The following is a 54,597-nucleotide window of genomic DNA, read 5'->3' as shown; positions in this document are numbered from 1 at the left end:
GCAAGCCCACGGCGGCCTTCGCCATCGTGCTGTCGCCCGACGCCAATGCACTGGCCACGGCCCAGGGCGTGCGCCAGCAGATGGAAGAGCTGTCCAAGTACTTTCCCGGCAACATCACGTATTCGATTCCCTACGACACCGCTCCCTACGTGAAGGTGTCCATCGAGCAGGTGGTGCACACGCTGGTCGAGGCCATGGTGCTGGTGTTCCTGGTCATGTACCTGTTCCTGCAGAACGTGCGCTACACGCTGATCCCGGCCCTGGTGGTGCCGGTGGCCATGATGGGCGCGTTCGCGGTGATGCTGGCGCTGGGCTTTTCCATCAACGTGCTCACCATGTTCGCCATGGTGCTGGCCATCGGCATCCTGGTGGACGACGCCATCGTGGTGGTGGAGAACGTCGAGCGCATCATGGCCACCGAGGGCCTGCCGCCCAAGGAGGCCACCAAGAAGGCCATGCCGCAGATCAGCGGCGCCATCGTGGGCATCACGCTGGTGCTGGTCACGGTGTTTCTGCCGCTGGCGTTCATGAGCGGCTCGGTGGGGGTGATCTACCGGCAGTTCTCCGTGGCCATGGCCGTGTCCATTTTCTTCTCGGCGCTGCTGGCCCTCACTTTCACGCCGGCGCTGTGCGCCACCATTCTCAAGCCGGTGCCCAAGGGGCACCACGACGAGAAGAAAGGCTTCTTCGGCTGGTTCAACCGCAAGTTCGAGGCCACCACGCACGGCTACCAGAACTGGGTGGCGCGCATCCTGCACAAGGGCGGCCGCATGATGCTGGCCTTCCTGCTGCTGGTCGTGCTGCTGGGCTGGCTGTATCTGCGCCTGCCCTCGTCCTTCCTGCCCGAGGAAGACCAGGGCTACGTGGTGAGCAATATCGAGCTGCCCACGGGCGCCACCGCCAACCGGACGGTGGACGTCATCGAGCAGGTCGAACAGTACTTCATGGGCCTGCCCGCCGTGGAGAACGTGATCGCGGTGCAGGGCTTCAGCTTCAACGGCAACGGCCTGAACGCCGCCATCGCGTTCACCACGCTCAAGGATTTCAGCGAACGCAAGTCGCGCGAGGACTCCGCCGGCTCCATCGCCTTCAATGCTTTCCAGAAGCAGCTCATGGGCATCCATGACGCCCAGGTGTTCACCCTGGTGCCGCCGGCCATCTCCTCGCTGGGCAACGCCACGGGCTTCGACTTCCGCCTGCAGGACCGCAGCGCGGCGGGCTCCGAGGCGCTGGCGGCGGCCACCGCCCAGCTCATGGGCGCGGCCATGAAGAGCCCCGTGCTCTCGCAGGTGCGCATCACCGGCCTGAGCCCGGGCGCGCAGCTCAGCCTGGAGATCGACCGCGAGAAAGCCGCCGCGCTGGGCGTGGACTTCAACGAAGCCGCTTCGCTCATCTCGACGGCGGTGGGCTCGGCCTACCTGAGCAAGTTCCCCAACATGGGCCGCATGCAGAACATCTGGGTGCAGGCCGACGCGCCGTACCGCATGCAGCTCTCCGACGTGCTCAAGCTCAATGCGCGCAACGCGCAGGGCGGCATGGTGCCGCTGTCTACCTTCGTGAAGGCGGAGTGGAAGCAGGGGCCGGTGCAGGTGGTGCGCTACAACAGCTACGAGTCCATGCGCATCGGGGGCGACGCGGCGCCGGGCTACACCACGGGCGAGGCCATGCTCGAGATGGAGCGCCTGATGACGCAGCTGCCGCAGGGCTTCGGCTACGAATGGACCGGCCTGTCGTACCAGGAGCGCCAAGCGGGCAACCAGGCGCCCATCCTGATGGGCCTGTCGCTGCTGGTGGTGTTCCTGGTGCTGGCGGCGCTGTACGAGAGCTGGGCCATCCCCATCTCGGTGATGCTGGTGGTGCCGCTGGGCATGCTGGGCGCGGTGGCGCTGATCAGCGCGCTGGGCATGTCCAACGACGTGTACTTCCAGGTGGGCATGGTGACCGTGATCGGCCTGGCGGCCAAGAACGCCATCCTGATCGTGGAATTCGCCAAAGACCAGTACGCGCGCGGCATGGGCCTGTACGAATCCGCGGTGGAAGCCGCGCGCCTGCGCTTCCGGCCCATTCTCATGACGTCGCTCGCCTTCATTCTGGGCGTGGTGCCGCTGGCCCTGGCCACCGGCGCCGGCGCCGCCAGCCAGCGCGCGGTGGGCCTGGGCGTGATGGGCGGCATGCTGGCCGCCACCCCGTTCGCCGTGATTTTCGTGCCGACCTTCTTCGTGGTGGTGCTGGGCCTGTTCAAGACCCGGCCCCGCCTGCTGGGCGCCGAGTTGCGCGCCTTCGAGGCGGAGCAGGCCGAGAAGGCCGCGCGCGCCGGCCAGGAAGGCAAGCCGGCGTCCGATCAAACCCAAGGTGGCCAGGAGGGCAAGGAATGAGCGCCCCGAAGTTGAAACAGACCGCGGTGCACGTGCTGCTGGCCTCGGCGCTTGCCGGGTGCTCGCTGGTGCCGCACTACGAGCGGCCCGAGGCGCCCGTGAGCGGCAGCTACCCCGACCAGCCCAAGGTGCGCTATGGCGGCTACGACCACTCCACCACGCTGGACACGCAGCCGGCCGCGGCGGTGACGCCGCTGGGCGGCGTGCCCGCGGCCGACATCGGCTGGCGCGAGTTCTTCCGCGATCCGCGCCTGCAGCGCCTGATCGAACTGGCGCTGGTCAACAACCGCGACCTGCGCGTGGCCGTGCAGCGCGTGGAAGAGGCGCGCGCCCAGTACGGCATCCAGCGCGGCGAGCAATGGCCCAGCATCGGCGCCGGCATCCAGGGCCAGCGCCAGCATCTGCCGCCCGACATGCGCGTGGGCGGGCCCGACTCCAGCTCCATCAGCAGCTCGTACCAGGCGGGCATCGGGCTGACCACCTTCGAGATCGACCTGTTCGGACGCCTGCGCAGCCTCTCCGAGGCGGCCTATCAGCAATACCTGTCCACCGAGCAGGCGCAGAAGAGCGCCCACATCGCGCTGGTGGGCGCGGTGGCGCAGTCGTACTTCAACCTGCGTGCGGCCGACGTGCAGCTCGAGCTGACGCGCCGCACGCTGGCCTCGCGCGAGGAATCGTACAAGCTGGTGCAGCGCCGCTTCGAGGGCGGCGTGGCGTCCGAGCTGGACCTGAACCAGGCCAAGTCGCTGCTGGACACGGCCTCGTCCAACCTGGCGCAGCTCGCCCGCGCCCGCACCCAGGCCCTCAATGCGCTGGTGCTGCTGGTGGGCACTCCGCTGCCCGACGACCTGCCGCAGGCCGCGCCGTTCGGGCGCGACCAGCTGCTGGCCGCGGTGCCGGCCGGCCTGCCTTCGGCCCTGCTGGAGCGGCGCCCCGACATCCTGGCGGCCGAGAACCAGCTGCGCGCCGCCAAGGCCAATATCGGCGCGGCGCGCGCGGCGTTCTTCCCCACGATTTCGCTGACCGGCCTGCTGGGCGTGGCCAGCCCATCGCTGGGACAGCTCTTCAGCGGCGGACAGGGCTACTGGAGCTTCTCGCCTTCCATCACCACCCCCATCTTCGCCGGGGGCAGCATCCGCGAAGGCCTGAACCTGGCCAAGGCGCGCGACAATATCGCCGTGGCGCAGTATGAGCAGACCATCCAGCAGGCGTTCAAGGAAGTGTCGGACGCGCTGGCGGGCGAGGCCACATACGGGGCGCAGCTCGACGCGCAGCGCGCGCTGCAGAATTCGGCCGCGCGCACGCTGGAACTGTCGAATCTGCGCTATACCAACGGTATCGACAGCTATCTGCAGGTGCAGACCGCGCAGGTGGACTTTTACAATGCCCAGCTTTCGCTGGTGCAGACCGGGCTGGCGGCCCTGATCAACCGCGTCGAGCTCTACAAGGCGCTGGGCGGCGGCTGGGAAGAAAATACGAAAGTGCAATGATAGAACTTGGTGTCAATATCGATCACGTGGCGACGCTGCGCCAGCAGCGCCATACCGACTATCCCGATCCGGTGCTGGCCGCGCTGCGCGCCGAAGAGGCGGGGGCCGACCTGATCACCCTGCATCTGCGCGAAGACCGCCGCCACATCCAGGACAAGGATGTCTACGCCATCCGTCCGCGGCTGCGCACGCGCATGAATCTCGAGTGCGCCGTCACGCCGGAAATGCTCGAGATCGCCTGCGCGGTCAAGCCCGACGACGTCTGTCTGGTGCCCGAGAAACGCACCGAGCTCACCACCGAGGGCGGGCTGGAAGTGGCGGGCGCGCTGGAAGCGGTGAGCGACGCCGTGGGCCTGCTGGCCGAGGCCGGCATCCGCGTCTCGCTCTTCATCGACCCCGACCCCGCGCAGATCGCGGCCGCGGCCAGGGCCGGCGCGCCGGTCATCGAACTGCACACCGGCGCCTATGCCGAAGCCGAGGGCGATGCCGCCCGCGCCGAGCTGGCGCGCATCCGCGAGGCCGTGGCCGAGGGGCTGCGCCACGGTCTGCGCGTCAACGCCGGCCACGGCCTGCACTACGGCAACGTGCAGCCGGTGGCCGCGCTGGAAGGCATTTCCGAACTCAACATCGGCCACGCCATCGTGGCGCGCGCCGTGTTCGACGGCTGGGACAAGGCGGTGCGCGACATGAAGGCGCTCATGGTGCAGGCGCGCCTGGCCGCCGTGCGCGGCCGCTGAACGTCCGGCCGCGCCGCAATCCCGAGGTTTCTCCATGTCAGACGCGTCGTCCGGCGGCCCGGCCGCTTCCGCCATCGCCGGCATCGGCATGGACCTGTTGCGCATCGAGCGGGTGGAGCGCGCGCTCGCGCGGCACGGCGAGCGCTTCGCCGAGAAGATCCTCGGCCCGGAAGAACTGCAGAAATTCCATGCCCGCCGGGCACGCGACCCCGCGCGCGGGCTGCGCTTCCTGGCCACCCGTTTCGCGGCCAAGGAAGCCTTCTCCAAGGCCATCGGCCTGGGCATGCGCATGCCCATGAGCTGGCGCCGCGTGCAGACGCTGAACGCGCCGGGCGGGCGGCCCGTGCTGGTGATCGGCGCCGAGCTGCGCGACTGGTACGATGCCCGTTACGGCGCCTGCCACGTCTCCATTACCGATGAATCCGACATGGCCGCCGCGTATGTGGTGGTCGAGCGCAAGCGCTGAGGCGCGCCGCGCCGCCTGCGCATCAGTATCCACAATAGGAAACCCTTGCATGGCCAAGAAAAAATCCAGGGCGGTATTGCCTCCGGGACCGGTCATGGTCGACGTGGCCGGCCTGACCCTCACCAGGGAAGAGAAAGAACGCCTGCGCCATCCGCTGGTCGGCGGCGTGATCCTCTTTGCCCGCAATTTCAGCGACCGCCGGCAGCTGGCCGAGCTCACGCGCCAGATCCACAAGGCGCGCAAGGAAAGGCTGCTGATCGCCGTCGATCACGAGGGCGGCCGCGTGCAGCGATTCCGCGAAGACGGCTTCACGCCGCTGCCGCCCATGCGGGCGCTGGGCGAGGCCTGGGACCGCGATCCGCTGGCCGCCATGCGCCAGGCCACGGAGGCGGGCTACGTGCTGGCCGCCGAGCTGCGCGCCTGCGGCGTGGACCTGAGTTTCACGCCCGTGCTCGACCTGGACTACGGCGTGAGCAAGGTGATCGGCAACCGCGCCTTCCACCGCGACCCGCGCGTGGTGGCCATGCTGTCGCGCGCCCTGATCCAGGGCCTGGCCCTGGCCGGCATGGCCGCCTGCGGCAAGCATTTTCCGGGGCACGGATTCGTGCAGGCCGATTCGCACCACGAGATCCCGGTGGACCCGCGCCCGCTTGCGCGCATCCTCGAAGAAGACGCCGCGCCGTATGCCTGGCTGGGCGACGCGGTGCTGCCTTCGGTCATGCCCGCCCACGTCATCTATCCCAAGGTGGACAAGCATCCCGCCGGGTTCTCGCGGCGCTGGGTGCAGGACATCCTGCGCAAGCGGCTGGGCTACGACGGCGTGGTGTTTTCCGACGACCTCACCATGGAAGGCGCTTCGGTGGCCGGGGACATCCTGGCGCGGGCCCGGGCCGCGCTGGGCGCGGGTTGCGATATGGTACTGGTATGCAACCGCCCCGACCTGGCCGACGAGCTGCTGGCCCGGCTGGACACGGAGCACCCGGCCGCCTCGGTCGAGCGCATCCGCCGCCTGATGCCGCGCTTCGAGGCGCCCGACTGGGACACCCTGCAGTCCGAAAGCCGTTACCAGCATGCCCGACGACTTCAATCTCAAATCGTTTCTGGCTGACCTGCCGCATTTGCCGGGCGTGTACCGGCACCTGGACGCGGCAGGCGAGGTCATGTACGTCGGCAAGGCGCGCGACCTGAAAAAGCGCGTCTCGTCGTACTTTCAGAAAAACCTCGCCAGCCCGCGCATCGCCCAGATGGTGGCGAAGGTGGCGCGGCTGGAGGTCACCGTCACGCGCTCCGAGGCCGAGGCCCTGATCCTCGAGAACAACCTCATCAAGAGCCTCAAGCCGCGCTACAACATCCTGTTCCGCGACGACAAGTCGTACCCGTACCTGCACATCACCGGCCACGCCTGGCCGCGCATCGCCTATTACCGCGGCGCCACCAGCAAGCGCGGGCAGTTCTTCGGGCCGTTTCCCAATGCCTGGGCGGTGCGCGAAACCATACAGATCCTGCAGAAGGTCTTCCGTCTGCGCACCTGCGAGGACACGGTTTTCGCCAACCGCTCGCGTCCCTGCCTGCTGCACCAGATCGGCCGCTGCTCCGCGCCCTGCGTGGGCGCGATCGCCGGGGAAGACTACGCGCGCGACGTGCAGCGCGCGGTGCGTTTCCTGAACGGCGAGGCCAAGGAGGTCATGGGCGAGATCGAGGCCCGCATGCTCCAGGCGTCCAGCGAGCTGCGTTTCGAGGAAGCGGCCGCGCTGCGCGACCAGATGGGGTCGCTGGCGCGGGTGCTGCACCAGCAGACCATGGAAAGCGCCAGCGGCGAAGACACGGACATCGTCGCCGTGGCCGCCGCCGGCGGCAGGGTCTGCGTGAACCTGGCCATGGTGCGCGGGGGCAGGCACCTGGGCGACAAGCCGTTCTTTCCGTCGCACGCCGAAGGCGAGGCGGCCCCGCAGGTGCTGGAAGCCTTCGTGGCGCAGCATTACGCGGACAACGCCATGCCGCCGGTGCTGGTGTGCAGCCACGCCTTGCCCGACCCCACCCTGGTCGAGCTGCTGGCCGAACAGGCGGGCGGCCGTTCCGCGCGGGTGCTGACCCGGCCCCAGGGCGCGCGCCGCGCATGGCTGGAGCAGGCGCAGAAGAACGCGGAGCTGGCCCTGGCGCGCGTGCTCACCGAATCCGGGGCGCGCGCCGCGCGCACCCTGGCGCTGGCCGAGACGCTGGACCTCGACACCGACGAATCCGCGCTGGACGCGCTGCGCATCGAATGTTTCGACATCAGCCACACGGCCGGCGAGGCGACCCAGGCGTCCTGTGTAGTGTACGAGCACCACGACATGCAGCCTTCGCTGTATCGCCGCTACAACATCGCGGGCATCACGCCCGGCGACGACTACGCCGCCATGCGCCAGGTGCTGACGCGCCGTTTCGCCAAGGTGGCCGACGGCGACGCGCCCATGCCGGGCCTGGTGCTGATCGACGGCGGCAAGGGTCAGGTGGAAGTGGCGCGCCAGGTGTTCGCCGAGCTGGGCCTGGACATCCAGACCCTGGTGGGCGTGGCCAAGGGGGAAGGGCGCAAGGTGGGCCTGGAAACCCTGGTGTTCGCCGACGGCCGCCCGCCCGTGGCGCTGGGCAAGGAATCGGCCGCGCTGATGCTCATTGCCCAGGTGCGCGACGAAGCCCACCGTTTCGCCATCACCGGCATGCGGGCGCGGCGCGCCAAGGCGCGCAACGTGTCGCGGCTGGAAGAGATCGAAGGCGTGGGCGCGCGGCGCCGCCAGCGTCTGCTGGCGCGGTTCGGCGGGTTTTCGGGCGTGGCCTCCGCCAGCATCGAGGACCTGGCTTCGGTGGACGGCATCTCCCAGGAGCTCGCCATCCGCATCTATGAAGCCTTGCGTTGATCCGGCCGTGCGGCAAAGCCCGCGCAAGCCCGCCATTTCCCAGCCTGGGGGCACCCCCCGCGCGCAAGCCGATGTCCTTTTCCCGGGCCAGTCCTCGCGGATCCGGCTCCGCCGAGGCGTCCCCTCGGCGGTCCCCCCTCGCGGAGCAGCGCCGCAGGCGCTCCGGGGGTGGCTCCATGATGTAGCATACGGTCACTATGCCTTTAAACGTACCCATAATCCTGACATGGCTGCGTATCGCCATGATCCCGCTGGTGGTCGGCCTCTTCTACCTGCCCGAGAGCTGGATGAGCGTGCCCATGCGCGATACGCTGGCCGCGTGGGCCTTCATCGTCGCCGCGCTCACCGACTGGTTCGATGGCTGGCTGGCCCGGCGCTGGAACCAGACCTCGGCCTTCGGCGCCTTTCTCGACCCCGTGGCCGACAAGCTCATGGTCTGCGCCGCCCTCATCGTGCTGCTCGACCTGAGCCGGGTGGATGCGTTCATCTCGCTCATCATCATCGGCCGCGAGATCACGATTTCGGCGCTGCGCGAATGGATGGCCAAGATCGGCGCCAGCGCCAGCGTGGCGGTGCACCGGCTGGGCAAGTTCAAGACCGCCGCGCAGATGGTCGCCATTCCATGCCTGCTGTACGACCAACCCCTGCTGGGCATCAGCAGCCGGCTGCTGGGCGACGTGCTGATCGTGGTGGCCGCCGTGCTGACGGTCTGGTCCATGCTGTATTACCTGCAGCGCGCCTGGCCCGCCATCCGCGAGAAATCGCAGTAAACCGCCGCGGGCCGGCTTCGCGGCGGCCCAGGGCGCAATCAGAGCGGGGCGCGCGCACCCGGCGCGCGCAACCCGCCCAGGAACCGGCGCCCCGCCGCGGGGCGCCGCCGGAGACAACCCGCGCGCCGTCCCCAGGACGGCCGTCCGACGCCGCCCGTGGCGGCCCCATGCCATGACGACCGCAGCAACGCCTTCCATTCCAGACCCCGCCATGCTCCGCCGCCGCGATTGGCAGATCATCCTGCTGATCGGCGTGGCGCACGCCAGTTCCCACTTCTTCCAGCTCGTGCTGCCGTCGCTGTACGTGTCGCTGGGCCGCGAGTTCAGCCTCGACTTCGCCCGGCTCGGCCTGTTGGTGTCCGCGTTCTACGTGGTTTCCGGAATCGGCCAGGCGTCCTCGGGTTTCGTGGTCGACCGCGTCGGCGCGCGTCCGGTGCTGTGGTTCGGGCTGGGCTGCTTCGTGGCCTCGGGCGTGCTGATCGGGGCAGCCACCGGCTACCCCATGCTGATGACAGCGGCCGTGGTGGGCGGCATCGGCAACGCCATCTTCCATCCGGCCGACTATTCCATCCTCAACCACCGCGTCAGCCCGCAGCGCCTGGGGCACGCGTTCTCCGCGCACGGGCTTACGGGCAACCTGGGCTGGGCCCTGACGCCGGTGTTCATGACCACCATCACGCTGCTGGCCGACTGGCGCACGGCCGCCTTCAGCGCCGCCGCGCTGGTGGCCGTGGTGTTGCTGCTCACGGTGCTGGGGCGCGACCTGATCGGCGGCGCGCAACCGGAGCACGGCGGCGAGGCGCGCCCCGCCGCCGCGCAGGCCGCCGCGCCGCAACAGGGCGTGCTGGGCACGCTGGGCGCGTTGCTGGCGCGGCCGGCGCTCTGGGGAACGTTCCTGTTCTTCGCCTGCACGTCGATCGCGCTGTCGTCGGTCCAGAACTACACCATTCCCCTGCTCGGCGAGCTCTACGCGCTGTCCAAGGTGGCCGCCAGCTCGGCGCTTTCCGGCTACATGGTGGCATCGGCGCTGGGCATGGCCGCCGGCGGTTTCCTGGTGTCGGCCCATCCGCGCACCGAGCTCACCGTGACCGTGGCGCTCGTGCTGGCCGGCCTGACCCTGGTGGTGCTGGCGCTGGGCCTGGTGCCGCCGGCGCTGGCCGCGCCCGTGGTGGGGCTGGCGGGGTTCTGCTCCGGCGTGGCCGCGCCCTCGCGCGACATGCTGATCCGCCGCGTCACGCCCAAGGGCGCCACAGGCTCGGTGTACGGGCTGGTGTATTCCGGCATGGACGTGGGCTCGGCCCTGGGGCCGCTGGCCTTCGGCCTGCTGCTCGACGCCGGCCTGCGCCAGGGGCCGTGGGTGGGCGCGGGCGTGGCCTTCGCGGCCGCGGCGCTGCTGGCCCAGTGGATCGCCGTGCAGGCGCGCCGCGGCGACGCCGTGGGCGGCCGGGCGCCGGCCCGGTCCTGAGGCTTCCGGCGGCGCGGCGCTTGCGCCGGAGCGGCGGCGCAAGCGCCCGGTTCCGGACTTGACCCGCCGCAAAGCGCCGCTTGCCGCCGCCCGTTGCAATAGCCCTGGCCCTGGCCGCCTTCGAGGAAACGCTGGTACGCCCAATTCGCGCTTCGACAAGTGGCTGCGCGGCGACAAGAAGGCCCTCACGGTGCGCGAGCTGGCGGGCTGCGAGCTCTTCAAGAGCAGCGGCTGCATCGCCTGCCACAACGGCCCGGGCGTGGGCGGCAATTCGTTCCAGAAGACGGACCCGGTCATGCCCTGCCAGACCGACAACAAGGCCGAGGGCCGCGCGGCGGTGACCGGCAAGGATGCCGGCAGGTTCAACTTCAAGGTGCCCACGCTGCGCAACGTGGCGCTGACCTATCCCTACTTCCACGACGGCGCGGCGGCCACGCTGGCGCAGGCGGTGGACGTGATGGGCCGGCCGCAGCTCGGCCGGCGAGGCGCGGCCCGCTATTGCCGGACGGTGCGCACCTCCGGCGGCGGCGCCGCTTCGAAGTTGCTGCGCCAGGGGTTGATGTCCAGGCCGCCGCGGCGCGTGTAGCGCGCGTACACGGTGAGTTTCTCGGGCCGGCAGGTCTGCATGACGTCGGTGTAGATGCGCTCCACGCAATGCTCGTGGAATTCCGCGTGCTGGCGGAACGACACCACATAGCGCAGCAGCGATTCGCGGTCGATGGGCGCGCCGCGGTAGCGGATCTGCAGCGTGGCCCAGTCGGGCTGGCCGGTCACCGGGCAATTCGATTTCAGCAGTCGCGAAGCCAAGGTCTCCTCGACGGGGTCGCCGGGCCGCGTGCGCAGCAGGCCGGCATCGGGCTCGTAGGTGTCGATCTCCACGTCCAGCTTGTCTATATAGATGCCTTCGGGCTCGGCCATGCGCAGCTCGCCGAAGCGCTGCGGCAGGATGAAATCCAGCCCCACCGGCGCGCCCGCCGCCGCGCTCAGGTCGCGCTCGAGCCGGCCGCGCAGCGCGGCCGAATTCACCAGCCGCGTCTGGTTGTAGGAGTTCAGGTACAGCTTGAACGACTTGGACTCGATGATGTTGGGGCTGTCGGCCGGCACGCTGAAGGTGGCCATGGCCACGCGCGGCTTGCCCTTGGCGTCCAGCCACGACAGCTCATAGGCATTCCAGATATCCACGCCATGAAAGGGCAGCGGCCCGCGGTCCAGCGCCAGCGCCGCGCGGTTGTGCGCGCGCGCGATGGGAAAGAGCAGCGAAGGATCGTATTGCGAGGCATAGCTCACGGGTTGGCCCAGCGGGCCGTGCGACAGCGTCATGGCGATTCGGTCATTGCGGGAAATACCGGCATTTTAGGCGCTTGCGGGCTGGCTATTTTCCGGATCGTGAAATGCCGTCTTCAAGATGTGAAAGCGGGTGCTGCGCAGCAGCGCAAACCCATTTCATCCTTGACAACATGCTTTCGTAATGCGAAACGATGTTTGTAATTGATTGATTTTAAAGAAAAATAATTTTTGTCTTATATAAGATATCAGGCCGCTTTGCCCTGCAGCACAGGCTTAGACTTTCTCCAACGATTCAAGCATTGCAGCACCCCGATCCAAGCAAGTCTTCCCATTACCGACAGGAGCATCGCCATGAGCAACCGCGAAACCGAAATCCGCAATCTGCAGAAGGACTGGGCCGAGAACGCCCGCTGGCAAGGCATCAAGCGCGACTATTCCGCCGAGGACGTGATCCGCCTGCGCGGCTCGCTCGCCGTGGAGCACACGCTGGCCCGCCGCGGCGCCACGCGGCTCTGGGAACTGCTGCACAGCGAGCCCTTCGTCAATTCGCTGGGCGCCCTGACCGGCAACCAGGCCATGCAGCAGGTCAAGGCCGGCCTGAAGGCGATCTACCTCTCGGGCTGGCAGGTGGCGGGCGACGCCAACCTGGCCGGCGAGATGTACCCCGACCAGTCGCTGTACCCCGCCAACTCGGTGCCGCAGGTCGTGCGCCGCATCAACAACACGCTGACCCGCTGCGACCAGATCCAGTGGATGGAAGGCAAGAACCCGGGCGACGAGGGCTACATCGACTTCTTCGCGCCCATCGTGGCCGATGCCGAGGCGGGTTTCGGCGGCGTGCTCAACGCCTTCGAACTCATGAAGGGCATGATCGAGGCCGGCGCGGCCGGCGTGCACTTCGAAGATCAGCTCGCTTCCGTGAAGAAGTGCGGGCACATGGGCGGCAAGGTGCTGGTGCCCACCCGCGAAGCCGTGTCCAAGCTGGTGTCGGCGCGCCTGGCCGCCGACGTGATGGGCACGCCCACCGTGCTGCTGGCTCGCACCGACGCCGACGCGGCCGACCTAGTCACCAGCGACGTGGACGAGAACGACCGCCCCTACATCACGGGTGAGCGCACCGTCGAAGGCTTCTTCCGCACCCGCGCGGGCATCGAGCAGGCCATCTCGCGCGGCCTGGCCTATGCGCCGTACGCCGACCTGATCTGGTGCGAAACCTCCACGCCCAACCTGGAATACGCGCGCAAGTTCGCCGAGGCCATCCACCGCCAGTTCCCGGGCAAGCTGCTGGCCTACAACTGCTCGCCTTCGTTCAACTGGAAGAAAAACCTGGACGACGGCACCATCGCCAAGTTCCAGCGCGAGCTGGGCGCCATGGGCTACAAGTTCCAGTTCATCACGCTGGCCGGCTTCCACGCGCTGAACTACGGCATGTTCGAGCTGGCCCACGGCTATGCCCGCCGCCAGATGAGCGCGTTCGTGGAACTGCAGCAGAAAGAATTCGCCGCCGCCGAACTGGGCTTCACCGCCGTGAAGCACCAGCGCGAAGTGGGCACGGGCTACTTCGACGCCGTGACCCAGACCATCGAAGGCGGCAAGTCGTCGACGACCGCGCTCACCGGCTCCACGGAAGAAGCGCAGTTCGAACACGGCAAGGAGCAGAAGGCGGCCTGACGGGGCCACCGCCGGGCCCCTGGCCGGGCCCGGATCGCTGTGCTGTTGTGCTGTAGTTGTTGTAGGGTGGATTCAGGGTGCCTGCGGGCACCCGCTTTTTTTGCGGGCGGTCCGTGCCCGTCAGCGGGCGCGGCGTGGCTTACGGGTTCGCCGCCGCGGCCTGGCCGCCGGCCCTGTCGGCAGCGGTCTCCCCGGCCGCCGATTGCGCGCCATCCAGCAGCGCCTGGACCAGCCGGTTCTCCTGGTCGGCCAGCCGGCTCACGAACGAGATCTGCCGGCAGGGCCCGTTCTTGCCCAGCGGCAGCACGCGCACCGGATGCACGTCCAGCAGGTTGCGGCCGGGCTCGGGCAGAATGCACACGCCCAGCCCCTCGGACACCAGCGCCGTCAGCGCCGCCAGCGACTGCATCTCCAGGCGGCAGCGGGCGTGGGGCGCATGCTGCGCCACATAGCGGGCCGCGATGCGGCCGCCCACCGTGCTCTTGTCGAAGCGTATCCATTCGTGGCGGCGGAACAGCTCGGCCACGGTCTTTTCGCGCGAGCCGGGCGGCGCGATCAGCACGAGGCGCTCGCGAAACAGCGGCGTCCACGCAAGCCGGCTGGACCCGCCCGTTTCGGGCTGCACGATGATGGCCGCGTCGATCTCGCCGCGCTTGAGCTTTTCGACCAGGTCGGCCACGCGGCCGCGCACGGGCCGCACGTCCAGCTTCGGGTAGCGCTCGCGCACGGTGCGCAGCAGCGGCGGCAGCAGCGTGACCTGCAGGGGTTCGATGATGCCCATCCGCACCTTGCCTTCCACGGCCGGGGTGCTGCGCCGGCGCAGTTCGTCCAGGCGCGCCAGCGCCTCCTGCAGCACGGCGTCCACTTCGGCGGCGAAGGCGTTGGGACGCACCTGCAGCGCCGAGCGGTCGAACAGCGGCTGCCCGAAGTACTCCTCCATCTGCTTCATCTGCAGGCTGACCGCGCTGGGAGACAGGTTCATGTCGGCCGCGCCGGCCGCGAAACTGCCGCCGCGCAGCACCGCGTTCAGGGTACGGAAAGACTCGATCTTCATCAGAAATCCTCACGTAGCGTTTTAAGAATCCTCGCTTTATATCACCAGGGGCGGGGCCTAGTATTCGCAACGGACAACAACCGGATCCGCGCCGCGCAGCGGCGGGCCATCGAGGAGTGGAGACTGAAGATGAAAAAGACCCTGGCCGGCCTTGCGGCCGCATTGAGCCTCGGACTGTGCGCGGGCGCGCCCGCGTCGGCGGCCGCCCCGGCGGGTGCGCCCGCGCTGCCGCAGAACATCACCATGGTGGTGCCCTTTCCGCCCGGCGGCAGCAATGACGTGTTCGCGCGCGTACTGGCCGAAAAACTGTCGGACCGCCTGTCGGTGCCGGTCATCGTCGAGAACCGGCCCGGCGCGGGCGGAGCCATCGGCGCGGAATACGTTTCGCGCGCGGCCAGGGACGGTTCGGTGCTGATGCTCTCGTCGTCCACGCTGACGACCAATGCCGCCGTGCAAACCAACCTCAAGTACGACGTGGTCCGCAGCTTCGCGCCGGTGGCCATGCTGGCGCGCAGCCCCATGGCGCTGGTGGTGGGCAAGGATTCGCCGTACCGCTCCGTGGCCGACCTGCTGGCGGCGGGCCGCAAGGATCCGGGCAAGCTGACCTACGGCAGCGCCGGGGTGGGCTCGGTCAACCAGATGGCGAGCGAAATCCTGGCGGGGGGCGCACAGACCTCTTTCACGCACGTGCCCTACAAGGGCATGTCGCCGGCGTTGAACGACCTCGCGGGCGGCCGCGTGGATTTCGTGATCGGCAGCTTCGCCTCCGTGGCGTCCCTGCTCAAGGGCGGCAGGCTGCGCGTGCTGGCGGTGACTTCGCCCGGCCGCTCGCAGTTCTATCCGGACCTGCCCGCCATCGGCGAGAGCGTGCCCGGCTATTCGGTGGAGCTGTGGTGGGGCGTCCTGGCGCCGCAGGGCGCGCCCGCGCCCCTGGTCGAGCGCCTGAACCAGGAAATACGCGCCATTGTCACCGACGACAAGATGCGCGCCATGTTTGCCGAGGAAAGCGCCGTGCCGGCCACGCTGACCGTGCCGCAGTTCGCGGACCTGGTCCGCGCGGATGCCGGCAAATGGAAGCAGGTGGCCGAGGAACGCCACATCTCCGCCCAGTAACGTGCGGCGCGCGGCCGCCGAGATGCGAGTGCAAGCAATGAGAAGCAAACTGTTCGTTCCCGGATCCCGCCCGGAACTTTTCGCCAAGGCGCTGGCCGGCCCCGCCGACGCGCTGTCGTTCGACCTGGAAGACGCGGTGGCCGCGGGCCGCAAGGCCGAGGCGCGCGCCAACGTCGCCGGGCTGCTGGCCGACCCCGCCGCGCGCGCCAGCGGCAAGACGCTCATCGTCCGCGTCAACGCGCTGGATTCGAGCGAGTTCCACGCGGACCTGGCCGCCGTGGTCCGGCCCGGGCTGCACATGGTCAACCTGCCCAAGGCGCAGCGGGTGGAAGACGTGGCCGCCGCCGCGGCGGCGATCGCGCAGGCGGCCTACGCCAACGGCGTGCGCGAGCCCGTCGGCCTGCTGCTCAACATCGAGGCGCCGGCCGCGCTGCGGCGCGCCGCCAGCCTGGCGGCCGCGCATCCCAGCGTGGCGGGGCTGCAGCTCGGGCTTGGCGATCTCTTCGAGCCCGCCGGCATCGCGCGGCGCGAGCCCGCCGCCGTGCAGCAGGTCATGTTCAGCCTGGCGCTGGCCGCGGCCGAGGCCGGCGTTTTCGCCTACGACTCTGCCTTTGCCGACATCGCCGACGCCGCCGGATTCCAGGCCGAGGCCGAGCTCGCCCGGCGGCTCGGGTTTTTGGGCAAGAGCTGCATCCACCCGAGCCAGGTTCCGCTGGCCAACGGAGCGTTCCGCCCCAGCGAGGCGGAAGTCGCGCATGCCGCCCGCGTCGTGGAAGCCGCGCGGGACGCCGACGCGCGCGGCGTGGCCGCCTTCGTGGTGGACGGACGCATGATAGACGGACCGTTCCTGCGGCGCGCCGAGGCCGTGCTGCGCGCGGCCGGCGGGGGGCCGCGATGAGCGCGCCCCACGCTTCGCCGGGCGGGCCGCTCTCCGGCGTGCGGGTGCTGGACCTGAGCGCCTACATTGCCGGCCCCTACGGCTGCGCGCTGCTGGCCGACCAGGGCGCCGACGTGGTGAAGATCGAGCCGCCGGCCGGCGACAACCTGCGCAAATACCCGTCCACGCTGGCCTCCGAAAGCCGCGCCTTCCTGGGCGTGAACCGCGGCAAGCGCGGGGTGGCGCTGGACCTCAAGCGCCAGGAGGGCCTGGAGGTCCTGCTGGCGCTGGCGCGCACCGCCGACGTACTGGTGCACAACTTCCGCCCCAGCGTTCCGGCGCGCCTGGGCATCGACTACGAGCGCCTCTCGGCCCTCAACCCCCGCCTCGTCTATTGCGCGGTGAGCGGCTATGGCGAAACCGGCCCGCTGAAGGACAAGGCGGGCTACGACCAGGTGCTGCAGACGATGACGGGCATGTGCGCGCTGCAAGGCAAGGCGGACGGGCCGCCGGAGATCGTGTACGGCTCGGTCGTGGACTACTACGCTTCGGCCATGGTGGCCGCGGGCGTGGCATCCGCCCTCTACGAGCGCGAGCGCAGCGGGCGAGGCCAGTTCGTGGGGGTGTCGCTGCTGCGCAGCGCGCTGGCCCTGCAGTCGGCCCGCCTGGTGTGGGCGGAAGGCGAGCCGCGCGACATCGGCCGCGACATGCGCTCGGGCGGCATCACCGGCCTGCATCCCACGGGCGACGGCTACCTGTACCTGTCGGCCAATACGCCGCATTTCTGGCAGGCGCTGTGCGCCAGGACCGGCCTGGACGACCTGGCCCGCGACGAGCGCTACGACACCGTGCGCAAGCGCGCCCAGCGCCGCGACGAAATCGTGCCCCGCCTGCGCCAGGCGCTGCGCCGCCGCGGCGCGCTCGAATGGGAAGCCGTGTTCGGCGACGAAGTGCCTTGCGCCGCCGTGCGCGGAGTGGAAGACATGTTCGACTTTCCGCAGGTCGAGGCCGAGGGCATGATGGCGACCTATGCGCATCCGGTGGTGGGCAGCTACCGGGGATTCGCCCAGGCGATCAAGCACGAGCGGGGCCGCGCCGGCGCGCCGCGCGCCGCGCCGGCCTTCGGCGAGCACAGCGACGAGGTGCTTGCCGAAGCCGGCCTTTCGCCGCGGCGCGTGGCCGAGCTGCGCGCGCTCGGCGTGCTGGGCGAGAGCTGAAAACGGGGGCAGCCGGCCCGGGTTTTCAGCGCCGCGCGTCTGCTTCCAGCGCCGCCAGGCAAGCCTGCAGGGGCGGCACGGTTTCGGCCAGCCGGGCCACGGCCCGCGCGTCGACGGCGGCCAGGGGCGGAATCTCGGCCAGCACCCGCACGTTGCCGAAGCGTTCGATGGCATGGCGGTTGCCCGGCGACAGCGGTCCGCTCATGACCACGCCCAGCACCGGTATCGCGCGCCGGCGCAGCGCCTCCAGGCTCAGCAGCGTGTGGTTGATGGTGCCCAGGCCGCTGCGGGCGGCCAGCACCACGGGCAGCCCCAGCCGGTCGATCAGGTCGATCATCATGTGCCGCTCGTCGATCGGCACGTACAGCCCGCCCGCGCCTTCGACCACCAGCGGCGCGCGGGTCGCGGGCGGCGCGATCGAGGCCGCGTCCACCGCGGCGTTCTCCAGCGACGCCGCCGCCCACGGCGACAGCGGCGCCTGCAGCTCGTAGGCCGGCAGGTGCACCCGCTCCGGCGGCAGTTCGGCCAGCGCGGCCACCGTCTCGGTGTCGCCGGTTTCTTCCGCCAGGCCCGTCTGCACGGGCTTCCAGTAGTCGGCGCCCCAGGCGCGGGCCAGGATGGCCGACACCAGCGTCTTGCCGATGCCGGTGTCGGTGCCGGTCACGAATACGCCTGCGGGGCGCTTGTCTTGTCTATTCCACATGCCGTAGGCCAGGTGATAGGTCGCCCTGGCTCCCTGTTCGTCGAATTTCGCCAGCACCCTGCGCAGCGCGGCCGCGTCGAGCGCGGGCCGGCCGGGCGCGGGCAGCGTGGCCCCTATGCCCTTCAGGGACCGCAGGAACCGCAGCCCGTCCGGATAGTCTTGTATCAGGCGTTCTTCGCGCACGCCACCGGCCATATTGCGCATGGCCGGACGGATGGCCGCGGCGGGCGGATAGCGCGGCGTCGCCGCCCGCAGGCCCAGGGCGCGGTGCGCCGCGCGCCACTGCTCGAAAGTGTCGGCGGCCAGCGTGGCCACGGCCAGGTAGCCGCCCGGGGCCAGCAGCCCGGCAAGCCGGCCGAGCCCGGCGTTCAGGTCGCCGAACCACTGCACGGCCAGGCTGGAGCAGACCAGGTGGTAGCCGCCTTCGAGGCCCGCGGGATGCTCGCCGTCCAGCACCAGGCAGCGCGCCCCGGCGGGCAGCGCGCCGGCGCGCCGGGCGGCCTCCAGCATGCCGGGAGAGATGTCGGTGACGGTCCAGTCCGCCGGCCCCAGCCGCCGAGCCAGGGCGCGCGTGAGCAGGCCGGTGCCGCAGCCGATTTCCAGGATGCGCGGGCGCGGCGGCAGCGGCAGGCGGGCGATGTCGCGGGCCAGCCGCTCGGCGGCCGTGCGCTGCACGGACGCGTGCGCTTCATAGCCGCTGGCCGCCGCGCCGAAACGCCGCGCCACCGCTTCTTTGCGCGAGGCGGGGTTCATGGCCGCGCCAGGCGCGCCAGGAAAGCGCGGATGTGCTGCGCGCACCAGGGCGCGTGCGTCGCCGGCAGCAGATGGCCGCCCTCGGGCAGCCATTGCAGTTCGGCGGCCGGGCGCGCGGCGAAGGCGGCCTGCGTGAGGGCGGGGGGCGCGATGGGATCGGCGCCGCCCGCCAGCGCCAGCAGCGGCACGGGCAGGGCGTCCAGGGCATGGCGCAGGTCCAGATCGCGCAGCGCCTGCAGGCCGCCGGCCAGCGCCTCGGCGCGCGGCGCGCCGCCGGGGCCGTCCGCGCCGCAACGCTGCCGGAACTCCCGCACCGCGGCTTCGGGCTCGGCGGCCAGGCGCGCCAGCATGCGGTCCAGCAGGCGGCGCGGTACGCCTTGCGGAAACCCGGGCCCCCCGCCGAAGCGGGCGAAGCCGTTGATCGACACCAGGCCGGCACAGCGCGGCGGCAGGGTTTCCAGCAGCCGCAGCACGCCCAGCGAGTGGCCGATGGCCACCACGGGACCGTCCGGCCGGGGATGGACAGGGGCGCCGTAATAGCCGGCGTCGGCCACCGCATGGGGCCAGTCGCCGAGCCGCAGGCGCAGGCCGTCCCAGAAGCGGGCGTCGAAAGCCCAGCCGTGCACGAAGAGCAGGGTGGGGCGAGCCGGGGAAATCATCGGATCCGCCATGTCCGCTCAGGCCAGCTCGGCGGCGAAGGCGTCGATCAGGCGCGATACGTCGTCGTCGCCGTGGGCCGCGCTCAACGCGATGCGCAGGCGGCTGGTGCCGGCCGGCACGGTGGGCGGGCGGATCGCCACGGTGAGCAGGCCGCGCCGCTGCAGGCCGGCGGCCAGCGCCAGGGCGCGGTCTTCCGCGCCGACGATGGCCGGCACGATCTGCGTCGAGGACGAACCCGTGTCCACGCCCATGCCGCGCAGTGCGGCGCGCAGCCGGTCGCCCGAGGCGGCGAGGCGGGCGCGTTCGGCGTCCAGCGAGGGCAGCAGCTCCAGCGCGGCGTCCATCGCGCCCAGCACCGCCGGCGGCAGGGCGGTGGTGTAGATGAAGCCGGAGCAGGCATTCACCAGGTACTCGCAAAGCGTGCGCGAGCCGGCCACGTAGGCGCCGAAGCCGCCCAGGGCCTTGCTGAAAGTGCCCATGGCCAGGTCGATCCGCCCGGGCGCCAGCCCGGCCAGGCCCGCGCCGCCGGGGCCCAGCACGCCCGTGGCGTGCGCTTCGTCCAGGTAGACGAAGGCATCGTAGCGTTCGGCCAGCCCGGCCAGGCGCGCCACGTCGCTGCGGTCGCCGTCCATGCTGAACACGCTTTCGGTGACGATGAAGCGCCGCGCCGGCCTGTCGCCGCCCTGCGCCGCGCGCGACGCCAGCAGGCTTTCGAGATGGTCCAGATCATTGTGGCGGTAGCGGATCTGCCGCACGCCCGCCGCCTGGCATCCATGGTGCAGGCTGGCGTGGTTGAGCCGGTCGGCATAGACCTGCACGTCGCCGTGCGCGGCCGCGGCGCGCAGCAGGGCGGGCAGTACGGCCGCATTGGCCTGCCAGCCCGAGGCCAGCAGCAGCGCGGCCTCGGCGCCCTTGATCCGCGCCAGCCGCGCTTCGACCTGCTCGTGCAGGTCCAGGTTGCCGCAGACCAGGCGCGAAGCGCGCGCGCCCGCGCCGTGGCGGGCGGCCCATTCCCGGGCCCGCTCGACCAGCAGCGGGTGGCGGGCCAGCCCCAGGTAATCGTTGCTGGAGAAGTCCAGCAGCTCGGTGCCGCCTTCCATGCGCAGGCGTCCCGCGCGGGACGCCGAGGCGGTGCGCAGGCGGCGGCGCACGCGGCGCGTTTCGGCGCGTTCCAGTTCGGAAGAAAGAATCGAATCCAGCTTGGACATCGGGATACCTTGCGGCGGCCTGGGGCGGACCGGGCCGCCGCAGGCCGTAGAATGCGGGCCATTGTAGTAGAGGCGCGGCCCGGCGCCGGTTTGAAAGAGGTGAAACATGCACATGCCCGCCTGGATGGAGAGCGGCCTGCAGCACGTGTGGCTGCCCTACGCGCAGATGAAGACGGCGGCGCCGCCCCTGCCCGTGGTGCGCACCCATGGCTGCCGCCTGGAACTGGCCGACGGCCGCGTCCTGATCGACGGCGTGGCGTCCTGGTGGACGGCCTGCCACGGCTACAACCATCCGCACATCGCGCAGGCGGTCCGGGCCCAGCTCGACGCCATGCCGCACGTCATGTTCGGCGGGCTGGCGCACGAGCCGGCGCTGGCGCTGGCGCGCCGCCTGGCCGCGCTGCTGGGGCCGGGGCTGGACCGCGTCTTCTATACCGATTCCGGCTCGGTGGCGGTCGAAGTGGCCATGAAGATGGCCTTGCAGTACTGGCTCAACCAGGGCGAGCGCGGCCGCAGCCGCTTCCTGGCGTTCCGCGGGGGCTATCACGGCGACACCTTCGGCACGATGGCGGTGTGCGACCCGGAAGAGGGCATGCACAGCCTGTTCCGGGGCATGCTGGCCGGGCACGACATCGTGGACCTGCCGCGCGACGACGCCGGCGAGCAGGCCCTGGACGCCCTGCTGGCGGAGCGCGCGTCCCGGCTGGCGGGCATTCTGGTGGAGCCGCTGGTGCAGGGCGCGGGCGGCATGCTGGTGCACGAGCCCCAGGTGCTGCGCCGCTTGCGGCGCCTGGCCGACCGCCACGGCCTGCTGCTCATCTTCGACGAGATCTTCACCGGCTTCGGCCGCACGGGCACGATGTTCGCCTTCGAGCAGGCGGGCGTGCGGCCCGACATCGTCACGCTGTCCAAGGCCCTCACCGGCGGCACGCTGCCGCTGGCCGCCACCGTGGCCAGCAGCCGGGTGTTCGAGGCGTTCTGGTCCGACGACCCCGCCCACGCGCTGATGCACGGCCCCACGTTCATGGGCAATGCGCTGGCCTGCGCCGCGGCCCACGCCTCGCTGGACCTGTTCGAGGCCGAGCCGCGGCTGGAGCAGGCGCGGGCGGTTTCGGCCGCGCTGGCTGAAGGACTGGAGCCTTGCCGCGAGCTGGAATGGGTGCGCGACGTTCGCGTGCTGGGCGCCATCGGGGTGGTGGAGCTGAACGGCATCGCCGACCGCGACGGCCTGCGGCGGCGCCTGGTCGAGGCAGGCGTCTGGGTGCGTCCGTTCGGCAACGTGGTCTACCTGACCCCGGCGCTGAACATCGCGCCGGAAGACCTGGCGACGCTCACGCGCGCCGTCGCGCGGGTGCTGCGCGGCGGGAGGCCCTAGCCGGGCTCCTGCCCAAGGGACGCCCCCGGGGGCATGCGCTTGATCCAGATCAAGCGGGGGCGCCGGGCCGCCGGGTAGCATCGGCCCATGCGAGCAAGATCGATTTTCGCCGTTCCGGCGGGCCTTTCCGGCGCCGACCGCCAGCAGCGGCGGCACGCGCTGGTGCGCCTGTCGCTGGCGTGGCTCGCCATGATGCAGGTGATGATGTTCGCCTGGCCGGGCTATGTGCGGCACGAGGGCATTCCGGCCGACGCGCTCGCGACGCTGGACTGGGCCATCGTGCTGATGAACTGGGCGAGCCTGGCGCTGACCGTGCCGGTGGTGCTGTATTCGGCCTGGCCGATCTGGCGGCACGCGGGCGCCAGCCTGCGCCGGGGCCGCGCCGGCATGGACGTGCCGGTGGCGCTGGGCATCGTGGCGGCGTTCGTTCCCAGCGCACACGCCACCGTGGCGCGGCACGGCGAAGTGTATTTCGACTCGGTGACGATGTTCGTGGCCTTCCTGCTCACGGCGCGCTATCTGGAACTGTGCGCCCGCCAGTCGCTCGGCGGCGCGTCCGGCGCCGGTCGGCACGCGCGCATCGAGGCCCAGCGCCATGCGCTGGGCGCGCGCGCCGACCGCGTGGCCGCGCGCTTCGTCATGGCCCAGGTGGCGCTGGCGCTCGCGGGCGCCGCGGTCTGGGCCTGGCTGGATCCGGCCCGCAGCGTCGCGGTCATGGTGGCCCTGCTCGTCATGAGCTGTCCGTGCGCCATGTCGATGGCCGTGCCTGCCGCCATGGCCGCCGCGCATTCGGCGCTGGCGGCGCGGCCCGGCATGTCCGACGCGGCGCTGGACGCGCTGCTGGCGGCCTCGGCGCGCCGCGCCAACCAGAATCTGTACGGCTCGCTCGCCTGGCATCTGCTCATGACGCCGCTCGCGCTGGCGGGCTGGGTCGCGCCCTGGCTGGCGGCCATTACCATGCTGGTGTCTTCGCTGGGCGTGGCCTGGCACTCCTGGCGCCTGTGCCGCCTCGACTGGACCGGGGCGGGGCCCGATGCGCCGGCCGGTGCGCTGGAAGCGGCTCCATGACCATTCTCTACCTGCTGCTGCCGCTTTCGCTGCTCTTCGTGCTGGCGATCGGGGTGGCGCTCTGGTGGGCGGTGTTCAACGGCCAGTACGACGACACCGATGCGGCGGGTTCGGCCATCCTGCGCGACGACGACAGCGGAGCCGCCGGCCGCCGCTGAGCGCGGCGCGCGTGTGGCGTTGCGCGCGCACCGCGTTCCCCGATGCGCGTCCGCGCCCTTGATCCATATCAACGCGGCCGCCTGGGCAAACCCTCATCATCCGAACCTGGAGCTATCTGTTTCTTTAGGGGAAGGGTGATGAACGATTGCGCCGCAATCGCAAGCAAGGCCGACACCTTCAACTACAAGGTCGTGAGGCAATTCGCGCTCATGACGGTGGTGTGGGGCATTGTCGGCATGGCCGTGGGCGTGCTGCTTGCCGCTCAGCTCATCTGGCCGCAGTTGAACTTCGATACCGCGTGGCTGAGCTACGGACGCCTGCGCCCGCTGCACACCAACGCGGTGATCTTCGCCTTCGGCGGCAGCGCGCTGTTCGCCACCTCGTACTACGTGGTGCAGCGCACCTGTCAGGCCCGTCTTTTCTGTGACCGGCTGGCCGCCTTCACCTTCTGGGGCTGGCAGGCGGTGATCGTGGCCGCCGCCATCACGCTGCCGCTGGGCATCACCAGCAGCAAGGAGTACGCCGAACTCGAATGGCCCATCGACATCCTGATCACGCTGGTCTGGGTGGCCTACGCCATCGTGTTCTTCGGCACCATCGTCAAGCGCCGCAGCAAGCACATCTACGTGGCCAACTGGTTCTTCGGCTCGTACATCCTCACCATCGCCATTCTCCACATCTTCAACAACATCGAGATGCCGGTGACGCTGTGGAAGTCGTACTCCGCCTATGCGGGCGTGCAGGACGCCATGGTGCAATGGTGGTACGGCCACAACGCGGTGGGCTTCTTCCTGACCACCAGCTTCCTGGGCATGATGTACTACTTCGTGCCTAAGCAGGCCGGCCGCCCCATCTATTCGTACCGGCTGTCCATCGTCCACTTCTGGGCGCTGGCTTTCACCTACATGTGGGCCGGCCCGCACCACTTGCTCTACACCTCGCTGCCCGACTGGACGCAGTCGCTGGGCATGACGTTCTCGCTGATCCTGCTGGCGCCCTCGTGGGGCGGCATGATCAACGGCATCATGACGCTGCAGGGCGCCTGGCACAAGCTGCGCACCGACCCCATCCTGAAGTTCATGGTGACGGCGCTGTCGTTCTACGGCATGTCCACGTTCGAGGGCTCCATGATGTCCATCCGCACCGTGAACGCGCTGTCGCACTACACGGACTGGACCATCGGCCACGTGCATTCGGGCGCGCTGGGCTGGGTGGCCATGATTTCCTTCGGCTCGCTCTACTACCTCATTCCGCGCCTGTACGGCCGCGAGAAAATGTACAGCGTCAAGGCCGTGGAACTGCATTTCTGGATCGCCACCATCGGCGTGGTGCTCTACATCGCCTCCATGTGGATCGCCGGCGTGCAGCAGGGGCTGATGTGGCGCGACACGGCCGCCGATGGCACCCTGGTCTACAGCTTCGTCGAAGAGCTGAAGACGCGCGTGCCTTTCTACCTGATACGGCTGCTGGGCGGCACGCTCTTCCTGTCCGGCGTGTTCGTCATGGCCTGGAATGTGCTCAAGACCGTGGGAGGCGCCAAGGGCGTGGACCCGGCCATTCCGCAGGACGACCCGCAGGCCGGGCGCCGGCCGGCCCCGGCCGCCGCCGCGCCCGCCATCGAGCCCGCCACCGTTTGACGAGGACACCATGGCCAACAAGCAACACGGCTTCTTTTCCCACCAGACGCTCGAAAAGAACATCGGCTGGATGATCATCGCCAGCATTCTGGTGGTGTCTTTCGCGGGGCTGGTGCAGATCGTTCCGCTGTTCTTCCAGCACAGCACCACCCAGGCCATCGCGGGCGTGGAGCCCTACAGCCCGCTGCGGCTGATGGGCCGCGACATCTACATCCGCGAAGGCTGCGTGGGCTGTCATTCGCAGCAGGTCCGCATGCTGGCGGCCGAAGTGCACCGCTACGGACCGTACTCGGTGGCGGCGGAATCGGTATTCGACCATCCCTTCCTGTGGGGCTCCAAGCGCACCGGCCCCGATCTGGCGCGCCTGGGCGAGCGCTATTCCGACGAATGGCACCGCCTGCACCTGCGCGATCCGCGCATGGTGGTGCCCGAATCGAACATGCCGGCCTACCCGTGGCTGCAGAAGACGACGCTCACCGGCCAGAACGTCCAGGAGCGCATGCGCGCTCTGCGCAGGCTGGGCGTGCCGTACACCGATGAGGAAATCGCGGCCGCTCCCCGGGCCATCGAAGGCAAGACCGAAGAGGACGCCCTGGTGGCCTATCTGCAGGGGCTGGGCGTGGGCGTGCGCAAGGCGCGCCAGGCGGCGGCCGCGGACAAGGCCGCCCAGCCGGCCACGGCCGCGCAACCGGCGGCGGGAGGCTGACATGGCCTACCTGAGCGCGATCGTCACCGTCATTTCCATGGCGACTTTCTTCGGCATTGTCTGGTGGGCCTGCTCGCGCGGCCGCCAGGGCGCGAACCGCGAATCGGCGATGCTGCCCTTCGCCTTGCCCGACGAATTCGGGCCCGCACAACAACAGGATGGAGCGAATCGGTCATGAACGATTTCGTCAACGGCTTCTGGGGATATTTCATCGCCATCATCGCGGTGGGCGGCATCCTCTGGTGCCTCTGGCTGCTGTACACGCAGCGCCGCTGGCTGGGCACCCAGACCGTGTCCAGCGAAGTCGGCGACACCGGCCACGTCTGGGACGGCGACCTGACGGAGCTGAACCACCCCGTGCCGCGCTGGTGGACCTGGATGTACCTGCTGCTCTGTGTGTTCGCTCTGGGCTACCTGGCGCTCATGCCCGGCCTGGGCAGCTTCGGCGGCATGCTGGGCTTCACCACGGCGCGCGAGGTCGCCGGCAACCAGGCCCGGCTGGCCGAAGAGATCAAGCCCATTTACGCGCGCTATGCCGCCATGCCCATGCCCGAGGTCGCCGCCGACCCCGGCGCGCGCGAGATCGGCCAGCGCCTGTTCCTGAACAACTGTGCGCAGTGCCACGGCTCCGACGCGCAGGGTGGGCCGGGCTTTCCCAACCTGGCCGACAAGGACTGGCTGGGCGCCGGCACGCCCGAGTACATCCAGGCCACGATCACCCAGGGCCGCACCGGCATCATGCCGCCCTGGAAGGGCGCCATCGATCCGAAGGCGGCCGGCGACATCGCGCAGTACGTGCGCTCGCTGTCCGGGCTGGCGGCGGACCCGGTGCGCGTGTTCCGCGGCAAGCGCGACTTCGACACGTACTGCGTGGCCTGCCACGGCGTGGACGGCAAGGGCAACCGCGACCTGGGCGCGCCCAACCTGACCGACGCCACCTGGCTCTACGGCAGCTCGGAAGCCGCCATCGTGCGCACCATTCTGGAGGGCCGCGCCAACACCATGCCCGCGCATGAAACCATTCTGACCCCCGAGCAGATCCGCCTGCTGGCGGCCTGGGTCTGGGGTCTGTCCAACGCGGCGGGCGGTCAGGCGGGCGCGCAGGGGCAGCCGTAGCGGCGCACTACGCGGAAGGCCGATCGCCTTCCGCATTCATCGGGACAAAGCTCGGAGCAACACAATGAAAGACGGCGCAAGCGCGCAGATGGGCGGCCAGGAAGGGAGCGGTTCTCCTTCCTGGCGGCCGCACGTCCGCGCCGCGCGGCCCGGCGGCCAGAGCGTGGAAGAAGCGCTGGTCGACGTGCGCCGCAAGATCTACCCGCGGTCCGTCAGCGGCGTCTTCGCCCGCTGGCGCATCGCGTTCGTGTTCCTCACGCAGGTCATTTTCTACGGGCTGCCCTGGCTGCAATGGAACGGCCGCCAGGCCGTGCTGTTCGACCTGGGCGCGCGCAAGTTCTATCTGTTCGGGCTGGTGCTCTGGCCGCAGGACGTGGTCTACCTTGCGGTGCTGCTCGTGATATCGGCGCTGGCGCTCTTCCTGTTCACCGCGGTGGCGGGGCGGCTGTTCTGCGGCTATGCCTGTCCGCAGACCGTCTATACCGAAATCTTCATGTGGATCGAGCGCAAGGTCGAGGGTGACCGCGTGGCGCGCATCCGCCTGGACGAATCGCCCTGGACCTGGCGCAAGGCCCGGCTGAAGATCACCAAGCACGCGCTCTGGATTGCCGTGGCCTGGTGGACGGGCTCGACCTTCATCGGCTATTTCGCGCCCATCCGTGAGCTGGGCCACCAGCTTTTCACGCTGCAGCTCGGTCCCTGGCAGTGGTTCTGGATGCTGTTCTACGGCTTCGCCACCTGGGGCAACGCGGGCTTCATGCGCGAGTCGGTCTGCAAGTACATGTGCCCCTATGCGCGCTTCCAGAGCGTCATGGTGGACCCCGACACCTTCGTGGTCACCTACGACAAGCGGCGCGGCGAGCCGCGCGGAGGCCGTTCGCGCAAAGTGGATCACAAGTCGGCCGGCATGGGCGACTGCGTGGACTGCAGCCTCTGCGTGCAGGTCTGCCCGACCGGCATCGATATCCGCGACGGCCTGCAATACATGTGCATCGGCTGCGGCGCGTGCATCGACGCCTGTGCGCAGGTCATGGACAAGATGCACTATGAACCCGGCCTGATCCGCTACACCTCCGAGCGCGCGGTCGAAGAGGGGCTGTCGGCGCGCGGCGCGCGCGCGCGGCTGCTGCGCCCGCGCGTGCTGGTCTACGGCGCGCTGATCCTGGCGCTGGCCGCGGCCTTCGTGGCCTCGCTGGCCCTGCGCAATCCGTTGCGCGTGGACATCATCCGCGACCGCGGCGTGCTGGGCCGCGAAGTGCCCGGCGGCCTCATCGAGAATGTGTATCGCCTGCAGATCATCAATACGTCCGACCAGCCGCTGCGTCTGCGCCTGACGGCCGAGGGCCTGCCCGGCCTGTCGGTGCACGCCGGACGCGAAGGGACGGACGAAGTGCAGGCCGAGGCATCGGCCAACAAGCTCGTGCCCATGGTGATCCGGGCGCCCGCGGGCGCCGCGCCCGGCGCGCACCCCATCACCCTGCGCGCGGCGGCGGCCGACGCCGGCGACGGCCGCGGCATCGAAACCCGCGAATCGGCGAGCTTCTATGTGCCGCAATAGACGCAGCCACGGAAACCGCCCCGGTACGGACCGCCCGGCATGGGCCGCCCCGGCATGGGCCGCCCCGGCATGGGCCGCCCCGCCATCTCATCGAGGACAGATCATGAACCCGACTTCCCAACCTCCCGCCCAGCCCTGGTATCGCGAGCCCTGGCCCTGGCTGCTGATGGCCGGGCCGTTCATCGTGCTGATCGGCTGCTTCATCACCATCTACCTGGCGTTCACGCGCTTCGCGCACGAACCCATCCAGGATCCGTCGGCGGTGCGGCGCGGCCTGCTCATCGAGCAGGTGCAGGCGGAACCCGCCGGCCGGCCGGCCGACGGCCGCGCCAGCGGCGGCCGGCGTCCCTGACACGGGAGGTGGCGGCATGGGCGCGCGTTCCTTGATGTGGATACTCTGGCCGTCGTTCCTGGCGGCCGCGGCGGGCAGCGCGCTGATCTTCGCGCTGATCGATCCGCTGGACGTCACGGTCTTCGGTCATCAGCCCGCCGGACGCATGGGCTTTTACACGGTGTCGTTCTTCGTGCTGTGGGTGATGGCGGGCCTGTCCAGCGCGCTGACGGCATACCTGATGCCGCGTCCGCAACCGGACGACGATATCTAGGGCGTGTCAACGCTGCGCGGTCCCGCCACGGCTGGGCTCCGCACCTTGATGGACACGCATTCGGGCGCTCGTGCGAGGCCCTGGTCAACGCCGGCGCGTCCTGGCCTGCGGCCGCGCCGGCAGCCCCTTCGCGCCCGGGGCCGGCTCGCGCGGGGCCGGGCTCGCGCTGTCGTGCAACAACTCCACGAAATGCCGGGCCGGCGCGCTTAGCGGCCGGTCGCGCGGCACGATGCTGCCGAACGCCGTGAGCGAACTGCCGATGTCGTAGGGCAGGATGGCCAGCAGCCCATGCCGGGCGTAGCGGCTCGCCACCGATTCCGGAATCACGCCCAGCATGTCCGACTTCATGGCGAGGTTGGTCGTGGTCAGAATGGAAGCCGATTCGATCAGGCCGCGCGGCGTTTCGCAGTTGTGGGCGCGGAATTCCTGCTCGATCACGTCGCGCATCGGGCTGCCGTGGGGCTGCAGCACCCAGGGGTAGGCCTGCATTGCCTCGAAGCTGACCCGCTTGCGGCGGGCGAGCGGATGGCCCACCGCGGCAATGACGGACAGGGCTTCTTCGCCGATGGGGCGGAACACATAATCCCGGGCCGACAGCGTGACCATGCGGCCGATCACCACGTCCAGCCGGCCTTCGTTCAGCCTTTCGATGAGCAGATCGCTGGTGCCGGTGGAAATCTCCACCGCCAGCAGCGGATAGGTTCGCTTCAGCCGCAGCAGGGCATCGGTAAGGGGGCCGGGCGAGGCCGCCATGATGCTGCCGATGAAAAGCTTGCCCGCGCTGCCCAGCCGCAGTTCTTCCAGTTCGCGCGCCAGCGAGGACACCGTGCCCCGCATGCCGCGGAAATACTCCATTACGCATTCGCCCGCGGCCGTCAGCGACAGGCCGCGCCCCACGCGCTCGAAGAGCGGCTGGCCGATGGCGGCCTCCAGTTCGTGCAGCATCTTGCTGGCCGCCGACTGCGTCATGTTGAGCTGCGACGCCGCGGCGCGCAGCGTTCCCCGCTCTTCGATGGCCAGCAGCAGCACGATCTGCCGCATGCGCAGCCGGGCGAGCAGGGAAGGCGCCTGGGTGGATGGCGGGCGTGCAGCGGAACCTTCGGGCGTGGGGGACATGCTGCCTCCGTGAATTGATCGCCTGGGGTGAACGATTGGTTAAAAAGTTTCATTTTACGGAAACAGCGGCTCTTTCTAAGATGCGCCTACAACAAACGAATGCGCTTGCGCCCCGGCCGACGGCATCGGGCTCCGCGGCGCCCAACGGACAAACCAGGAGACAGACCATGAAAAACCGGCTCTGGGCCGCGCTTGCGGCAGGAACCCTTTGCATCGCCGCCCAGGGGGCGGCATGGGCGCAACAGGCCGCCTGGCCGACCAAGCCGCTGCGCCTGCTGGTGGGATCGGCGCCCGGCGGCGGCACCGACGCCATGGCGCGCGCCGTGGCCGACAAGCTGGGGCCCCTGCTGGGCCAGACCGTGGTGGTCGAGAACAAGCCCGGCGCGTCCAACACGCTGGCCGCCGACCTGGCGGCCAAGTCCTCGGACGGGCACACCATGGTCATGGGCGTGTCCACGGCCCACGCCATCGCGCCGCACCTGCTCAAGCTTGGCTACGACAACGACCGCGACCTGGCGCCCGTGGCGTTCGTGGGCGCCGTGCCGAACATCCTGGTGGTGAATAACGACCTGCCGGTGAAAACCGTGCAGGACCTCATCGCCCTGCTCAAGCGCAAGCCCGGCGAGCTCAATTTCGCCAGCAGCGGGGCGGGCAGCACCCAGCACATTGCCGCGGAACTCTTCAAGGATGCCGCTGGCGTAAGCATGGCCCACGTTCCGTATCGCGGCAGCGGCCCGGCCATGGTGGACCTGATGGGCGGCCAGGTTCAGATCGCGTTCGAGACGGCCTCCTCGGTCATCCCGCACGTCAAGAGCGGCAAGCTGCGCGCGCTGGCGGTGCTGAGCGCGCGGCGCAATCCGCAGTTGCCCGACGTGCCGACCATGGCGGAGGCGGGCGTGCCGGGCATCGAGATGAGCGCCTGGTACGGCGTCTACATGCCCGCGGCCACGCCGCCGGCCGTGCAGCAGCGCCTGCACGATAGCGTGAACCAGGTGCTGGCCATGCCCGAGACGCGCAAGCGCCTGGAGGCGATCGGCGCCGAGGTCACGCCGATGAGCCAGGCGCAGTTCGCGCAGTTCCACCAGGCCGAGAACGCGCGCTACGCCGCCATCATCAAGAAAAACCATATCTCCGTGGAATGAACATGAACGCATCGCAGAAACCCGTCGTTGCCGTGACCCTGGGCGATCCCGCCGGCATCGGCCCCGAACTCGTGGCGCGGCTGCTCGCGCGCCCGCAGGTCTGCGCGCAGGCCAATATCGTGCTGGCGGGCGACGCATGGCTGTGGGAGGCGGGGCAGCGGGTGGCGGGCCTGCGGGTTCCCACCCGGGCCGTGGGCAGCTTCGCCGAGGCGCGCGCCCGGCAGGACACCGGCGTGCCGGCCTGGCTGGAGATGCAGACCGTGCGCGCCGAAGACGTGACGGTCGGCCAGGCCGGGGCCGCGGGCGGGCGCTCGGTGCTGCGCGTGCTCGACGCCTGCATGGACGCCGCGCTGGCCGGCGAGGTGGACGCCATCTGCTTCGCGCCGCTCAACAAGCACGCCATGAAGCTGGGCGGCATGCGCCACGGCGATGAGCTGCACCATTTCGCGCAATACCTGGGCGTGACCGGCTACTTCTGCGAATTCAACACGCTGGGCGAGCTGTGGACCTCGCGCGTGTCGTCTCACATTCCGCTCAAGGACGCGGCCGCCGCCCTCAGCGTCGAAGGCATCAAGGAGGCGGCGCGGCTGATCTTCCGCTCGCTGCAGGCCAACGGCGTGGCGCAGCCGCGCGTGGCCGTGGCCGCCTTCAACCCGCACGGCGGCGACGGCGGCACCTGCGGGCGCGAGGAGGTGGACATCATCGAGCCCGCCGTGCGCGCGCTCAACGCCGAGGGCCTGCCCGTGCAGGGGCCTTATCCGGCGGACACCATTTTCCTGAAGGCGCAGGCCGGCGAGTTCCAGGCCATCGTGACCATGTACCACGACCAGGGCCAGATCGCGCTCAAGCTGCTGGGCTTTTCGCGCGGCGTCACCGTGCAGGGCGGCCTGCCCATCCCCATCACCACGCCCGCGCACGGCACCGCCTACGACATCGCGGGCCGGGGCCGGGCCAACGCCGACGCCATGGCCCAGGCCCTGGGCATCGCCTGCCGCATGGGCCTGTCGCACCGCGCGGCCCGGGCCGCCGCCTGAGGCCGTCGCGCCGGTTTCGATTCCTCTTTCACCGCTACGCAGGAAACCTCTCCATGAAGATCAAGTCCGTCCGCGCCCGTGTCTACGAATGGACCGGCAAGACCGTGCCGCCGCAAGGCAATTTCTGCTCCAACGCCATGGACCTGCTGTATTCGCCGCAGGAAACCATGAGCACCTTCCGTTTCCACGGCTGGACGGTGGTGGAAATGGAAACCGACGACGGCATCGTGGGCCTGGGCAACGTCGCCCTGGCGCCGCGCGTGGCCAAGGCCGTCATCGACCAGTACCTGGCGCCCCTGGTCATCGGCCACGATCCCTGGGACTACGAGTACCTCTGGCAGCGCATGTACCGCGCCACGCACGCCTGGGGCCGCAAGGGCGTGACCATGGCCGCCATCTCGGCGGTGGACCTCGCCATCTGGGACATCCTGGGCAAGTCCGTGGGCAAGCCGGTGTTCAAGCTGCTGGGCGGGCGCACCAAGGAGAAGATTCCCTGCTATTACTCCAAGCTCTACCGCACCGACCTGAAAGCCATGCAGCAAGAGGCGCAGACCTATCTGGACCAGGGGTTCACCGCCTTCAAGATGCGCTTCGGCTACGGGCCCGCGCACCTGCAGAGGGGCGTTGTGGAAAACCTGAAATCGGTGGAGGCGGTGCGCGAGGTCATCGGCTACGACACCGACCTCATGCTGGAGTGCTACATGGGCTGGAACGTGGACTATGCCCGGCGCATGCTGCCCAAGCTGGAGAAGTTCGAGCCGCGCTGGCTGGAAGAGCCGGTGATCGCCGACGACATCGACGGCTATGCCGAACTCAACCGGCTGGGGTCGATTCCGATCTCGGGCGGCGAGCACGAGTTCTCGCTGCTGGGCTTCAAGCAGTTGCTCGACCGCAAGGCGGTGTCGGTGGTGCAGTACGACACCAACCGCGTGGGCGGCATCACCGCGGCGCACAAGATCAATGCGCTGTGCGAGGCCCACAGCGTGCCGGTGGTGCCGCACGCGGGCCAGATGCACAACTACCACCTCACCATGAGCACGCTGGCCTCGCCCATGAGCGAGTACTTCCCCATGTTCGACGTGGAAGTGGGCAACGAGCTGTTCTACTACATTTTCGACGGCGAGCCCGTGGCCCGCGAAGGCTTCATCGACCTGGAAGACGACAGGCCGGGCCTGGGTCTGACCCTCAAGACCGAATACCTCGACCAATTCAACATCATCGAGTAGCGCCATGAACCTCACGCAAGCGCCGCGGTACCGCGGCATTTTCCCGGTGGTTCCCACGCCCTTCACCGAGTCCGGCGAGCTGGACCTGGCGAGCCAGAAGCGTGCGGTGGACTTCATGATCGACTGCGGGGTGGACGGGCTGTGCATCCTGGCCAATTTTTCCGAGCAGTTCGTGCTGGCCGACGACGAGCGCGAGACGCTCACGCGGCTGATCCTGGAGCACGTGGCGGGGCGGGTTCCCGTCATCGTCACCACCACGCACTTCAGCACGCGCGTCTGCGCCGCGCGCAGCCGCCGCGCGCAGGACATGGGCGCGGCAATGGTGATGATCATGCCGCCGTATCATGGCGCCACCCTGCGCGTGCCGGAGCCGCAGATCGTGGAATTCTTCCAGCGCGTGTCCGACGCGCTGGATATTCCCATCATGATCCAGGACGCGCCCGTCAGCGGCACGCCACTGCCGGCGGCCCTGCTGGCGCGCATGGCGCGCGAGATTGCCCAGGTGTCGTACTTCAAGATCGAAACGGCGGGCGCGGCGTCCAAGCTGCGCGACCTGATCGCGCTGGGCGGCGGCGCGGTCGAGGGTCCGTGGGACGGAGAAGAAGGCATCACGCTGCTGCCCGACCTGGACGCGGGCGCCACCGGCTCCATGACCGGCGGCGGCTTCGCCGACGGCATACGCCCCATTATCGAGGCCCACCGGGCGGGCGAGCGCGACGAGGCCTGCCGCCGCTACGAGCGCTGGCTGCCGCTCATCAACTACGAAAACCGGCAGGGCGGCATCCTGACGGCCAAGGCGCTCATGAAAGCCGGCGGCGTCATCGCCTGCGAGGCCGGCCGCCATCCGTTTCCGCCCATGCGCCCCGAGGTGCGGGACGGGCTGCTCGACGCCGCGCGCCGGCTGGATCCGCTGGTGCTGCGCTGGGGACGCTGAAACGGCCCGCCGCCGGCCATTGGGCCGGCAGGCCGAACACGCTGTTCCTCCTGTACGGATAAACAGCGGCGCATGGCCGGTAAAATGACCCGCTCTCCATTTTCGCGGGGGCTTCAGTGCAGCCGGTTATATCAGTGCAGGGGCTGTCCAAGCGCTACGCGTCGGGATTCCAGGCCCTCAGGAACGTAAACCTGGAGATCCGGCGCGGCGAGATTTTCGCGCTGCTAGGACCCAACGGGGCGGGCAAGACCACGCTCATCAGCATCATCTGCGGCATCGTCAACCCCACCGAGGGCAGGGTATGGGCCGACGGCCACGACATCGTCGCGGATTACCGCGCGGCGCGCTCGGCCATCGGGCTGGTGCCGCAGGAAATCTCCACCGACGCCTTCGAAAGCGTCTGGAGCACGGTGAACTTCAGCCGCGGCCTCTTCGGCAAGCCGACCGACCATGCCTACGTGGAGAAGGTGCTGCGCGAGCTGTCGCTCTGGGACAAGAAAGACAGCCGCATCATGGCCCTGTCGGGCGGCATGAAGCGCCGCGTCATGATCGCCAAGGCGCTGTCGCACGAGCCCAAGATCCTGTTCCTGGACGAACCCACCGCGGGGGTCGACGTGGAGCTCAGGCGCGGCATGTGGGACATGGTGCGCCGGCTGCGCGAAAGCGGGGTCACCATCATCCTCACCACGCACTACATCGAGGAAGCGCAGGAGATGGCCGACCGCATCGGCGTGATCCGCAAGGGCGAGATCATCCTGGTCGAGGAAAAGCACGCCCTCATGAAGAAGCTGGGCAAGCGCCAGCTCGCGCTAACGCTCAAGTCGGCGCTGCCCGCCGTGCCCGAGGCGCTGGCCGCCTACGCGCTGGAGCTGGGCGAGGAGGGCCGCAAGCTGGTCTACACCTACGACGAGCAGGGCGGGGCGGCCATCTCCCGGCTGCTGCGCCAGCTCAACGAGCTGGGCATCGAATTCACCGACCTCCACACCTCCGAAAGCTCGCTGGAGGAGATTTTCGTCAGCCTGGTGCACCAGTCATCATGAACTTCTACGCTATCCGCGCCATCTACCGCTTCGAGATGGCCCGCGCCTGGCGCACGCTGATGCAGAGCGTGGCCTCGCCCGTCATTTCCACCTCGCTGTATTTCGTGGTGTTCGGCTCGGCCATCGGCTCGCACATGGTGCAGATCGACGGCGTGAGCTACGGCGCTTTCATCGTGCCCGGCATGATCATGCTGTCGCTGCTCACGCAGAGCGTGGCCAACGCCTCGTTCGGCATCTACATGCCGCGCTTCCAGGGCACCATCTACGAAATCCATTCCGCGCCCATCTCATATCTGGAGATCGTGATGGGCTACGTGGGAGCGGCAGCCAGCAAGTCCATCATCCTGGGGCTCATCATGCTGGCGACGGCGCGCCTGTTCGTGCCGTTCGGCATCGCGCATCCGCTGGCGATGATCGGCTTCCTGGTGCTGACCTCGATCACATTCAGCCTGTTCGGATTCATCATCGGGATCTGGGCCGACGGCTTCGAGAAGCTGCAGATCATCCCGCTCATGATCATCACCCCGCTTACCTTCCTGGGCGGCACCTTCTATTCCATCAAGATGCTGCCGCCCTTCTGGCAGACCGCCACGCTGTTCAATCCGGTGGTCTACCTGGTGAGCGGGTTCCGCTGGTCCTTCTATGGCGTGGCCGACGTCAGCCTGGGCGTGAGCGTGGGCATGACGCTGGCCTTCCTGGCGCTGTGCATGTTCGTGGTGCGCTGGATCTTCAAGACCGGCTACCGCCTCAAGACCTGATCATGGGCGCACGGCGCGCCAGGCCGTCGAAGGCGTCCAGCAGGCGCTCGCGCCATGCGTACACCGCGTCGCCTTCGTCGAGCAGGGCGTGCGCGCTGGTGCAGCGCGCCCACATGAACATGCCGAAGACGGCATAGTCCGCGTAGGCGGGCTGGTCGCCGGCCAGGTAGGGCTGGCGCTCCAGCGTCTGGCGCAGCGGCTGCAGGGCCTGGCGGAACAGCCCGATCTGCGCCTCGTAGCCGGGCGGCAGCTCTTCCAGCGGGCCGAAGCGCTTTTCGCGCGTGGCGCGGAAATAGTCCTTGTCTTTTTCGTGGATCAGCGCGTGGATGGAGGGCAGCAGCAGGCGCGCCAGGATGGGCACCAGCGTGGCGTCGGCCCAGCCGTTCGCGAAACGCGACACGCCGCGGCCGATGGCGCCGCCGAAGAGAGAGGGGCGGTCGGGGTAGCGGTCTTCGAGATGGCAGGCGATGCGCCAGGAATCGCTCACCGTGGTGTCGCCGTCCACCAGCACCGGCACCAGCTTCTGCTCCGAGAAGGCAATGGCTTCCTTCTCGGTGAAGCGCCAGGGCACGGTGCGCACGGCCAGGCCCTTGTGGGCCAGCGCCATGCGCGTTTTCCAGCAATGCGGGCTGAAGCGCAGCGATTCGTCGGCGCCGGCAAGGTCGTAAAGAATGCGTTCCGCGGTCACGATACAGGGACTCCCGTGATGGATTGAGGGGCTGATGCGCCGCAACAGCATAACGCCGCGACCCTGTATGCGCGACGGCGCCGGGGGAGCCTGGCCCGGCTCGCGCCGGTGCGCGCCGGCCCCTAGCGCGGTGCGGCGCCGCGCCTGCTCAGGTCGATGACGCGCTGCTTGAGCTGCGGATTCTGTTCCACCGCCCGGCTGATGCCGTTGAACTCCTCCACCGACAGGCCGTCGGCCCGCACCAGCTTCACCATCTTGGCGTCGGCCTCCTGCACGATCTTCTGCTTGGCGTCGTCGGTCTTGGCGGCTTCGACCTTGGGCCGGTATTCGTCCACCACGCCGGCCACCTTCTGCGAAGCCGAGGCGAAGCGCTGCAGTTGCTGGTCGGTGGGATTGGGCACCGCCTGCATGGGCAGCGGCGCCTGCGAGGCCGGCGCGTTTTGCGCCGGCGCGTCTTGCGCCGGCGTGTTCTGCGCCAGGGTCGGCGCGGGCGCGGCGCTCAGGGCGGCGGCAAGCGCGGCGGCGAAGGCGGCGGACGTGAGCCCGGTCTTGAGGGAACGCTGCATGAGATCTCCTTGTTGCATGGCAATACCGTGCATCCATGATGGCAAGCAATTGCGCGCCGCTGCAAGTTTCCCGATGTGTTTTCCTGTGTCGGCGGGCCACCACGGCCGCGGCCGCGCCCCCGGGGGCGCCCCGGGAGGCCGCCCGGTAATGTTCTGCGCGATTTCGTAGCCCGCGCTGGCGGGCATGTTTCCGGAATTGTCGATAATGCGGCGCAGCCCGGGGGAGGTTCAGGAGACGGCCCCAGCCGCGAGGCGGTTTACGGGCCGAAATACAGGCGCGCGGGATTTTCCACCAGCAGTCGGCGCAGCGTCTCCGCATCGCCGTAGGACGGCAGGATGTCGATCAGGTCGCCGTCGTCGGGAACTTCGCGCACATTGGGATGTGGCCAGTCCAGTCCCCATACGGCGCGGTCGCCCGCCACGTCGAGGATGCGGCGCGCAATGGGAACAACGTCGGCATAGGGCGGCGTGCTTCGGGACAGGGCGGCCGACAGCCTTTCCGGACCGCTGAGTTTGATCCAGGCGCGCGGATGTTCCAGCACGCGCAACAAGCTGGCCAGCGCAGGTTGACCCAGGCCGCGCTCCGCCATGACGCGGCCCATGTGGTCGATGACGAATGGCACGGGCAGCGCATGCAGAAAGTCTTGCATGGATGCCAGGTCTTCCGCATGGGCATGCAGTTGCACATGCCAGCCCAGACCGGCGATGCGATGCGCCATGCGCATCACCGCATCCAGGTCCGCAGAAGGGCCCAGGTGGGGCATGAAGTTGTAGCGCAGGCCTCGAACTCCCCCCGCATGCAGCGCTTCGAGTTCCTTGCTGTCCGCGTCATCGGCGGCCAGGGCCACGCCGCGGTAGCGCGAGGGATCGCGGCTGATGGCATCGAGCATGGCGCGGTTGTCGGTGCCATGGACGGTAGCCTGCACCAGCACTGCCCGGTCCACGCCCAGATGACGGTGCAGTCGCTGCAATGTTTCGATGGGCGCATCTGGCGGGTCATAGCGCCGTTCGGGGGCATAGGGAAAGCGCGCCGCGGGTCCGTAGACGTGGACGTGGGCATCGCAACTGCCCGGCGGCAGGGCGAAGGCGGGCGCATGCGGCGCGGGATGGGGTGGCGGAACGCGCTTCATGAAAGATCTCCTCTCGGGGGACGTGCGTCGAGTATGCCGGCGCCGCGGCAGGACGGGGTTGCGTTTGAGGAGCCGGGGCGATCGAATCCGTTTATGCGGGGACGGCCAGCAGGGCCTGAGCCCGCACTTCCTGGAGCAGGGCGTGGGCGCCTGGCGACAGCCGAGCGCCCGCACGCACCGTGACGCCAATCTCGCGCTGCATGCCGTCCAGAGGGAAATCGAGCGCCTGCAGGCCCCCGCTGGCGACTTCATAGTGCATCTGATGGCGCGACAGAGCCGTCAACATATTGGAGTGCAGCAACAGTCCGCGCAGCGTGGCCAGGTCGGCCGTTTCGACCGATGGCTCGAGCAGGGGCTGGCCGTAGGCGCGGAAGAAATCGTTCAATTGATAGCGCAGCGGCGAGGAGGCGCGCGACAGAACCCAGGGATAGGCGCGCAGGTCGTCAAAGCCGATATCGCGCCGTGCGGCGAGGGGATGGCCGGTGCGGGCCAGCAGGACGATGTCTTCATGCAGCAGGACTTCGGTGCTGAGCGACTTGTCATGCAGCGGACGAAGCGCGCCGAGAATGAAATCCACCTCCGCGCTCAATAGCCCCGCGCAAAGATCCCCATACGGACTCTCCAGCGTCCGTATGCGCAGGCGAGGATGGCGGGCCAGCACCTCGGCGATCGCGCGCGGCAGCACCAGCGTGCGTATCAGGGGCAGGGCGCCGACGGTCACCACGCCCTCGATGGCGCCATTCAGGGCGGCGACATCGGCCTCGATATTGCGCAGTTCGGCCAGGACGCGCTTGAAGCGCATTACCCAGCGTTCGCCGGCCGGCGTGGGGATCATGCCGCGCGGCGTGCGCTGGAAAATCGGCTGCGCCAGGCATTGCTCCAGCCGCGAAATCGCCGCACTGACGGCGGGTTGGGTCAAGCCCTGCTGGTGGGCGACCGTGGACATGTGATGCACGTCGGCCAGCAGAGCGGCATTGGTCAGCCGTCCCGTGTGATACAGAACGCCCGGATTGCCTGTCCGGCCGCCGCGTTGCCGCGCTTCGTCAAGTACGGCCGCGAGCTCCGTCTGGATGCGTTCGGTGCGCACGCGCACCGTTTCGCCGGCGGCCGTCAGGAGCATGCCAGTGCCCTTGCGCTCGAACAGGGCGACGCCCAAGGCCGCCTCCAGCCGGTTGATGGCGCGGGTGACGGCGGAAGAGGCGCGATACAGCGCCTCGGCTCCGCGTCGCACGCCGCCGGCGGCGGCCACGACATTGAAGACATGGAGGTGGCGCAGGCTCAGGGGCGGGCGATCGCGAGGTTCCATATCGACGGAGAATCAGGGCTCATAAAAATATTAGAACGGTCATTCAGGCACAAGGCAACCCGGCCAATTGCCGGAAAGCCCATACTTTCGCAAAAAACATACTGCTGGATGGCTGGGAATGGAGACATCTGAAACAAACCAAATGCAGCACGCGGTGCCCTGCCTGTTCATGCGGGGCGGGACGTCCCGCGGGCCCTTCTTCAGGGCCCAGGACCTGCCCGCTGACCGTGCCAGCCGGGACGCCCTGTTACTGGCGGTCATGGGGTCGCCGGATGCGCGCCAGATCGACGGGCTGGGCGGAGCCCATCCCTTGACGAGCAAGGCCGGCATCGTGGGGCCGGGCCGCGAGCCGGGCGTGGACCTGGAGTTCCTGTTCGCCCAGGTGGCGGTCGATGAGGCAAAGGTCGATACCACGCCCAACTGCGGCAATATGCTGGCCGCCGTCGTGCCTTTCGCTCTGGAGACGGGCATGGTGGCGCCGCGAGGCCAGGTGAGCAGCTATCGCGTGCTGACCCTCAATACCGGCATGCTGTGCGACATCGAGGTGCAGACGCCGGGAGGCCGCCTGTGCTATCACGGCTCGGCGCGCATCGACGGCGTGCCGGGAACGGCGGCGCCCATTGCCATCAGTTTTCTGGACGCGGCGGGTTCGGTATGCAGGAGCCTGCTGCCCACCGGCAATGTCCTGGACCGCCTGCATCCAGCCGGGATGCCCGATATCGACGTCACCTGCATAGACAATGGCATGCCCATGGTTCTGATGCGCGCTGCCGATCTCGGGCGCCGCGGCGACGAAAGCGTGGCGCAACTCAACGCCGACGAGGAACTCAAGACGCGCCTGGAAGCTTTGCGCCTGCATGCCGGCGAGTTGATGGGCCTGGGCGACGTGCGCCGCAAGCCCTATCCCAAGATGTGCCTGCTTTCGCCGCCGGTTCGTGGCGGCAGCGTATCCACGCGATGCTTCATTCCTCATGTCTGCCACGACGCCATAGGGGTCTTGGCGGCGGTGACCGTGGCCACGGCCTGCGTGTTGCCGGGCTCCGTGGTCCAGGGCCTGGCGTGCCCGCCCGGCGGCACGAGGCAGCGCATATCGGTGGAACACCCTTCGGGGGAGTTCAGCGTCGAGCTCGACCTGGACGCATCGGGCAAGGTGGTTCGCGCCGCGCTGCTTCGCACGGCGCGCCTGTTGATGCGCGGCGTGGCCTACGCGCCGCGCGCCGTTTCTGGAGAATCAATTTGATCATCGATTGCCATGGCCACTACACCACGGCCCCCCAGGCGCTCGAGAACTGGAGAAAACGCCAGATCGCCGGCTTGAAGGACCCGTCGGCAGCGCCTCGCGTCAGCGATCTGCGCATCCGCGATGACGAGATTCGCGCATCCATAGAGATGAATCAATTGCGCCTGATGCGCGAGCGAGGGTGCGACCTCACCATTTTCTCTCCCCGCGCCAGTTTCATGGCGCATCACATCGGCAGTTTGGCTACCAGCCAGACCTGGGCGGCTATCTGCAATGAGCTGTGCTACCGCGTGGCCGCGCTGTTTCCCGATCATTTCGTCGGCGCGGCGATGTTGCCGCAGTCGCCCGGCGCCCCGATTGAAACCAGCCTGGACGAACTCAGGCGTTGCGTCGAGGAATACGGTTTCGTGGCGCTCAATCTCAATCCGGATCCCTCCGGCGGCCATTGGACCTCGCCCCCGCTCTCCGATCGCTACTGGTATCCCCTGTATGAGCGCATGGTGGAGTACGGCATCCCGGCCATGATCCACGTCAGCACTAGCTGCAATGCCTGCTTTCATACAACCGGCGCGCACTATCTGAACGCGGACACGACGGCCTTCATGCAATGTCTCGGTTCGGATCTGTTCAAGGATTTCCCGGATCTCAGGTTCGTCATTCCGCACGGCGGAGGAGCCGTGCCTTATCACTGGGGCCGATTCCGCGGCCTGGCGCAGGAAATGAAGAAGCCGCCGCTGGAAACGTGGCTGTTGGACAACTTGTATTTCGACACTTGCGTTTATCACCAGCCTGGTATCGATCTTCTGGCCCGCGTCATCCCGGTGAAGAACGTCTTGTTCGCCAGCGAGATGATAGGCGCGGTACGGGGCATCGATCCGCAAACCGGATTTCATTACGACGATACGCGCCGCTACATCGAGGCCGCCGGACTGAGCCGGGATGAGCGGCAGATGATTTACGAAGGCAATGCGCGGCGCGTGTATCCGCGGCTGGACGCGGCGCTGGCGCTCAAGGGGCTTTGAATGGAAGAACTGTTGAATACGGTGGGAGTGGTCAAACGCCGGATCGAAAGAGCCGACCCGGCAATGGTCGAGCGCCTGTCGGCCCATGGGGTGGCCACGGTGCATGAGGCCATGGGCAGGGCAGGACTGCTGGACGCTGCCATCCGGCCCGTGTACGAAGGGGCGCGGTTGTGCGGCACGGCCGTTACCGTGCTGCTGCAGCCGGGCGACAACTGGATGATGCATGTGGCCGCCGAACAACTGCAGCCGGGCGATGTGGTGGTGGCGGCCTGCACCAGCGATTGCCGCGATGGTTTCTTCGGCGAACTGCTTGCCACCAGTTTCCGTGCACGCGGGGCGAAAGGCTTGGTGATCGACGGCGGGGCGCGTGACGTGCTGGCGTTGCGCGAAATGGGTTTTCCCGTTTTCAGCAAGGCCATTTGCGCCCAGGGAACGGTCAAGGCGACGCTGGGGTCGGTCAACATCCCGGTGGTGTGCGCAGGCGTCCTGGTGCGGCCGGGCGATGTGGTGCTGGCTGACGCGGACGGCGTCGTCGTGGTGCCGGCTGTCCGGGTCGGACAGATCGCCGACCGCGCCGATGAGCGGCTGGCCAACGAGGCCCGCAAGCGCGAGCGCCTGGCCGCCGGCGAGTTGGGACTGGATATCTACGGAATGCGCGAGTCCCTCGCGCGCGCGGGACTGCGCTATCTGGACTGAGTCTGTCTCGCGCAACGAAAACAATATGGAGGAGACTATGAAGCGACGCGACTTCTTACGCAGCGGCGGCCTGGCGCTGGGCTCGCTGGCCTTGCCGGGGCGGGTGCTGGCGGCTTATCCGGATCGGCCCTTGCGACTGATCGTTCCATTTGCGGCGGGCGGCAACATCGATGCGGTGGGGCGCATCATTGCCGCGGCCATCGGTCCCAGACTCGGCGTGCCGGCTGTCGTGGAGAACAAGCCTGGGGCCGGCGGCAGCATAGGCGCCGACATGGTGGCGCGCGCGCCGGTCGATGGGTACACGCTGCTGGTCGGTTCCAACGGGCCATTGACGGTGAATCCCTTCATCCAGGCCAAGATGCCGTATGACCCTCTCAAGGACTTCGCGCCGGTGGCCATGGTGGGCTATGTGCCGCATGTCCTGGTCGTCAATTCGCAGGTTGAGGCGCGCAACCTTGAGGAACTGGTGGCCCTGTCGCGCAAGCGAAGCATCAATACCGGAACCTCGGGCGTGGGCAGCGCCACTCACCTCACCCTGCTGCGCATCAACGCGGCGACGGGCGCGAAATTGGTCAATGTGCCCTACCGGGGCGGCGGAGCGCTGATTCCGGACTTGATGGGCGGCAGTATCGAGGCCACGGTCACGGAGTTTTCAACGGCCCTGCCTTTGCACAGAGCGGGCAAGGTCCGCATCGTCTCGATCGCGGCCGATCATCGGCTTGCCCTGGCGCCCGAACTGCCAACCCTGGCCGAAGCCGGCTACAAAGACCTGGCGGCGGCCAGCTATGCCGGCCTGCTGGCGCCGGCGCGCACGCCGGTCGATGTCCTGTCGCGGCTGCAGCGGGCCGTGGCCGATGGCGCGCACGATCCGGCGATCGAGGGCAAGCTCAGGGACTTCGGCGTGGAGGCCGCCTCCTCGCAGCAGGAAACCTCCGCGGGGTTTGCAGCTTTTCTCCGAGAGGAATACGCCCGCTCCCGCGATGCCGCCCAGCGCGCCGGCATCCGGCCGGAATAGATCGACGGAATACGGACGGGAGGTCGGCCGAGGCCGACCGGGGAGCATTGCTTGAAAGCGTTCAAGAAACTTTATGTGCAGGTATTGGCGGCGATCGCGCTGGCAATTGTTTTCGGTCTGGTCGATCCGCAGCACGCCAGGGCGATGAAACCGCTGGGCGAGGGTTTTATCGCGCTGCTGAAGCTGATGCTGGGACCCATCATCTTTTGTACAGTGGTGCATGGCATCGGCCATATCAAGGACTTTCGCAAGCTCGGCAGGTTGGGCCTGAAAACGTTCTTATATTTCGAGGTCGTCAGCACCATCGCCATGGTCGTGGGTTACGGCATTGTGAGCTGGCTCAGACCGGGCGACGGTCTGCATGCGTCTGTCCTGGCCGAGGCCGGCCACGGGGTCGACAAGGTGATCGAGGCCGGCGCGGCGGACTTTTCGCTGACGCATTTCTTGCTGTCCATCATTCCGCGCACGCTGGTCTTGGCCTTCGTGACCGGCGACATTCTGCCGGTGCTCTTCGTGTCCTTGCTGGCCGGCGGCGCTCTTGCCGTGGCGGCCAGACCCGACTGGGTGGCGTTCAAGCTGCTGGACGAGGCGCAGACGCTGGTGTTCAAGATGCTGGGCTTCATCATGCGTCTGTCCCCGCTGGGCGCCTTCGGCGCCATGGCGGCGGCCGTGGGCAGCCATGGCGGAAACACCCTGATCTACCTGCTGCGCTACATCCTGACCTATTACGCCGCGGCGCTGTTCTTCGTATTCGTCGTTCTGGGCCTCGTCGCCGCCAGCGCCGGTCTTTCCATCTTCCGGATCCTGTATGTGATCCGCGACGAGGCCGTGCTCGCCATGGGCACGGCGGCCAGCGAAGCCGCCTTTCCCCGGCTGGTCAGCAAACTCGGCCAGGCCGGGTGCGATGAAGCGGTGGTGGGTTTCGTCTTGCCGGCGGGCTATAGCTTCAACATCGACGGCGCCTCTCTGTACATGGCCTGCGGCATTGGTTTCATCGCCCAGGCAACCGACACGCCCTTGCCCTGGTCGCAGGCATTGGCCTTGCTCGCCGTGATGCTGGTGACATCCAAGGGTGGCGCGGGCGCGGCTGGAGGCGCCCTGGTCAAGCTGACGGCCACGCTGCAGTCCACCCGGGCGTTGCCTTTGTCCGGCGTGGGTTTGCTGTTCGGAATCGACCGGATCCTTGCCATCGCGACTTCCACCACCAATGTGATAGGCAATAGCGTAGCGGTGATGGTGCTTGCCAAGTGGGAAGGCCTGTTCGACCGCCAGAAATTCAACGCCTGCGCGCGCCGCGACGATTCAGGTTCGCGCGCGACGCTCAAGGCAAGCTCGTCTTGAGCACCGCATTTCTTTGGAGCGACTCATGCAAGAAAACATTCCGTCCGTGGCCGTCATCGGTTTTGGAGAAGTCGGCCCGATCTTTGCGCAGGCGCTGGGCGCCCGCGGCTGTGCCGTTGCCGTCTATGACATCAAGCTGGACGATCCGGCGGCTGCCGCCCTGATACGGGACAAGGCCGAGCGCGCGGGCGCCCGTGTGGCGGGGAGCCTGGCCGACTGCCTGAGGGGCCCGCAATGGGTATTTTCCGCAGTCACGGCCAGCCAGGCCGGCATCGTGGCGCGCGACGCTGCCGCGCATCTGGAAACAGGCCAGACATTCATCGACCTGAACTCGGTGTCGCCGAAGGCAAAGCAGGACAATTGCGCGCATATCGAGGCGGCGGGGGCGGACTATGTCGAATCCGCCGTCATGGCGCCGGTGCCGCCGCAGGGGGTGCGAGTGCCCATGTTGTTGGGTGGCCGGAGCGCTCGCGAGCTGTCGCCAGCGCTCAATGCCATGGGGATGCGCACCGAGGCTGTCGCCGATGAGGTCGGGCTGGCGTCGGCCATCAAGCTCTGCCGCAGCATCATGATCAAGGGCACCGAGGCCCTGTGTGTGCAATCCATGCAGGCGGCGCTGCATTTCGGCGTGGATCGTCGCGTGCTGGCTTCCCTGGCGGCCAGCTTTCCCGGCGTGGGCTGGGACAAGGGGTATGAGGCTTACCTGATCGGCCGCGTGGCAGAGCACGGACAGAGGCGGTCGGAGGAAATGCGCGAGGCCGCGGCCATGCTGGAGGAACTGGGGCAGGATTCCGGCCTGGCTACCGCCATTGCCGACGTGCACCAGGCCTTCGCAAGGTGCGGACGCGGCTGGCTGGGCGAGATGGACGACAGGGGCAGCCTGCCGGCATGGCGCCGCTTGCTGGCCTAAGCCAGCGCCATGGCCAGCAGCACCGCGCACAGCAGCGCCACATAGACGCGCGCGTGCAGGCGGTCGGGAATGCGCGGCAGCAGGGGCGCGGACAGGCGGATGCCGGCCAGCGAACCGGCCGTGAGCACGGCGAAGGCCAGCAGGTCGACGTAGCCGGCGATCCAGGGAGCGAGCGGGGCCGGCATGCCGCGGCCCGCGGCCAGATAGGCGAGGGTGCCGGCCACCGCCACGGGCACGGTGAGCGGGTTGGCCATGGCGGCCGCCTGCGCCATGGGCAGGCCGCGCCGGCGCAGCAGGGGCACGGTCATGACGCTGCCGCCCACGCCCAGGAATGCCGCCACCGCGCCGATGACCAGACCGCCGCCCGCGGCCTCGGGCAGCGGGAGCGGCCTGGCGCCGGCGGCCGGCTCGCCTTGCAGAAAGCCGCGGCGCAGCAGGCAGTCGAGTATGGTGATGCCCAGATAGGCCATGAAGGCCCAGCGCACCAGCTCGCCGCTGGCGCGGGTGGCGAGCCACGCGCCCAGCAGCGCGCCGGCGGCGATGAAGCCGGCCAGGGGCCAGAGGAACTCGCGCCGCAGATTGCCTGCGCGCCGGTGGCGGCGTGTGGCGGCCAGGGCGTTGACGATCATGACGCAGGTGGAGGTCGCCACCGCGACGTGCATGGCGGCCGCGCCCAGCGCGTCGTTCGCGCCGTGGGCCGCGGTGAGCGTGGCATACAGCACCGGCACCACCACGAAGCCGCCGCCGAACCCGAACAGCACCGCGGTCACGCCGCTGGCCAGGCCCGCCAGTCCCAGGAATAGATAAAGCATGCGATTCCGTCTTCCGTTTTCATCCAGACGGAAAAGAGCATAGGCGGCCGGCGCGTGGCGCGCTTTCGCAGATGCGACAATGATGTTTTCATTTCGGCCAGGCGCCTCGTTTCCGGCCATGCGCAACGCTCACATCGACCTGTACGACGCCGTGGCCCGGCCCGTGGTCGCCATTGGCAACGACTATCCGCCAGGCCATCTGCTGCCCGCCCATGCCCATCGCCGCGGTCAGTTGCTCTATGGCGCCACCGGCGTCATGCTGGTGGGCACGCGCGACGGCGACTGGGTGGTGCCGCCCCAGCGCGCCGTCTGGATTCCGCCCGGCGTCGCGCACGAGGTCCGCATGCAGGGCGTGAGCACGCGCAGCCTGTACCTGGAGCCGGGCGCGGGACGCCCGGGTACGGTCTGCGAGGTGGTGGACGTATCGCCGCTGTTGCGCCATCTGCTGCTGGAGGCGGTGGAGATGCCGGCGCGCTACGACGAGGCGGGCCGCGACGGGGCGCTGGCCGCGCTGCTGCTGCATGAAGTGGCGCGCGCGCCGGTGCTGCCGCTGCATATTCCGCTGCCGCGCGAACCCAGGCTGGCGGCGCTGTGCCGGGCGTTCGTCGGCGCGCCGGACGCCGCGCGCCCGCCGCAGGCCTGGGCCGACGCGCTGCACATGAGCCTGCGCAGTTTCAGCCGAGCCTTCCGCAGGCAGACCGGCATGTCGTATTCGGAGTGGCGGCAACGGGCTTGCGTGGTGCTGGCCTTGCCGCGGCTCGCGGCCGGCGCGCCGGTGACGGCGGTGGCGCTGGATTTCGGCTACCAGAGCCCGGCGGCGTTTTCCACGATGTTCCGCCGCGTGCTGGGGCGCTCGCCCACGGAATATCTGCGCGAACCGTGAAGGCTTCGCGCCGGCGCGGCGGGCGCGCCTTGCGTTTGAACAATTCTGAAGCAAAAAAAGTGACGGCCCGAATGGTTACGCTGTGATACATTTCGGGGCGCAGCCGTTTCCATCAGAGCGGCCGGGGCCGAATCATGGCGCGCAGTTTCAGCAAATTCTTGTTCAGGGCGGCGAAGAAGATCAGCCGGCTGCAGCGCGCCGCGCTGCGCGCCGCCATGCCGCCCAAGAGCGGCAAGCGCGCGGCCGTCCGCAAGCCGGCCGCCCGGACGGCGCGTTCCCGGTCCGAGGCGGATGCCCCGGCGCTGGGCAAGGGCCGCTGGGAAGCGACGCGGCATTTCGTGGACGCCGCGGGGCGGCGCATCTCTTTCGCCCGCTATACGCCCGAAGGCGCGCCGCCCGCCGGCATGCCGCTGGTGGTCATGCTGCATGGCTGCCGCCAGAGCGCCGCCGAATTCGCGCGGGGCTCGCGCATGAATGCCTGGGCCGACGCCGGTGGGTTCATGGTGCTGTATCCGCAGCAGTCGATGGCGCGCCAGGTGCAGCGCTGCTGGCGCTGGTTCCTGCCGGACGAGGCTCATGGCGGCGGCGAGGCCGATCTGCTGGCCGCGCTCATCCGTGCGGAGGTCGAGCGTCATCGGCTGGATCCCGAGCGCGTCTATGTGGCGGGGCTGTCCGCGGGCGCCGGCATGGCCGCGCTGCTCGCGCTGCGCCATCCCGCGCTGATCGCGGCCGTGGGCCTGCATTCGGGGCCGGTGGCGGGCGATGCGCGCAACGCGGCGGCGGGGCTGCAGCTCATGCGCCGGGGCAGCGTGAAGTCGCTGCCCGAGGTGCTGCGCAACGTGGCCGCGCCGGAAGTGTTCCGCCTGGGCATGCCGGCCATCATTCTGCATGGACAGCTCGATCCGTTCGTGGCGCCGCGCAACGCCCGGCAGTTGGCCGAGCAGTTCCGGATCGTCAATGACGTGCATCCGCAGGAAATGCCGGCGGATCGCGTGCTGGGCCTGGGCACCGTGAATTCCTACCGCCGCCTCGACATGCTGCGCGGCCGCAAGGCGGTGGTGAGCCTGTGCGAAGTGACGCGGCTGGAACACGCCTGGAGCGGCGGGGATCCCACGGTGAAATACCATGCGGGCCACGGGCCCGACGCTTCGGCATTGTGCTGGCGGTTCTTCCAGGGGCACCGGCGCAAGCTCGTGCCGGGCGCGGGCGCCGGGCCCTGAGCCGCCGGGCCCGCGAATCCGCGATGCGGCGGGCGGGCTTCGCCAGCCGGCCCGCGCCGCGCTAAGATCGGCGGGCTGGAAGTTTCGCCTGACTGGAGTCTCTCATGCCCTTGACCATGTACCAGGCCAGCGTGCCTGCCTTCGTGCGCGGCCTGAACGTGCTGTCCGCGCTGCTCGAAAAAGCCGCCCGCCATGCCGCCGATGCAGGCATCGACCCGGCCGGACTCGTCGGCGCGCGGCTCGCGCCCGACATGTATCCGCTGTCGGGCCAGATCCAGCGCGCCAGCGACACCAGCAAGTTCGCGGTGCAGCGGCTGTCGCTGGTGGACGCGCCGAAGTTTCCCGACGAGGAAAAGACGCTGGAGGAACTGCGGCAGCGCATCGCCGGCACCCTGGCCTATGTCCAGAGCGTGCCCGCGGAAAAGTTCGAGGGCACCGAAACCCGCCCCATCGTCCTGAACTTCGGCGAGTTCAAGCCCAGCTTCCAGGGCGACGCCTATCTGCTGAGTTTCGCCCTGCCGAACTTCTATTTCCATGTCACGACGGCCTACGCCATTCTGCGCCACGCGGGCGTGAAGATCGGCAAGCTCGACTACCTGGGGCCGTATCCCGCCTGAAGAAGGGCGCTCAGGCGGGCGGGCGCATGTCGGCCATGGCCTCGGCGATGCGCCGCGGCGCGGCGGGGCGCGCATACATGCGTTGCACGTATGCGCGCAGGTTGGGAAAGCCGCCCAGCAGCCCAGCATGCTCGCCCCAGTCCAGCGTGTAGGCGGCAATGCAGTCGGCAAAGCTGATGCGGTCGCCGGCGACGAACGGCCTGCCTTCCATATGGCGCTCGAGTACGGCCGCCATGTCGGCGAAATCTTCCCCGGCCCGCGGAATGTCGGCCGCGATGCGCTTGTGCTCCGGGTAGACGAACGTGTTGCGGGCGATCCGCCAGAGCGGCTGTTCGAGCTCGGTCACCGCAAAGAGCGCCCATCGGTACGCTTGCGCCCGCTGCCCGAGGTCGTCCGGCATGAGCCCTTTGTCGCGGTATTTTTCCGCCAGGTAGATCACGATGGCGGCCGACTCCGTAATGACCTGGTCGCCGTCCACCAGCACCGGCAGCTTGCCCGCGGGGTTGAGGCGCAGGAAGTCCGCACGCCGGTTCTCGCCCGCCAGCAGGTTGACGGGCACGAAATCGAATTCCAGGCCGAGCTCCCGCAAGGCCCACAGCGCGCGCAGCGACCGCGTCGGGCCCAGCCCGTACAGCGTCATCATCGCGCATCTCCCGTTGCGCCGGCGGGCTTGGCGTTTTCCATTTCCGCGCACATGCGGGCCATGCCCTCGCGGATTTCCTCGGGCGAGAGATCCTGCTTGTGCGTGGCCAGCGACCAGCGATGGCCACAGGGGTCCACCACCTGGCCGTAGCGGTCGCCCCAGAACATGTCGGTCGCCGGCATGGTGACCTGGGCGCCGGCGTCGACCGCCTGCTTGATGGCGGCGTCCACGTTTTCCACGTACAGGTGCAGGGTCACGGGCGAGCCCTTGAGCGCCTTCGGCCCCAGGCTGCCGCACGAGGGAAAGTCATCCGACAGCATGAGGGCCGAGTCGCCGATGCGCAGCATGGCGTGCATGACCTTGCCGTCGGGCCCGGGCAGCAGCGAGAGTTGCTCGGCGTTGAACGCCGTCTTGTAGAAGTCGATGGCCGCGGCCGCGCCTTCGCACACCAGGTGCGGCGTCAGCGTATGCATGCCTTCGGGAATGGGGCGGGTTGCGGGTCTGGACATGTCTGTCTCCTTTGGCTGCGGCGCCGCGCCCGGTTCCGGGCCCGGCGGCCGGAATGCGGGCTCAGTCGCCCACCAGTGTGGAAAAGCCGCCCCAGCACATGCGCTTGGCGTCGAAGACGCCTTCGCATTGCGTGCCGGAGATGCGGCTGTCGTTCATGACTTTGGCGTTGATGCGGTCGCGCTCGGCGCGGCTGGCGTAAGTGATCCACGAGAACACCACGCTTTCGCCCGGCTGCGCGCCGGCGGCTGCGGCGAAGGAGGCGCAGCCGTGCTGCGGGTCGAGGTCGACTCCCACGCATTCGCGGAAGTCCAGCGCCCCGTGCTCCAGCCAGACCGTGCGCGCCTGTTCGGCGAGCGCCTGGTACTCCTGCAGCTTCGCCGTGGGAACGCAGAGCAGAAAACCGTCCACGTATTTCTTTTCCATGCTTGTCTCCTGAGGGTCGTATGCGCCGCCGGCGGGCCCCGCGCCCGCCCGGCGGCATTCCGGGATGGCATGGCGTCACTCTATCGGGATTCGGGCGGGACTCCGATAGGCGATTGCGACATTCTTGCGGGTGGATTGCGACAGGCTTGCGGCGTATGCTAGGCGCATGAAAAACGTCGCTTTCCTGCTGCCTGCGGGCGCGAACATCGCTGCGCTCGAAACAGCCAGGCACGGCTTCATCGTCGCCAACGAATACCGCGCCGCGCGCGGCCTGCCGCCCGGCTTCCAGGTGCGCACCCTGGCGGTCGAGCGCGAGGTCAGCCTGGACGGCGGGCGCATCACGGTGCAGGCCGACGCCACGCTGGACGAGGCGGGCGCGGTCGATATCTGCATCGTTCCGCCGCTGCAGGGCGCCATTTCGGATGCGGTGCTGAACAACCGCGAAACCGTCGCGTGGCTGGCGCGGCACCACCGCCAGGGCGGGGAGGTGGCCAGCCTGTGCCTGGGCGCCGCGCTGCTGGCGGCCGCCGGCCTGCTCGACGGGCAGGAGGCGGTCGTGCACTGGGCGGCGCAGAACCTCTATGCCAACCTGTTTCCGTCGGTGCAATGGGTGACGGACCGCGTCGTCATGGCCGGCAACGGCGTCTACACCAGCGGCGGCTCGTTCTCGGCCGCGCACCTCGTGCTGCATCTGGTCGAAAAGTACACCGACCGCGACACAGCGATCTGGTGCGCCAAGTTTTTCCAGCTCGACTGGAGCCGCCAGAGCCAGCTGCCTTTCGCGGTGTTCATGGGCAGCAAAGACCACGCGGACCAGGTGGTGCGCGCCGTCCAGGCGTACATCGAGGGCAGTTATCCCGAAAAGATCGCCGTGGACGAGCTGGCCAGCCGCCACGCCATGGGCCGCCGCACGCTGGAGCGGCGGTTCCGGCAGGCCACGGGGCACAGCATCGTCGAATATTTGCAGCGCGTGCGGGTGGAGGCGGCCAAGCAGCGGCTGGAATCCACGCGCAAGAGCGTGGCCGAGGTCATGTACGAAGTGGGCTACAACGACACCAAGGCGTTCCGCGAAATATTCAGCAAGTATTGCGGCCTGTCGCCCGTGAGCTACCGCGAGCGCTACCAGTAGGGCGGGCCGGCACGCCCGGCGTGCCGCCCGCGCTCAGGGCAGGGCGGAGTCGCGGCTCGGATACCAGCGCGTGAAACGCGCCGCGCCGTACAGGGCGGCGACCGTGGCCGCCACGGCCAGCGCCGGCGAGAGCCAGGGCCAGCGCAGCAGCGCCATGTCGGCCGCCGCCATGACCGCGAACGCCGCCGCCCAGGCTCCCGTCACCACATAGTTCATGCGGCGGTAGCGGCGGTTTTTCCAGACATATTCGGGCTCGCGCTCGCGCGCGTATTCCAGGGTGAACGGGCGCCGCAACAGCATGGTCAGCAGCACGACCGCCAGCATGCCGCCATCGACCCGCAGGCGCGCCTCGGCCACGGACCAGCCGTCGCCGCCGGCCATGGGCGCATAGAGCATCAAGCCGGCCAAGAGCAGGAAGGAGCCGCTTTCCAGCGGCTTGACCCGGCGTTCGGGGCTGACCCAGTCGCGCAGCAGCAGGCAGGCGGCCGCCGCCGCCCCCGCCGCCAGGCCCTCGAGCACGCCCACGCTGCGCTCCAGGACGGCGAACACGGCGAAAGGCGCGAACGCCAGCACGATATCCATCTTCTTTTCCCCCTGGCCCCTTCCTCCAACCCGGCCAGCGTGCGGGAAACGGCGCGATTCGCCTATCGGCCATGCGGCCCTGCCGCTTGGGACGAGGGCGGCATGCCCTCGTCTTTCCGGATGGCGCGCATGCTTACTGCAGCGTCCGCGACGCCGGCACCGGGCGGTCGCCCGAGATGGTGGTGCGGTGCAGCTCGCGGTCGAAGCCGTCATAGTCGTTCATGGCCAGGTGCTGCGTGCAGCGGTTGTCCCAGACCGCGAGCGAACCGGGCGACCAGCGGAAGCGGCAGGTGAATTCCGGGCGCGCCGCGTGCTGGTACAGGAACTGGAGCAGCGGCTCGCTTTCTTCCTGGGTCATGCCGTCGAACCGCAGCGTGTAGGTGCTGTTCACGTACAGCGCCTTCCTGCCGGTGGCCGGGTGCACGCGCACCACCGGGTGCACGACCTCGCTGCTGGCGCGCTCGTCGGTGCGCACGTCCATCTTGTGGGCCGGGTCGCCGTTGTTCACCACCGCGCCGCCGGCGCCATAGGAGCGCACCGCGCTGTGCACCGCGCCCAGCCCGTCCAGCACCTGCTTGAGCCGGTCGGACAGGGTTTCGTAGGCGCGGTACATGTTCGCCCACATCGTGTCGCCGCCGTAAGGCGGGATCACGCGGCCGTACAGCGCCGAGCCCAGCGGGGGCTTTTCCGAGTAGCTCATGTCCGAATGCCACAGGCCGCCGAAATTGCGCCGCGTCTTTTCCGCCTTGCCCTTCATGACGGGCAGAATGGTGGGAAAGCCGTCCAGCGCACGCACGAAGGGCACTTCCAGCAGCTCGCCGAAGCGCGAGCTGAATTCCACGTGCTGCCGCGGCGTGAGGTTCTGGTCGCGGAAGAAAATCACCAGATGCTCGTGCAGCGCGCTGCGCACTTCCTCGAACTGCTCGTCCGGGAGCGGGCGCGACAGGTCGACGCCGCGGATTTCCGCGCCCAGCGCGCCCGCGATGGGGTGGATTTCCAGATGCCGATAGGTGTTCATGCGTGTCTCCTTTCTCATTGAAGCCTGATGTGGGCGGTGCGCACCAGGGCGCCCCATCTGTCGGTTTCGCTGGCGATGTAGCGGCGGAAGTCGGCGGGGCCGGCGGCGGAGATCACGCCGCCCATGTCGGCGATCTGCCTGCGCACGTCGGGCTGCTCGAGCACCGCCCGCAGCTCGCGGTCCAGGCGCTGCACGATGGGCTGGGGCGTGGCCGCCGGCGCCAGCACCCCGAACCAGCCCGAGATCTCGTAGCCGGGCAGCCCCGCCTCGGCCATGGTCGGCACGTCGGGCAGTTCGGGCGAGCGCGCGGCGCTCGTGATGGCCAGGGCCCGCAGCTTGCCCGCTTTCACCAGCTGCAGGGCCGAGGGCATGTTGTCGAACATCATCGGCACGTGGCCGGCCACCGTGTCGTTCAGGCCGGGCGCGCTGCCGCGGTACGGCACCTGCGTCAGGCGCACGCCGGCCGTCGCGGCGAACAGCTCGCCCGCCAGGTGCAGCGACGTGAATTGCCCCGGGTTTTGCGGAGGCTCCAACCTTTGAGAGAATGGAGCCCTTATGAGCAAGCAGAACAAGTTTTCCCCGGAAGTCCGTGACCGCGCCGTGCGTCTGGTACAAGAGCATCGTGGCGA

Annotated in this window: 55 protein-coding genes and 1 pseudogene (1 of these 56 only partly in view); 39 read left to right on the top strand and 17 right to left on the bottom strand. The window is 69.0% G+C overall.

Going from position 1 to position 54,597, the window contains the following annotated elements; all coding sequences use genetic code 11:
• The 9 genes and pseudogenes from NGJ44_RS16105 to NGJ44_RS16065 form a co-directional block, all read left to right on the top strand.
• Positions 1-2,375, top strand: the 3' portion of a protein-coding gene (locus NGJ44_RS16105; protein ID WP_251864567.1) for an efflux RND transporter permease subunit. It extends 847 nt beyond the left edge of the window; only the last 2,375 of its 3,222 coding nucleotides appear in the window; the start codon falls outside the window, past its left edge; the stop codon is at positions 2,373-2,375.
• Entirely contained in the window at positions 2,372-3,865 is a 1,494-nt protein-coding gene (locus NGJ44_RS16100; protein WP_251864566.1) for an efflux transporter outer membrane subunit, read from the top strand. The genes NGJ44_RS16105 and NGJ44_RS16100 overlap by 4 nt, the downstream gene beginning before the upstream one ends.
• On the top strand, positions 3,862-4,602 hold the full coding sequence (pdxJ, locus tag NGJ44_RS16095) for a pyridoxine 5'-phosphate synthase (protein ID WP_053244490.1): 741 nt from the start codon (positions 3,862-3,864) through the stop codon (positions 4,600-4,602). Before NGJ44_RS16100 ends, pdxJ begins: the two co-directional genes overlap by 4 nt.
• A gap of 34 nt (positions 4,603-4,636) precedes the next feature.
• Positions 4,637-5,068, top strand: a complete 432-nt coding sequence (acpS, locus tag NGJ44_RS16090; RefSeq protein ID WP_251864565.1) for a holo-ACP synthase — start codon at positions 4,637-4,639, stop codon at positions 5,066-5,068.
• Positions 5,069-5,117: 49 nt separating this feature from the next.
• Complete coding sequence (nagZ, locus tag NGJ44_RS16085) at positions 5,118-6,176, top strand: beta-N-acetylhexosaminidase (RefSeq protein WP_251864564.1); 1,059 nt, start codon at positions 5,118-5,120, stop codon at positions 6,174-6,176.
• Positions 6,139-7,965 carry an excinuclease ABC subunit UvrC gene (uvrC, locus tag NGJ44_RS16080; RefSeq protein ID WP_251864563.1) on the top strand — a complete coding sequence of 609 codons (1,827 nt, stop codon included), beginning with the start codon at positions 6,139-6,141 and terminating at the stop codon, positions 7,963-7,965. The genes nagZ and uvrC overlap by 38 nt, the downstream gene beginning before the upstream one ends.
• 197 nt (positions 7,966-8,162) lie before the next feature.
• Positions 8,163-8,735 carry a CDP-diacylglycerol--glycerol-3-phosphate 3-phosphatidyltransferase gene (gene pgsA, locus NGJ44_RS16075; RefSeq protein ID WP_251864562.1) on the top strand — a complete coding sequence of 191 codons (573 nt, stop codon included), beginning with the start codon at positions 8,163-8,165 and terminating at the stop codon, positions 8,733-8,735.
• 172 nt (positions 8,736-8,907) lie between these two features.
• The gene (locus NGJ44_RS16070) at positions 8,908-10,200 is read left to right on the top strand and encodes an MFS transporter (protein ID WP_251864561.1); all 1,293 of its coding nucleotides are present in this window, start codon (positions 8,908-8,910) and stop codon (positions 10,198-10,200) included.
• A 98-nt stretch (positions 10,201-10,298) separates the two neighbouring features.
• Positions 10,299-10,684, top strand: a pseudogene (locus NGJ44_RS16065) (cytochrome-c peroxidase); the annotation flags it as partial.
• Positions 10,685-10,695: 11 nt separating this feature from the next.
• Here the strand turns inward: NGJ44_RS16065 and queF are convergent.
• On the bottom strand, positions 10,696-11,520 hold the full coding sequence (queF, locus tag NGJ44_RS16060; RefSeq protein WP_053246619.1) for an NADPH-dependent 7-cyano-7-deazaguanine reductase QueF: 825 nt from the start codon (positions 11,518-11,520) through the stop codon (positions 10,696-10,698).
• 318 nt (positions 11,521-11,838) lie between these two features.
• Between queF and aceA the strand changes: the two genes are divergently transcribed.
• A complete protein-coding gene (gene aceA, locus NGJ44_RS16055) occupies positions 11,839-13,158 on the top strand; it encodes an isocitrate lyase (RefSeq protein ID WP_053246620.1) in 1,320 nt (439 codons plus the stop codon).
• Positions 13,159-13,297: 139 nt separating this feature from the next.
• Here the strand turns inward: aceA and NGJ44_RS16050 are convergent, their stop codons facing one another.
• Positions 13,298-14,212, bottom strand: a complete 915-nt coding sequence (locus tag NGJ44_RS16050; RefSeq protein WP_053246621.1) for a LysR family transcriptional regulator — start codon at positions 14,210-14,212, stop codon at positions 13,298-13,300.
• 129 nt (positions 14,213-14,341) lie between these two features.
• Here NGJ44_RS16050 and NGJ44_RS16045 point away from each other — a divergent pair, with 129 nt between their 5' ends.
• The 3 genes from NGJ44_RS16045 to NGJ44_RS16035 are packed head-to-tail and all read left to right on the top strand — an operon-like array spanning position 14,342 to position 17,419.
• Positions 14,342-15,325: a tripartite tricarboxylate transporter substrate binding protein gene (locus NGJ44_RS16045; RefSeq protein ID WP_251864560.1), complete on the top strand. Its 984-nt coding sequence runs from the start codon at positions 14,342-14,344 to the stop codon at positions 15,323-15,325.
• Positions 15,326-15,362: 37 nt separating this feature from the next.
• Positions 15,363-16,223 (top strand): HpcH/HpaI aldolase/citrate lyase family protein, encoded by an 861-nt coding sequence (locus NGJ44_RS16040; protein ID WP_251864559.1) that lies wholly within the window; start codon positions 15,363-15,365, stop codon positions 16,221-16,223.
• Positions 16,220-17,419 carry a CaiB/BaiF CoA transferase family protein gene (locus NGJ44_RS16035; RefSeq protein ID WP_251864558.1) on the top strand — a complete coding sequence of 400 codons (1,200 nt, stop codon included), beginning with the start codon at positions 16,220-16,222 and terminating at the stop codon, positions 17,417-17,419. Before NGJ44_RS16040 ends, NGJ44_RS16035 begins: the two co-directional genes overlap by 4 nt.
• Positions 17,420-17,444: 25 nt before the next feature.
• On the opposite strand, the gene bioD is transcribed toward NGJ44_RS16035, so the two are convergent.
• The 3 genes from bioD to NGJ44_RS16020 are packed head-to-tail and all read right to left on the bottom strand — an operon-like array spanning position 17,445 to position 20,743.
• Positions 17,445-18,875 (bottom strand): dethiobiotin synthase, encoded by a 1,431-nt coding sequence (gene bioD, locus NGJ44_RS16030; protein WP_251864557.1) that lies wholly within the window; start codon positions 18,873-18,875, stop codon positions 17,445-17,447.
• Positions 18,872-19,546: an alpha/beta fold hydrolase gene (locus NGJ44_RS16025; protein WP_251864556.1), complete on the bottom strand. Its 675-nt coding sequence runs from the start codon at positions 19,544-19,546 to the stop codon at positions 18,872-18,874. Before NGJ44_RS16025 ends, bioD begins: the two co-directional genes overlap by 4 nt.
• Positions 19,547-19,552: 6 nt before the next feature.
• The gene (locus NGJ44_RS16020; RefSeq protein ID WP_251864555.1) at positions 19,553-20,743 is read right to left on the bottom strand and encodes an aminotransferase class I/II-fold pyridoxal phosphate-dependent enzyme; all 1,191 of its coding nucleotides are present in this window, start codon (positions 20,741-20,743) and stop codon (positions 19,553-19,555) included.
• 106 nt (positions 20,744-20,849) lie between these two features.
• Here NGJ44_RS16020 and NGJ44_RS16015 point away from each other — a divergent pair, with 106 nt between their 5' ends.
• The 10 genes from NGJ44_RS16015 (at position 20,850) to NGJ44_RS15970 (ending at position 28,967) form a co-directional block, all read left to right on the top strand.
• Positions 20,850-22,118 (top strand): adenosylmethionine--8-amino-7-oxononanoate transaminase, encoded by a 1,269-nt coding sequence (locus NGJ44_RS16015; protein ID WP_251864554.1) that lies wholly within the window; start codon positions 20,850-20,852, stop codon positions 22,116-22,118.
• A gap of 87 nt (positions 22,119-22,205) precedes the next feature.
• Positions 22,206-23,186: a P-type ATPase actuator domain-containing protein gene (locus tag NGJ44_RS16010; RefSeq protein ID WP_251864553.1), complete on the top strand. Its 981-nt coding sequence runs from the start codon at positions 22,206-22,208 to the stop codon at positions 23,184-23,186.
• Positions 23,183-23,344, top strand: coding sequence for a cbb3-type cytochrome oxidase assembly protein CcoS (ccoS, locus tag NGJ44_RS16005; RefSeq protein ID WP_251864552.1), 162 nt, complete (start codon positions 23,183-23,185; stop codon positions 23,342-23,344). Before NGJ44_RS16010 ends, ccoS begins: the two co-directional genes overlap by 4 nt.
• A gap of 138 nt (positions 23,345-23,482) precedes the next feature.
• Positions 23,483-24,982, top strand: a complete 1,500-nt coding sequence (gene ccoN / locus NGJ44_RS16000) for a cytochrome-c oxidase, cbb3-type subunit I (protein ID WP_251864551.1) — start codon at positions 23,483-23,485, stop codon at positions 24,980-24,982.
• 10 nt (positions 24,983-24,992) lie between these two features.
• A complete protein-coding gene (ccoO, locus tag NGJ44_RS15995) occupies positions 24,993-25,688 on the top strand; it encodes a cytochrome-c oxidase, cbb3-type subunit II (RefSeq protein ID WP_053246681.1) in 696 nt (231 codons plus the stop codon).
• Between the two features lies 1 nt (position 25,689).
• Entirely contained in the window at positions 25,690-25,866 is a 177-nt protein-coding gene (locus tag NGJ44_RS15990) for a cbb3-type cytochrome oxidase subunit 3 (RefSeq protein WP_053246680.1), read from the top strand.
• A complete protein-coding gene (gene ccoP, locus NGJ44_RS15985) occupies positions 25,863-26,804 on the top strand; it encodes a cytochrome-c oxidase, cbb3-type subunit III (protein WP_251864550.1) in 942 nt (313 codons plus the stop codon). The genes NGJ44_RS15990 and ccoP overlap by 4 nt, the downstream gene beginning before the upstream one ends.
• 64 nt (positions 26,805-26,868) lie before the next feature.
• Complete coding sequence (ccoG, locus tag NGJ44_RS15980) at positions 26,869-28,362, top strand: cytochrome c oxidase accessory protein CcoG (RefSeq protein ID WP_251864549.1); 1,494 nt, start codon at positions 26,869-26,871, stop codon at positions 28,360-28,362.
• Between the two features lie 103 nt (positions 28,363-28,465).
• Positions 28,466-28,714: a nitrogen fixation protein FixH gene (locus NGJ44_RS15975; RefSeq protein ID WP_251864548.1), complete on the top strand. Its 249-nt coding sequence runs from the start codon at positions 28,466-28,468 to the stop codon at positions 28,712-28,714.
• 16 nt (positions 28,715-28,730) lie between these two features.
• The gene (locus NGJ44_RS15970) at positions 28,731-28,967 is read left to right on the top strand and encodes a hypothetical protein (RefSeq protein WP_251864547.1); all 237 of its coding nucleotides are present in this window, start codon (positions 28,731-28,733) and stop codon (positions 28,965-28,967) included.
• A gap of 84 nt (positions 28,968-29,051) precedes the next feature.
• Here NGJ44_RS15970 and NGJ44_RS15965 read toward each other — a convergent pair whose 3' ends face one another.
• Positions 29,052-30,083, bottom strand: a complete 1,032-nt coding sequence (locus tag NGJ44_RS15965; RefSeq protein ID WP_251864546.1) for a LysR family transcriptional regulator — start codon at positions 30,081-30,083, stop codon at positions 29,052-29,054.
• 167 nt (positions 30,084-30,250) lie between these two features.
• On the opposite strand from NGJ44_RS15965, the gene NGJ44_RS15960 reads away from it, so the two are divergent.
• The 6 genes from NGJ44_RS15960 to NGJ44_RS15935 all read left to right on the top strand — a co-directional run bounded on the left by NGJ44_RS15960 (position 30,251) and on the right by NGJ44_RS15935 (position 36,217).
• Positions 30,251-31,225 (top strand): Bug family tripartite tricarboxylate transporter substrate binding protein, encoded by a 975-nt coding sequence (locus tag NGJ44_RS15960; protein WP_251864545.1) that lies wholly within the window; start codon positions 30,251-30,253, stop codon positions 31,223-31,225.
• A gap of 2 nt (positions 31,226-31,227) precedes the next feature.
• On the top strand, positions 31,228-32,259 hold the full coding sequence (locus tag NGJ44_RS15955; protein WP_251864544.1) for a 4-hydroxythreonine-4-phosphate dehydrogenase PdxA: 1,032 nt from the start codon (positions 31,228-31,230) through the stop codon (positions 32,257-32,259).
• A gap of 53 nt (positions 32,260-32,312) precedes the next feature.
• Entirely contained in the window at positions 32,313-33,485 is a 1,173-nt protein-coding gene (locus NGJ44_RS15950; protein ID WP_251864543.1) for an L-rhamnonate dehydratase, read from the top strand.
• A 4-nt stretch (positions 33,486-33,489) separates the two neighbouring features.
• Positions 33,490-34,419 (top strand): dihydrodipicolinate synthase family protein, encoded by a 930-nt coding sequence (locus tag NGJ44_RS15945; protein WP_251864542.1) that lies wholly within the window; start codon positions 33,490-33,492, stop codon positions 34,417-34,419.
• A gap of 116 nt (positions 34,420-34,535) precedes the next feature.
• Positions 34,536-35,459, top strand: coding sequence for an ABC transporter ATP-binding protein (locus tag NGJ44_RS15940; RefSeq protein ID WP_053246577.1), 924 nt, complete (start codon positions 34,536-34,538; stop codon positions 35,457-35,459).
• Positions 35,456-36,217 (top strand): ABC transporter permease, encoded by a 762-nt coding sequence (locus NGJ44_RS15935; protein ID WP_251864541.1) that lies wholly within the window; start codon positions 35,456-35,458, stop codon positions 36,215-36,217. Before NGJ44_RS15940 ends, NGJ44_RS15935 begins: the two co-directional genes overlap by 4 nt.
• Here NGJ44_RS15935 and NGJ44_RS15930 read toward each other — a convergent pair.
• The 4 genes from NGJ44_RS15930 to NGJ44_RS15915 all read right to left on the bottom strand — a co-directional run bounded on the left by NGJ44_RS15930 (position 36,207) and on the right by NGJ44_RS15915 (position 39,907).
• Entirely contained in the window at positions 36,207-36,905 is a 699-nt protein-coding gene (locus NGJ44_RS15930; protein ID WP_200908081.1) for a glutathione S-transferase family protein, read from the bottom strand. The genes NGJ44_RS15935 and NGJ44_RS15930 overlap by 11 nt on opposite strands.
• 122 nt (positions 36,906-37,027) lie before the next feature.
• Positions 37,028-37,471, bottom strand: a complete 444-nt coding sequence (locus NGJ44_RS15925; RefSeq protein WP_251864540.1) for a DUF4168 domain-containing protein — start codon at positions 37,469-37,471, stop codon at positions 37,028-37,030.
• A 257-nt stretch (positions 37,472-37,728) separates the two neighbouring features.
• Entirely contained in the window at positions 37,729-38,601 is an 873-nt protein-coding gene (locus NGJ44_RS15920) for an amidohydrolase family protein (RefSeq protein WP_053243873.1), read from the bottom strand.
• A gap of 91 nt (positions 38,602-38,692) precedes the next feature.
• Positions 38,693-39,907: a LysR family transcriptional regulator gene (locus tag NGJ44_RS15915; protein ID WP_053243872.1), complete on the bottom strand. Its 1,215-nt coding sequence runs from the start codon at positions 39,905-39,907 to the stop codon at positions 38,693-38,695.
• A gap of 118 nt (positions 39,908-40,025) precedes the next feature.
• On the opposite strand from NGJ44_RS15915, the gene NGJ44_RS15910 reads away from it, so the two are divergent.
• From NGJ44_RS15910 to NGJ44_RS15885, 6 genes are read left to right on the top strand one after another with little or no spacing between them, the layout of a single operon-like run.
• Complete coding sequence (locus NGJ44_RS15910; protein WP_369798670.1) at positions 40,026-41,147, top strand: 4-oxalomesaconate tautomerase; 1,122 nt, start codon at positions 40,026-40,028, stop codon at positions 41,145-41,147.
• Entirely contained in the window at positions 41,144-42,169 is a 1,026-nt protein-coding gene (locus tag NGJ44_RS15905) for an amidohydrolase family protein (RefSeq protein ID WP_251864539.1), read from the top strand. Before NGJ44_RS15910 ends, NGJ44_RS15905 begins: the two co-directional genes overlap by 4 nt.
• Positions 42,170-42,865, top strand: a complete 696-nt coding sequence (locus tag NGJ44_RS15900) for a 4-carboxy-4-hydroxy-2-oxoadipate aldolase/oxaloacetate decarboxylase (protein WP_053243869.1) — start codon at positions 42,170-42,172, stop codon at positions 42,863-42,865.
• A 37-nt stretch (positions 42,866-42,902) separates the two neighbouring features.
• The gene (locus NGJ44_RS15895; RefSeq protein WP_251864538.1) at positions 42,903-43,880 is read left to right on the top strand and encodes a Bug family tripartite tricarboxylate transporter substrate binding protein; all 978 of its coding nucleotides are present in this window, start codon (positions 42,903-42,905) and stop codon (positions 43,878-43,880) included.
• Between the two features lie 51 nt (positions 43,881-43,931).
• The gene (locus NGJ44_RS15890) at positions 43,932-45,221 is read left to right on the top strand and encodes a cation:dicarboxylate symporter family transporter (protein WP_251864537.1); all 1,290 of its coding nucleotides are present in this window, start codon (positions 43,932-43,934) and stop codon (positions 45,219-45,221) included.
• Between the two features lie 46 nt (positions 45,222-45,267).
• A complete protein-coding gene (locus NGJ44_RS15885; RefSeq protein ID WP_251864536.1) occupies positions 45,268-46,131 on the top strand; it encodes a DUF1932 domain-containing protein in 864 nt (287 codons plus the stop codon).
• On the opposite strand, the gene NGJ44_RS15880 is transcribed toward NGJ44_RS15885, so the two are convergent.
• Positions 46,128-46,943, bottom strand: a complete 816-nt coding sequence (locus NGJ44_RS15880; protein WP_251864535.1) for a sulfite exporter TauE/SafE family protein — start codon at positions 46,941-46,943, stop codon at positions 46,128-46,130. The two genes, NGJ44_RS15885 and NGJ44_RS15880, sit on opposite strands and share 4 nt — an antisense overlap.
• Before the next feature lie 118 nt (positions 46,944-47,061).
• Here NGJ44_RS15880 and NGJ44_RS15875 point away from each other — a divergent pair, with 118 nt between their 5' ends.
• From NGJ44_RS15875 to NGJ44_RS15865, 3 genes are all read left to right on the top strand, one after another.
• Positions 47,062-47,826 carry an AraC family transcriptional regulator gene (locus NGJ44_RS15875; RefSeq protein WP_251864534.1) on the top strand — a complete coding sequence of 255 codons (765 nt, stop codon included), beginning with the start codon at positions 47,062-47,064 and terminating at the stop codon, positions 47,824-47,826.
• A 158-nt stretch (positions 47,827-47,984) separates the two neighbouring features.
• Positions 47,985-49,046 (top strand): extracellular catalytic domain type 1 short-chain-length polyhydroxyalkanoate depolymerase, encoded by a 1,062-nt coding sequence (locus NGJ44_RS15870; RefSeq protein ID WP_251864533.1) that lies wholly within the window; start codon positions 47,985-47,987, stop codon positions 49,044-49,046.
• A gap of 104 nt (positions 49,047-49,150) precedes the next feature.
• Complete coding sequence (locus tag NGJ44_RS15865; protein ID WP_053244609.1) at positions 49,151-49,663, top strand: DUF1993 domain-containing protein; 513 nt, start codon at positions 49,151-49,153, stop codon at positions 49,661-49,663.
• Between the two features lie 10 nt (positions 49,664-49,673).
• On the opposite strand, the gene NGJ44_RS15860 is transcribed toward NGJ44_RS15865, so the two are convergent.
• The 3 genes from NGJ44_RS15860 to NGJ44_RS15850 form a co-directional block, all read right to left on the bottom strand.
• Positions 49,674-50,303, bottom strand: coding sequence for a glutathione S-transferase family protein (locus NGJ44_RS15860; protein WP_053244624.1), 630 nt, complete (start codon positions 50,301-50,303; stop codon positions 49,674-49,676).
• Positions 50,303-50,815, bottom strand: a complete 513-nt coding sequence (locus NGJ44_RS15855; protein WP_251864532.1) for a VOC family protein — start codon at positions 50,813-50,815, stop codon at positions 50,303-50,305. Before NGJ44_RS15855 ends, NGJ44_RS15860 begins: the two co-directional genes overlap by 1 nt.
• A gap of 61 nt (positions 50,816-50,876) precedes the next feature.
• Positions 50,877-51,239 (bottom strand): DUF1428 domain-containing protein, encoded by a 363-nt coding sequence (locus NGJ44_RS15850; RefSeq protein WP_053244625.1) that lies wholly within the window; start codon positions 51,237-51,239, stop codon positions 50,877-50,879.
• Positions 51,240-51,405: 166 nt separating this feature from the next.
• Between NGJ44_RS15850 and NGJ44_RS15845 the strand changes: the two genes are divergently transcribed.
• Entirely contained in the window at positions 51,406-52,368 is a 963-nt protein-coding gene (locus NGJ44_RS15845) for a GlxA family transcriptional regulator (RefSeq protein WP_251864531.1), read from the top strand.
• 33 nt (positions 52,369-52,401) lie between these two features.
• Here the strand turns inward: NGJ44_RS15845 and NGJ44_RS15840 are convergent, their stop codons facing one another.
• The 3 genes from NGJ44_RS15840 to NGJ44_RS15830 all read right to left on the bottom strand — a co-directional run bounded on the left by NGJ44_RS15840 (position 52,402) and on the right by NGJ44_RS15830 (position 54,501).
• Entirely contained in the window at positions 52,402-52,950 is a 549-nt protein-coding gene (locus tag NGJ44_RS15840) for a hypothetical protein (RefSeq protein ID WP_251864530.1), read from the bottom strand.
• 133 nt (positions 52,951-53,083) lie between these two features.
• Complete coding sequence (locus NGJ44_RS15835) at positions 53,084-53,968, bottom strand: TauD/TfdA dioxygenase family protein (protein ID WP_053244612.1); 885 nt, start codon at positions 53,966-53,968, stop codon at positions 53,084-53,086.
• A 14-nt stretch (positions 53,969-53,982) separates the two neighbouring features.
• Entirely contained in the window at positions 53,983-54,501 is a 519-nt protein-coding gene (locus NGJ44_RS15830; RefSeq protein WP_251864529.1) for a tripartite tricarboxylate transporter substrate-binding protein, read from the bottom strand.
• Between the last annotated feature and the right edge of the window lie 96 nt (positions 54,502-54,597).

Origin of the sequence: Achromobacter sp. Marseille-Q4962 (genome assembly GCF_943737005.1) — a bacterium.
GTDB lineage: Bacteria > Pseudomonadota > Gammaproteobacteria > Burkholderiales > Burkholderiaceae_B > Achromobacter.
This window is presented reverse-complemented; position numbering and strand designations above follow the sequence as displayed.

Excerpts from the sequence above, each read along its gene's own strand:
- NGJ44_RS16100 (WP_251864566.1), top strand. The coding sequence starts at position 2,372 with ATGAGCGCCCCGAAGTTGAAACAGACCGCGGTGCACGTGCTGCTGGCC.
- pdxJ (WP_053244490.1), top strand. The coding sequence starts at position 3,862 with ATGATAGAACTTGGTGTCAATATCGATCACGTGGCGACGCTGCGCCAG.
- acpS (WP_251864565.1), top strand. The coding sequence starts at position 4,637 with ATGTCAGACGCGTCGTCCGGCGGCCCGGCCGCTTCCGCCATCGCCGGC.
- nagZ (WP_251864564.1), top strand. The coding sequence starts at position 5,118 with ATGGCCAAGAAAAAATCCAGGGCGGTATTGCCTCCGGGACCGGTCATG.
- uvrC (WP_251864563.1), top strand. The coding sequence starts at position 6,139 with ATGCCCGACGACTTCAATCTCAAATCGTTTCTGGCTGACCTGCCGCAT.
- pgsA (WP_251864562.1), top strand. The coding sequence starts at position 8,163 with ATGCCTTTAAACGTACCCATAATCCTGACATGGCTGCGTATCGCCATG.
- NGJ44_RS16070 (WP_251864561.1), top strand. The coding sequence starts at position 8,908 with ATGACGACCGCAGCAACGCCTTCCATTCCAGACCCCGCCATGCTCCGC.
- queF (WP_053246619.1), bottom strand. The coding sequence starts at position 11,520 with ATGACGCTGTCGCACGGCCCGCTGGGCCAACCCGTGAGCTATGCCTCG.
- aceA (WP_053246620.1), top strand. The coding sequence starts at position 11,839 with ATGAGCAACCGCGAAACCGAAATCCGCAATCTGCAGAAGGACTGGGCC.
- NGJ44_RS16050 (WP_053246621.1), bottom strand. The coding sequence starts at position 14,212 with ATGAAGATCGAGTCTTTCCGTACCCTGAACGCGGTGCTGCGCGGCGGC.
- NGJ44_RS16045 (WP_251864560.1), top strand. The coding sequence starts at position 14,342 with ATGAAAAAGACCCTGGCCGGCCTTGCGGCCGCATTGAGCCTCGGACTG.
- NGJ44_RS16040 (WP_251864559.1), top strand. The coding sequence starts at position 15,363 with ATGAGAAGCAAACTGTTCGTTCCCGGATCCCGCCCGGAACTTTTCGCC.
- NGJ44_RS16035 (WP_251864558.1), top strand. The coding sequence starts at position 16,220 with ATGAGCGCGCCCCACGCTTCGCCGGGCGGGCCGCTCTCCGGCGTGCGG.
- bioD (WP_251864557.1), bottom strand. The coding sequence starts at position 18,875 with ATGAACCCCGCCTCGCGCAAAGAAGCGGTGGCGCGGCGTTTCGGCGCG.
- NGJ44_RS16025 (WP_251864556.1), bottom strand. The coding sequence starts at position 19,546 with ATGGCGGATCCGATGATTTCCCCGGCTCGCCCCACCCTGCTCTTCGTG.
- NGJ44_RS16020 (WP_251864555.1), bottom strand. The coding sequence starts at position 20,743 with ATGTCCAAGCTGGATTCGATTCTTTCTTCCGAACTGGAACGCGCCGAA.
- NGJ44_RS16015 (WP_251864554.1), top strand. The coding sequence starts at position 20,850 with ATGCACATGCCCGCCTGGATGGAGAGCGGCCTGCAGCACGTGTGGCTG.
- NGJ44_RS16010 (WP_251864553.1), top strand. The coding sequence starts at position 22,206 with ATGCGAGCAAGATCGATTTTCGCCGTTCCGGCGGGCCTTTCCGGCGCC.
- ccoS (WP_251864552.1), top strand. The coding sequence starts at position 23,183 with ATGACCATTCTCTACCTGCTGCTGCCGCTTTCGCTGCTCTTCGTGCTG.
- ccoN (WP_251864551.1), top strand. The coding sequence starts at position 23,483 with ATGAACGATTGCGCCGCAATCGCAAGCAAGGCCGACACCTTCAACTAC.
- ccoO (WP_053246681.1), top strand. The coding sequence starts at position 24,993 with ATGGCCAACAAGCAACACGGCTTCTTTTCCCACCAGACGCTCGAAAAG.
- NGJ44_RS15990 (WP_053246680.1), top strand. The coding sequence starts at position 25,690 with ATGGCCTACCTGAGCGCGATCGTCACCGTCATTTCCATGGCGACTTTC.
- ccoP (WP_251864550.1), top strand. The coding sequence starts at position 25,863 with ATGAACGATTTCGTCAACGGCTTCTGGGGATATTTCATCGCCATCATC.
- ccoG (WP_251864549.1), top strand. The coding sequence starts at position 26,869 with ATGAAAGACGGCGCAAGCGCGCAGATGGGCGGCCAGGAAGGGAGCGGT.
- NGJ44_RS15975 (WP_251864548.1), top strand. The coding sequence starts at position 28,466 with ATGAACCCGACTTCCCAACCTCCCGCCCAGCCCTGGTATCGCGAGCCC.
- NGJ44_RS15970 (WP_251864547.1), top strand. The coding sequence starts at position 28,731 with ATGGGCGCGCGTTCCTTGATGTGGATACTCTGGCCGTCGTTCCTGGCG.
- NGJ44_RS15965 (WP_251864546.1), bottom strand. The coding sequence starts at position 30,083 with ATGTCCCCCACGCCCGAAGGTTCCGCTGCACGCCCGCCATCCACCCAG.
- NGJ44_RS15960 (WP_251864545.1), top strand. The coding sequence starts at position 30,251 with ATGAAAAACCGGCTCTGGGCCGCGCTTGCGGCAGGAACCCTTTGCATC.
- NGJ44_RS15955 (WP_251864544.1), top strand. The coding sequence starts at position 31,228 with ATGAACGCATCGCAGAAACCCGTCGTTGCCGTGACCCTGGGCGATCCC.
- NGJ44_RS15950 (WP_251864543.1), top strand. The coding sequence starts at position 32,313 with ATGAAGATCAAGTCCGTCCGCGCCCGTGTCTACGAATGGACCGGCAAG.
- NGJ44_RS15945 (WP_251864542.1), top strand. The coding sequence starts at position 33,490 with ATGAACCTCACGCAAGCGCCGCGGTACCGCGGCATTTTCCCGGTGGTT.
- NGJ44_RS15935 (WP_251864541.1), top strand. The coding sequence starts at position 35,456 with ATGAACTTCTACGCTATCCGCGCCATCTACCGCTTCGAGATGGCCCGC.
- NGJ44_RS15925 (WP_251864540.1), bottom strand. The coding sequence starts at position 37,471 with ATGCAGCGTTCCCTCAAGACCGGGCTCACGTCCGCCGCCTTCGCCGCC.
- NGJ44_RS15920 (WP_053243873.1), bottom strand. The coding sequence starts at position 38,601 with ATGAAGCGCGTTCCGCCACCCCATCCCGCGCCGCATGCGCCCGCCTTC.
- NGJ44_RS15915 (WP_053243872.1), bottom strand. The coding sequence starts at position 39,907 with ATGGAACCTCGCGATCGCCCGCCCCTGAGCCTGCGCCACCTCCATGTC.
- NGJ44_RS15910 (WP_369798670.1), top strand. The coding sequence starts at position 40,026 with ATGGAGACATCTGAAACAAACCAAATGCAGCACGCGGTGCCCTGCCTG.
- NGJ44_RS15900 (WP_053243869.1), top strand. The coding sequence starts at position 42,170 with ATGGAAGAACTGTTGAATACGGTGGGAGTGGTCAAACGCCGGATCGAA.
- NGJ44_RS15895 (WP_251864538.1), top strand. The coding sequence starts at position 42,903 with ATGAAGCGACGCGACTTCTTACGCAGCGGCGGCCTGGCGCTGGGCTCG.
- NGJ44_RS15880 (WP_251864535.1), bottom strand. The coding sequence starts at position 46,943 with ATGCTTTATCTATTCCTGGGACTGGCGGGCCTGGCCAGCGGCGTGACC.
- NGJ44_RS15875 (WP_251864534.1), top strand. The coding sequence starts at position 47,062 with ATGCGCAACGCTCACATCGACCTGTACGACGCCGTGGCCCGGCCCGTG.
- NGJ44_RS15865 (WP_053244609.1), top strand. The coding sequence starts at position 49,151 with ATGCCCTTGACCATGTACCAGGCCAGCGTGCCTGCCTTCGTGCGCGGC.
- NGJ44_RS15860 (WP_053244624.1), bottom strand. The coding sequence starts at position 50,303 with ATGACGCTGTACGGGCTGGGCCCGACGCGGTCGCTGCGCGCGCTGTGG.
- NGJ44_RS15855 (WP_251864532.1), bottom strand. The coding sequence starts at position 50,815 with ATGTCCAGACCCGCAACCCGCCCCATTCCCGAAGGCATGCATACGCTG.
- NGJ44_RS15850 (WP_053244625.1), bottom strand. The coding sequence starts at position 51,239 with ATGGAAAAGAAATACGTGGACGGTTTTCTGCTCTGCGTTCCCACGGCG.
- NGJ44_RS15845 (WP_251864531.1), top strand. The coding sequence starts at position 51,406 with ATGAAAAACGTCGCTTTCCTGCTGCCTGCGGGCGCGAACATCGCTGCG.
- NGJ44_RS15840 (WP_251864530.1), bottom strand. The coding sequence starts at position 52,950 with ATGGATATCGTGCTGGCGTTCGCGCCTTTCGCCGTGTTCGCCGTCCTG.
- NGJ44_RS15835 (WP_053244612.1), bottom strand. The coding sequence starts at position 53,968 with ATGAACACCTATCGGCATCTGGAAATCCACCCCATCGCGGGCGCGCTG.